Origin of the sequence: Lentzea sp. NBC_00516, assembly GCF_036346835.1 — a bacterium.
GTDB lineage: Bacteria > Actinomycetota > Actinomycetes > Mycobacteriales > Pseudonocardiaceae > Lentzea > Lentzea sokolovensis.
In genome coordinates this window covers 9,581,202-9,637,310 of the sequence record NZ_CP107840.1, presented here as the reverse complement: position 1 = coordinate 9,637,310, position 56,109 = coordinate 9,581,202, and the positions used below count along the sequence as shown (strand labels likewise).

Annotated in this window: 59 protein-coding genes and 1 pseudogene (2 of these 60 running past the window's edge); 28 read left to right on the top strand and 32 right to left on the bottom strand. The window is 68.5% G+C overall.

The genetic code is table 11. The features are described from left to right. Positions 1–463: the end of a precorrin-2 C(20)-methyltransferase gene (locus OG205_RS44995; RefSeq protein WP_330273841.1), read on the top strand. It extends 1,004 nt beyond the left edge of the window; only the last 463 of its 1,467 coding nucleotides appear in the window; its start codon lies beyond the left edge, outside the window; its stop codon occupies positions 461–463. On the opposite strand, the gene OG205_RS44990 is transcribed toward OG205_RS44995, so the two are convergent. The 9 genes from OG205_RS44990 to OG205_RS44950 all read right to left on the bottom strand — a co-directional run bounded on the left by OG205_RS44990 (position 435) and on the right by OG205_RS44950 (position 10,279). Beyond that, a complete protein-coding gene (locus OG205_RS44990; RefSeq protein ID WP_330273840.1) occupies positions 435–1,136 on the bottom strand; it encodes a cobalt-precorrin-6A reductase in 702 nt (233 codons plus the stop codon). The two genes, OG205_RS44995 and OG205_RS44990, sit on opposite strands and share 29 nt — an antisense overlap. Beyond that, on the bottom strand, positions 1,133–1,873 hold the full coding sequence (gene cobM, locus OG205_RS44985; RefSeq protein ID WP_330273839.1) for a precorrin-4 C(11)-methyltransferase: 741 nt from the start codon (positions 1,871–1,873) through the stop codon (positions 1,133–1,135). The genes OG205_RS44990 and cobM overlap by 4 nt, the downstream gene beginning before the upstream one ends. Next, complete coding sequence (gene cbiE / locus OG205_RS44980; protein WP_330273838.1) at positions 1,870–3,024, bottom strand: precorrin-6y C5,15-methyltransferase (decarboxylating) subunit CbiE; 1,155 nt, start codon at positions 3,022–3,024, stop codon at positions 1,870–1,872. The genes cobM and cbiE overlap by 4 nt, the downstream gene beginning before the upstream one ends. Next, complete coding sequence (locus tag OG205_RS44975; protein ID WP_330273837.1) at positions 3,005–3,385, bottom strand: TIGR03618 family F420-dependent PPOX class oxidoreductase; 381 nt, start codon at positions 3,383–3,385, stop codon at positions 3,005–3,007. The genes cbiE and OG205_RS44975 overlap by 20 nt, the downstream gene beginning before the upstream one ends. 74 nt (positions 3,386–3,459) lie before the next feature. Beyond that, positions 3,460–6,009 carry a chitobiase/beta-hexosaminidase C-terminal domain-containing protein gene (locus OG205_RS44970; protein ID WP_330273836.1) on the bottom strand — a complete coding sequence of 850 codons (2,550 nt, stop codon included), beginning with the start codon at positions 6,007–6,009 and terminating at the stop codon, positions 3,460–3,462. 133 nt (positions 6,010–6,142) lie between these two features. Further along, entirely contained in the window at positions 6,143–7,807 is a 1,665-nt protein-coding gene (locus tag OG205_RS44965; RefSeq protein WP_330273835.1) for an aminotransferase class V-fold PLP-dependent enzyme, read from the bottom strand. A 1-nt stretch (position 7,808) separates the two neighbouring features. After that, positions 7,809–8,567 (bottom strand): amino acid ABC transporter ATP-binding protein, encoded by a 759-nt coding sequence (locus OG205_RS44960; RefSeq protein WP_442916696.1) that lies wholly within the window; start codon positions 8,565–8,567, stop codon positions 7,809–7,811. Continuing rightward, on the bottom strand, positions 8,554–9,387 hold the full coding sequence (locus OG205_RS44955; protein WP_330273833.1) for an amino acid ABC transporter permease: 834 nt from the start codon (positions 9,385–9,387) through the stop codon (positions 8,554–8,556). Before OG205_RS44955 ends, OG205_RS44960 begins: the two co-directional genes overlap by 14 nt. Then, entirely contained in the window at positions 9,377–10,279 is a 903-nt protein-coding gene (locus OG205_RS44950) for an ABC transporter substrate-binding protein (protein ID WP_330273832.1), read from the bottom strand. The genes OG205_RS44955 and OG205_RS44950 overlap by 11 nt, the downstream gene beginning before the upstream one ends. A gap of 134 nt (positions 10,280–10,413) precedes the next feature. On the opposite strand from OG205_RS44950, the gene trxA reads away from it, so the two are divergent. The 8 genes from trxA (at position 10,414) to OG205_RS44910 (ending at position 15,025) form a co-directional block, all read left to right on the top strand. Next, complete coding sequence (gene trxA, locus OG205_RS44945; RefSeq protein ID WP_319978940.1) at positions 10,414–10,794, top strand: thioredoxin; 381 nt, start codon at positions 10,414–10,416, stop codon at positions 10,792–10,794. Positions 10,795–10,827: 33 nt separating this feature from the next. Continuing rightward, positions 10,828–11,217: a phage holin family protein gene (locus OG205_RS44940; protein ID WP_086665100.1), complete on the top strand. Its 390-nt coding sequence runs from the start codon at positions 10,828–10,830 to the stop codon at positions 11,215–11,217. Then, the gene (locus OG205_RS44935) at positions 11,214–11,567 is read left to right on the top strand and encodes a DUF3618 domain-containing protein (RefSeq protein ID WP_319978938.1); all 354 of its coding nucleotides are present in this window, start codon (positions 11,214–11,216) and stop codon (positions 11,565–11,567) included. Before OG205_RS44940 ends, OG205_RS44935 begins: the two co-directional genes overlap by 4 nt. Further along, positions 11,564–11,833, top strand: a complete 270-nt coding sequence (locus OG205_RS44930) for a DUF4235 domain-containing protein (protein ID WP_330273831.1) — start codon at positions 11,564–11,566, stop codon at positions 11,831–11,833. The genes OG205_RS44935 and OG205_RS44930 overlap by 4 nt, the downstream gene beginning before the upstream one ends. 85 nt (positions 11,834–11,918) lie before the next feature. After that, positions 11,919–12,767, top strand: a complete 849-nt coding sequence (locus OG205_RS44925; RefSeq protein ID WP_330278373.1) for a chorismate transformation enzyme, FkbO/Hyg5 family — start codon at positions 11,919–11,921, stop codon at positions 12,765–12,767. Positions 12,768–12,805: 38 nt separating this feature from the next. After that, positions 12,806–13,324: a VOC family protein gene (locus tag OG205_RS44920; RefSeq protein WP_330273830.1), complete on the top strand. Its 519-nt coding sequence runs from the start codon at positions 12,806–12,808 to the stop codon at positions 13,322–13,324. A 13-nt stretch (positions 13,325–13,337) separates the two neighbouring features. Next, on the top strand, positions 13,338–14,426 hold the full coding sequence (locus OG205_RS44915) for an S-(hydroxymethyl)mycothiol dehydrogenase (RefSeq protein ID WP_330273829.1): 1,089 nt from the start codon (positions 13,338–13,340) through the stop codon (positions 14,424–14,426). Next, positions 14,426–15,025 (top strand): MBL fold metallo-hydrolase, encoded by a 600-nt coding sequence (locus tag OG205_RS44910; protein ID WP_330273828.1) that lies wholly within the window; start codon positions 14,426–14,428, stop codon positions 15,023–15,025. The genes OG205_RS44915 and OG205_RS44910 overlap by 1 nt, the downstream gene beginning before the upstream one ends. A gap of 3 nt (positions 15,026–15,028) precedes the next feature. Here the strand turns inward: OG205_RS44910 and OG205_RS44905 are convergent, their stop codons facing one another. Then, positions 15,029–15,787 carry an enoyl-CoA hydratase/isomerase family protein gene (locus OG205_RS44905; RefSeq protein WP_330273827.1) on the bottom strand — a complete coding sequence of 253 codons (759 nt, stop codon included), beginning with the start codon at positions 15,785–15,787 and terminating at the stop codon, positions 15,029–15,031. Positions 15,788–15,891: 104 nt separating this feature from the next. Here OG205_RS44905 and OG205_RS44900 point away from each other — a divergent pair, with 104 nt between their 5' ends. From OG205_RS44900 to OG205_RS44890, 3 genes are all read left to right on the top strand, one after another. Beyond that, a complete protein-coding gene (locus tag OG205_RS44900; RefSeq protein WP_319978930.1) occupies positions 15,892–16,860 on the top strand; it encodes a DUF2332 family protein in 969 nt (322 codons plus the stop codon). An 11-nt stretch (positions 16,861–16,871) separates the two neighbouring features. Next, positions 16,872–17,789 (top strand): hypothetical protein, encoded by a 918-nt coding sequence (locus OG205_RS44895; protein WP_330273826.1) that lies wholly within the window; start codon positions 16,872–16,874, stop codon positions 17,787–17,789. Between the two features lie 70 nt (positions 17,790–17,859). Further along, entirely contained in the window at positions 17,860–19,227 is a 1,368-nt protein-coding gene (locus OG205_RS44890) for a glycoside hydrolase family 28 protein (protein WP_330273825.1), read from the top strand. Here the strand turns inward: OG205_RS44890 and OG205_RS44885 are convergent, their stop codons facing one another. Beyond that, complete coding sequence (locus OG205_RS44885) at positions 19,228–19,962, bottom strand: SDR family oxidoreductase (protein WP_330273824.1); 735 nt, start codon at positions 19,960–19,962, stop codon at positions 19,228–19,230. It lies immediately after the preceding gene. A 68-nt stretch (positions 19,963–20,030) separates the two neighbouring features. On the opposite strand from OG205_RS44885, the gene OG205_RS44880 reads away from it, so the two are divergent. Further along, on the top strand, positions 20,031–20,813 hold the full coding sequence (locus tag OG205_RS44880; protein WP_330273823.1) for a helix-turn-helix transcriptional regulator: 783 nt from the start codon (positions 20,031–20,033) through the stop codon (positions 20,811–20,813). On the opposite strand, the gene OG205_RS44875 is transcribed toward OG205_RS44880, so the two are convergent. Beyond that, positions 20,810–21,628 carry an esterase/lipase family protein gene (locus OG205_RS44875; RefSeq protein ID WP_330273822.1) on the bottom strand — a complete coding sequence of 273 codons (819 nt, stop codon included), beginning with the start codon at positions 21,626–21,628 and terminating at the stop codon, positions 20,810–20,812. The genes OG205_RS44880 and OG205_RS44875 overlap by 4 nt on opposite strands. A gap of 221 nt (positions 21,629–21,849) precedes the next feature. On the opposite strand from OG205_RS44875, the gene OG205_RS44870 reads away from it, so the two are divergent. Then, positions 21,850–23,445 (top strand): WS/DGAT/MGAT family O-acyltransferase, encoded by a 1,596-nt coding sequence (locus OG205_RS44870; RefSeq protein ID WP_330273821.1) that lies wholly within the window; start codon positions 21,850–21,852, stop codon positions 23,443–23,445. Between the two features lie 128 nt (positions 23,446–23,573). Next, positions 23,574–23,999, top strand: coding sequence for a hypothetical protein (locus tag OG205_RS44865; RefSeq protein ID WP_330273820.1), 426 nt, complete (start codon positions 23,574–23,576; stop codon positions 23,997–23,999). Here the strand turns inward: OG205_RS44865 and OG205_RS44860 are convergent. From OG205_RS44860 to OG205_RS44850, 3 genes are read right to left on the bottom strand one after another with little or no spacing between them, the layout of a single operon-like run. After that, complete coding sequence (locus OG205_RS44860) at positions 23,909–24,823, bottom strand: alpha/beta fold hydrolase (RefSeq protein WP_330273819.1); 915 nt, start codon at positions 24,821–24,823, stop codon at positions 23,909–23,911. The genes OG205_RS44865 and OG205_RS44860 overlap by 91 nt on opposite strands. A gap of 43 nt (positions 24,824–24,866) precedes the next feature. Further along, positions 24,867–25,706, bottom strand: coding sequence for a hypothetical protein (locus OG205_RS44855; RefSeq protein WP_330273818.1), 840 nt, complete (start codon positions 25,704–25,706; stop codon positions 24,867–24,869). Continuing rightward, entirely contained in the window at positions 25,703–26,272 is a 570-nt protein-coding gene (locus OG205_RS44850) for an RNA polymerase sigma factor (RefSeq protein WP_330273817.1), read from the bottom strand. Before OG205_RS44850 ends, OG205_RS44855 begins: the two co-directional genes overlap by 4 nt. Before the next feature lie 71 nt (positions 26,273–26,343). Here OG205_RS44850 and OG205_RS44845 point away from each other — a divergent pair, with 71 nt between their 5' ends. Next, positions 26,344–27,249, top strand: a complete 906-nt coding sequence (locus tag OG205_RS44845; protein ID WP_330273816.1) for a phosphotransferase — start codon at positions 26,344–26,346, stop codon at positions 27,247–27,249. 157 nt (positions 27,250–27,406) lie between these two features. On the opposite strand, the gene OG205_RS44840 is transcribed toward OG205_RS44845, so the two are convergent. Next, the gene (locus OG205_RS44840) at positions 27,407–29,086 is read right to left on the bottom strand and encodes a discoidin domain-containing protein (protein ID WP_442916694.1); all 1,680 of its coding nucleotides are present in this window, start codon (positions 29,084–29,086) and stop codon (positions 27,407–27,409) included. A gap of 286 nt (positions 29,087–29,372) precedes the next feature. On the opposite strand from OG205_RS44840, the gene OG205_RS44835 reads away from it, so the two are divergent. The 7 genes from OG205_RS44835 to OG205_RS44805 are packed head-to-tail and all read left to right on the top strand — an operon-like array spanning position 29,373 to position 35,426. Then, the gene (locus tag OG205_RS44835) at positions 29,373–29,462 is read left to right on the top strand and encodes a putative leader peptide (protein WP_319978918.1); all 90 of its coding nucleotides are present in this window, start codon (positions 29,373–29,375) and stop codon (positions 29,460–29,462) included. Positions 29,463–29,503: 41 nt separating this feature from the next. Then, positions 29,504–30,619, top strand: coding sequence for an ROK family transcriptional regulator (locus OG205_RS44830; protein ID WP_330273815.1), 1,116 nt, complete (start codon positions 29,504–29,506; stop codon positions 30,617–30,619). A gap of 44 nt (positions 30,620–30,663) precedes the next feature. Further along, positions 30,664–31,623, top strand: coding sequence for a TauD/TfdA dioxygenase family protein (locus OG205_RS44825; protein ID WP_330273814.1), 960 nt, complete (start codon positions 30,664–30,666; stop codon positions 31,621–31,623). After that, positions 31,623–32,645 (top strand): ABC transporter substrate-binding protein, encoded by a 1,023-nt coding sequence (locus OG205_RS44820; RefSeq protein ID WP_330273813.1) that lies wholly within the window; start codon positions 31,623–31,625, stop codon positions 32,643–32,645. Before OG205_RS44825 ends, OG205_RS44820 begins: the two co-directional genes overlap by 1 nt. Further along, positions 32,642–33,475 carry an ABC transporter permease gene (locus tag OG205_RS44815; RefSeq protein WP_330273812.1) on the top strand — a complete coding sequence of 278 codons (834 nt, stop codon included), beginning with the start codon at positions 32,642–32,644 and terminating at the stop codon, positions 33,473–33,475. Before OG205_RS44820 ends, OG205_RS44815 begins: the two co-directional genes overlap by 4 nt. Then, entirely contained in the window at positions 33,451–34,113 is a 663-nt protein-coding gene (locus OG205_RS44810) for an ABC transporter ATP-binding protein (protein WP_330273811.1), read from the top strand. The genes OG205_RS44815 and OG205_RS44810 overlap by 25 nt, the downstream gene beginning before the upstream one ends. After that, on the top strand, positions 34,110–35,426 hold the full coding sequence (locus tag OG205_RS44805; RefSeq protein ID WP_330273810.1) for an LLM class flavin-dependent oxidoreductase: 1,317 nt from the start codon (positions 34,110–34,112) through the stop codon (positions 35,424–35,426). Before OG205_RS44810 ends, OG205_RS44805 begins: the two co-directional genes overlap by 4 nt. Here OG205_RS44805 and OG205_RS44800 read toward each other — a convergent pair. Both OG205_RS44800 and OG205_RS44795 read right to left on the bottom strand, forming a co-directional pair. Further along, complete coding sequence (locus tag OG205_RS44800; RefSeq protein ID WP_330273809.1) at positions 35,415–36,275, bottom strand: patatin-like phospholipase family protein; 861 nt, start codon at positions 36,273–36,275, stop codon at positions 35,415–35,417. The two genes, OG205_RS44805 and OG205_RS44800, sit on opposite strands and share 12 nt — an antisense overlap. Before the next feature lie 45 nt (positions 36,276–36,320). Beyond that, complete coding sequence (locus OG205_RS44795; protein WP_330273808.1) at positions 36,321–37,418, bottom strand: alkaline phosphatase family protein; 1,098 nt, start codon at positions 37,416–37,418, stop codon at positions 36,321–36,323. Positions 37,419–37,467: 49 nt separating this feature from the next. Between OG205_RS44795 and OG205_RS44790 the strand changes: the two genes are divergently transcribed. Then, the gene (locus OG205_RS44790; RefSeq protein WP_330273807.1) at positions 37,468–39,795 is read left to right on the top strand and encodes a Tex family protein; all 2,328 of its coding nucleotides are present in this window, start codon (positions 37,468–37,470) and stop codon (positions 39,793–39,795) included. A gap of 54 nt (positions 39,796–39,849) precedes the next feature. Here OG205_RS44790 and OG205_RS44785 read toward each other — a convergent pair whose 3' ends face one another. Then, the gene (locus tag OG205_RS44785; protein ID WP_330273806.1) at positions 39,850–41,088 is read right to left on the bottom strand and encodes an ABC transporter substrate-binding protein; all 1,239 of its coding nucleotides are present in this window, start codon (positions 41,086–41,088) and stop codon (positions 39,850–39,852) included. 266 nt (positions 41,089–41,354) lie between these two features. On the opposite strand from OG205_RS44785, the gene OG205_RS44780 reads away from it, so the two are divergent. Then, positions 41,355–42,893, top strand: coding sequence for a phytoene desaturase family protein (locus OG205_RS44780; RefSeq protein ID WP_330273805.1), 1,539 nt, complete (start codon positions 41,355–41,357; stop codon positions 42,891–42,893). Here OG205_RS44780 and OG205_RS44775 read toward each other — a convergent pair. From OG205_RS44775 to OG205_RS44745, 7 genes and pseudogenes are all read right to left on the bottom strand, one after another. Continuing rightward, positions 42,887–43,753 (bottom strand): ABC transporter ATP-binding protein, encoded by an 867-nt coding sequence (locus tag OG205_RS44775; protein ID WP_330273804.1) that lies wholly within the window; start codon positions 43,751–43,753, stop codon positions 42,887–42,889. The two genes, OG205_RS44780 and OG205_RS44775, sit on opposite strands and share 7 nt — an antisense overlap. Positions 43,754–43,778: 25 nt before the next feature. Further along, positions 43,779–44,156, bottom strand: coding sequence for a GntR family transcriptional regulator (locus tag OG205_RS44770; protein ID WP_330273803.1), 378 nt, complete (start codon positions 44,154–44,156; stop codon positions 43,779–43,781). Between the two features lie 44 nt (positions 44,157–44,200). Then, on the bottom strand, positions 44,201–45,169 hold the full coding sequence (locus tag OG205_RS44765; protein ID WP_330273802.1) for a hypothetical protein: 969 nt from the start codon (positions 45,167–45,169) through the stop codon (positions 44,201–44,203). Between the two features lie 224 nt (positions 45,170–45,393). Further along, positions 45,394–45,900: pseudogene (locus tag OG205_RS44760) on the bottom strand (ATP-binding cassette domain-containing protein); the annotation flags it as partial. Positions 45,901–45,967: 67 nt separating this feature from the next. Then, entirely contained in the window at positions 45,968–46,597 is a 630-nt protein-coding gene (locus OG205_RS44755) for a DUF4041 domain-containing protein (RefSeq protein WP_330273800.1), read from the bottom strand. A gap of 75 nt (positions 46,598–46,672) precedes the next feature. After that, positions 46,673–47,431 (bottom strand): LLM class flavin-dependent oxidoreductase, encoded by a 759-nt coding sequence (locus OG205_RS44750; RefSeq protein WP_330273799.1) that lies wholly within the window; start codon positions 47,429–47,431, stop codon positions 46,673–46,675. A gap of 41 nt (positions 47,432–47,472) precedes the next feature. After that, on the bottom strand, positions 47,473–47,943 hold the full coding sequence (locus OG205_RS44745) for a hypothetical protein (RefSeq protein ID WP_330273798.1): 471 nt from the start codon (positions 47,941–47,943) through the stop codon (positions 47,473–47,475). Positions 47,944–48,084: 141 nt separating this feature from the next. On the opposite strand from OG205_RS44745, the gene OG205_RS44740 reads away from it, so the two are divergent. Continuing rightward, complete coding sequence (locus OG205_RS44740) at positions 48,085–48,636, top strand: NlpC/P60 family protein (RefSeq protein ID WP_330273797.1); 552 nt, start codon at positions 48,085–48,087, stop codon at positions 48,634–48,636. Here the strand turns inward: OG205_RS44740 and OG205_RS44735 are convergent. Both OG205_RS44735 and mug read right to left on the bottom strand, forming a co-directional pair. After that, the gene (locus OG205_RS44735; RefSeq protein WP_330273796.1) at positions 48,626–51,460 is read right to left on the bottom strand and encodes an AfsR/SARP family transcriptional regulator; all 2,835 of its coding nucleotides are present in this window, start codon (positions 51,458–51,460) and stop codon (positions 48,626–48,628) included. The two genes, OG205_RS44740 and OG205_RS44735, sit on opposite strands and share 11 nt — an antisense overlap. A 191-nt stretch (positions 51,461–51,651) precedes the next feature. Continuing rightward, a complete protein-coding gene (gene mug, locus OG205_RS44730) occupies positions 51,652–52,146 on the bottom strand; it encodes a G/U mismatch-specific DNA glycosylase (RefSeq protein ID WP_330273795.1) in 495 nt (164 codons plus the stop codon). 38 nt (positions 52,147–52,184) lie between these two features. On the opposite strand from mug, the gene OG205_RS44725 reads away from it, so the two are divergent. After that, positions 52,185–52,646, top strand: a complete 462-nt coding sequence (locus OG205_RS44725; RefSeq protein ID WP_330273794.1) for an HAD domain-containing protein — start codon at positions 52,185–52,187, stop codon at positions 52,644–52,646. Here OG205_RS44725 and OG205_RS44720 read toward each other — a convergent pair. The 4 genes from OG205_RS44720 to OG205_RS44705 all read right to left on the bottom strand — a co-directional run bounded on the left by OG205_RS44720 (position 52,643) and on the right by OG205_RS44705 (position 55,764). Continuing rightward, positions 52,643–52,960, bottom strand: coding sequence for a sunset domain-containing protein (locus tag OG205_RS44720; RefSeq protein ID WP_330273793.1), 318 nt, complete (start codon positions 52,958–52,960; stop codon positions 52,643–52,645). The two genes, OG205_RS44725 and OG205_RS44720, sit on opposite strands and share 4 nt — an antisense overlap. 10 nt (positions 52,961–52,970) lie before the next feature. Continuing rightward, on the bottom strand, positions 52,971–53,426 hold the full coding sequence (locus OG205_RS44715; RefSeq protein WP_330273792.1) for a hypothetical protein: 456 nt from the start codon (positions 53,424–53,426) through the stop codon (positions 52,971–52,973). 74 nt (positions 53,427–53,500) lie between these two features. Continuing rightward, positions 53,501–55,153, bottom strand: coding sequence for a bifunctional metallophosphatase/5'-nucleotidase (locus tag OG205_RS44710; protein WP_330273791.1), 1,653 nt, complete (start codon positions 55,151–55,153; stop codon positions 53,501–53,503). A gap of 89 nt (positions 55,154–55,242) precedes the next feature. Continuing rightward, positions 55,243–55,764, bottom strand: coding sequence for a hypothetical protein (locus tag OG205_RS44705; protein WP_330273790.1), 522 nt, complete (start codon positions 55,762–55,764; stop codon positions 55,243–55,245). A gap of 109 nt (positions 55,765–55,873) precedes the next feature. Here OG205_RS44705 and OG205_RS44700 point away from each other — a divergent pair, with 109 nt between their 5' ends. Next, a protein-coding gene (locus tag OG205_RS44700; protein WP_319978891.1) for a response regulator transcription factor crosses the window boundary here: on the top strand, positions 55,874–56,109 show its start. 490 nt of this gene lie beyond the right edge of the window; the window shows 236 of its 726 coding nt (coding positions 1–236); its start codon is at positions 55,874–55,876; its stop codon lies beyond the right edge, outside the window.

The following is a 56,109-nucleotide window of genomic DNA, read 5'->3' as shown; positions in this document are numbered from 1 at the left end:
GGTGCTGGAAGTGGCCGCGGAGACCCAGGACGTGCCGGTGCGCGTCATCCCCGGTGTGACGGCCGCGAACGCCGTGGCCGCCAAGGCGGGCGCGCCTCTCGGGCACGACTACGCCGTGATCTCGTTGAGCGACCGGCTCAAGCCGTGGGACGTCATCGCCGAACGGCTGGAAGCCACCGCCAAGGCCGACCTGGTCATCGCGATCTACAACCCGGCGTCCAAGGCCCGCACCCACCAGGTGGCGGACATGCGCGACCTGCTGCTCCAGCACCGCGCCCAGGAGACGCCGATCGTCGTCGGACGCGATGTCGGCGGCCCGGAGGAGGAGATCCGCGTCCTCACGCTCGGCGCGCTCGACCCGGCCACGATCGACATGCGCTGCCTGCTGATCATCGGCTCGTCGCAGACGATCTTGACGCCTCAGGGAGTCGTCTTCACGCCCCGACGGTACCCAACCAGCTGACGGCACCGTCGACGTCGGCCACCGTTTCCGCAGGTGGGAGCGGTGGCCGACGCACGATCACGACCGGCACACCGAGACGGCGCGCGGCTTCGAGCTTGGCCGACGTCATCGAGCCGCCGCTGTCCTTGGTCACCAGGACGTCGATCTCCCGGGACCGCATCAGCTCCAGCTCACCGTCCACAGTGAACGGTCCGCGCGACAGCAGCACCTCGATCCGTTGTGGCATCGGCGGTTCCGGCGGCTCGACCATCCGCGCCAGGAACCACTGCGGGCACGCGGCGAACTCGGCGAGGTCCTGTCGTCCGGTCGTCAGGAACACCCGCGCCCCAGGCAGATCGCGCGCGGCATCGGCAACGCTGTCGACCCAGTGCCACCCGGGCTGCGGCGTGAATCCAGGCCGCCGCAGGATCAGGAACGGGACGCCGAGTTGAGAGCAAGCCTCGAAAGCGTTCGAGGTGATCTGCCGAGCGAACGGGTGCGTGGCATCGACCACGGCGCTGACATCGTTGTCCCGCAACCACTGCGCGAGCCCGTCGACACCGCCGAACCCGCCGATCCGAACCTCACCGACAGGCAACCGAGGCGAACTGACACGCCCCGCCAGCGAGGAAACAGCCGGTACACGGGATGCGAGCTCGCGCGCCTCCCCCGTTCCGCCGAGGATCAGGATCATCGAACGCGCGTGGCCGAGTACAGGTGACTGTCCGGGAACTGCGTCGCCCCCAGCACCTGCCCCACGATGATCACCGCGGTCCGCTTGATCCCGGCGGCCTCGACCTGCGCCGCGATGTCGTCCAACGTCCCGCGCAACACGACCTCGTCCTCACGGGACGCATAGGCGACGACCGCGACCGGGCAGTCCAGGCCGTAGTTCGGCACCAGTTCCGCGACCACGTCCGAGATCCGCTGCACGGCCAGGTGCAACACGAGGGTCGCGTGACTGCGACCCAACGTGTCGAGGTCCTCACCGTCCGGCATCGGCGTGGCACGCTGCGAAGTCCTCGTCAGGATGACCGTCTGCCCGACACCCGGCACGGTCAGTTCACGCTGCAACGACGCCGCCGCGGCCGCGTAAGCCGGCACCCCGGGCGTCACGTCGTAAGCGATCTCCAGCGCGTCCAACCGGCGCATCTGCTCGGCCATCGCGCTGAACACCGAGGGGTCCCCGGAGTGCAGCCGGGCCACGTCCAGCCCCTGTTCCGAGGCCGCGACCAGCTCGGCGACGATCTCGTCCAGCGTCAGCGAAGCGGTATCGATCTTGCGCGCCCCGTCAGGGCAGAAGTCCAGCAACTCCACGGGCACCAACGCGCCCGCGTACAGACAGACCGGCGACGACTCGATCAACGAGCGCCCCCGCACCGTGATCAGGTCGGCCGCACCGGGCCCGGCCCCGATGAAGTGCACGGTCACTTGGTAACGCTCCACGTCGTCACGGGCATGTGCGGCCGCCAGCCGGTGAACTTGCCGACGGCGGAGCCGCGGTTCACCGCGATCCGCACCAGGTCGCCACCGAGCCGCGCGTACCACTGCGCCACCACGGCCTCGGACTCCAGCGTCACGGCGTTCACCACCAGACGACCGCCGGAAGCCAAAGCGTCCCAGCAGGCCTGCATCACGCCGGGCACGGTCACGCCGCCGCCGACGAAGATCGCGTCGGGCTTCTCCAGCCCCTCCAACGCGTCCGGCGCCCGTCCGATGTGGACCTCCACACCCGGCACACCCAGAGACGCAGCGTTACCGGCGATTCGCTCTGCGCGTTCGGCCGACTGCTCGATGGCGATGACGCGGCAGGTCGGATGCGTGCGCGCCCACTCGATCGCGATGGAACCCGACCCGGACCCGACGTCCCACAGCAGCTGCCCCGGCAGCGGCGCCAATCTCGACAACGAAATAGCCCGCACCTCTCGCTTCGTCAGCTGACCATCGGATTCGTAAACGTCATCAGGCAGTCCGGGAACCCGCGAGAGAGCGCTCCCGCTGTACTCGACCGCGATCACGCACAACGGATCCGAGTCCTGCCCGGACCAAGGGTAAACCCGCTCGGCGGGCCCACCTAGCTGTTCGAGCACAACGATCTGCCCGTCCGCGCCGACAACCTCGGCGACAGCGGCCGGGTCACCACCGAGCACGAGCACGCGCCGTCCCGGAGTCAACACGGGCCGTAGCAAATCGATCGAACGCGCCACCAGGGACACGACCTCGACCTCGTTCAACGCCCACCCGAGCCGCGCACAGGCCAGCGACACCGACGACGGATGCGGGATCACCGTCACGCGGTCGCCGAGCAACCGGACCAGGGTCGTGCCGATGCCGTGGAACATGGGGTCACCGGACGCCAGCACGCACACGTCCCGATACTTCTCGAACAACTCGGGCAACGCCGGTACCAGCGGCGACGGCCACGCGACCCGCTCGAACTCCCCCGGCACCAGGTCGAGCTGGCGCCGCGACCCCATCACCACCCGCGACCTGGAAACTGCCTGCTGAGCGGCGGGCGACAGCCCATTCCACCCGTCGGCCCCGATGCCGACGACAACGACGTCAGACGGTGCCGGTGACACGCTTCACCTGGATCTCGATCACGACGCGCTGCGGATTCACCCGCGGCTGCTTGTAGCGCAGCGCATACCGCCGCACGGCCTCGTCGACGGATTCCACGTCGTCGCGCACGACCGCCGGACCCTCCAAGGTGGACCAACGCCGACCATCCACCTGGCACACAGCGGCGTACCCGGCCTTGCGAACGTGCTTGACCTTCCACGACGCGCCGCTGGTGATCACCCGCGCGACACCGGCCTCGGCGTCGAGCGTGACCCCGACCGGGACGACGTGCACAGTCCCGTCGGGACGGACGGTGGACAACGTGCACAGGTGCCGTTCAGCCCAGAACTCGGCGAACTCGGCGCCCCGCTCGATCGACATGGCCGCATCATAGGTGGCGGCAGCGATACGGCCCGTCACCAGGAGGAGGTGACGGGCCGTACTTCAGGGCAGCACTACGGGTAGTTGACGACGTTCACCGGCACGGTGCCCGGCGGCGTCACCGCCCCCACGTCGTTGATCACGTGGGTGATCGTTCCCTGGTAGTTGAGCGACACGGTCAGCAGGTTGTGCATCCGGACGCCGGATCGGTTGGGCACCTCGAACGCGTGCTCCGCTCTCACCGACGGGTTGACGTTGAAGAAGCAGTAGCTGCCGAGCCCCCACGCCTCGTGCGTGGTGACGCTGTCCGCGACCTTGTAGGCCGCGTAGCCCGTCACCCCGTTGGGAGCATTCCAAGCCGCCTGGTTCGGCACGTCGTACGGCATCTCGTTCTGGTAGAAGATGGTCCGTCCGCCGTTGCCGTTCCAGATGACCTGGTACTTCTGGTAGTGCTCGACGAACAGGCCGGTGGCCAGCACGTCGTTGCCGTTCACGACCAGGCCGGTGTCACCGATGGCCTCGTTCCAGCCCCAGGTGCCGGCGTTGCCGTGGTCGGCGCGCCAGATCCAGCTGTGGTCGATGATCGTGTTGTTGCTGTTGACGACGAGGCTGTTGGTCGCCTTGCCCGCGACCGCCCCGCCGACGCGGAAGAACACGTCCTGCAGCGTGGTCGGGTTGGACGCGTGCGAGGCCGAGGAGCCCGCGGGGCCGACGGTCAGCAGCGAGCTCGACAGGGTGGTGCCGGCGTCGAACAGGATGCCCTTGATCCGCACGCCGTCGACGTCCGCGACCTGCATCGCGGTGACGCCGTTCTGCGGCACGATCGTCGCGTAGCCGATGCCCAGCACGACGGTGTTGGGCCGCGTGATGTTGATCGTCTGGTTGACGTTGTAGATGCCGGGCGTGAAGAACAGGTTGCAGCCCTGACCCAGCGCCGCGTTGATCGTCGCGGCGGTGTCGCCGGACTTCACGACGTAGAACTGGCTCATCGGCAACGACGTGCCGGGCGTGCCGCCGTTGATCCACGACGCACCGGAAGCGTTGGTGCGCAACGAAGGCAAGAAGACCCGGTACTGGTTGCCGTCGAGGTAGAGGTACGGCACGTCGCGCGAGATCGGCGTCGTCGCGAGGTTCGTCGACGGCGGGCTCGGGAACGTGGTCGCGGGTGCGCCCGGCGTACCGGAGAACACCATGTTCCACACGCCGCCGTTCCAGCTGCCGTAGTTCGTGTCCCGCGTGTACCACTGCTGCTGCGAGACCGACGCCGTCTGACCGGACACGCGGCTGTCAGCCGTGTAGCCGCCGGACGCGAACCCGTAGCTCGCCGGGTACAGCGCCAGGTTGCCGCGGATGTCCATGCGACGGAACGGCGCGGCCTGCGCGACCGCCCACCGGTTGGTGCCGCTGGCCGGGTTGACGGCCATGTTCTCGGCGGAGCGCCAGAAGTTCTGCAGCGCCACGCCCTTGTCGGACTCGTTGAACGCGTCCACGGTGATGTCACCGTTGATCAGCACGTCACCGGGGTTGCGGCCGAGACCCGAGACGGACGTGTAGTAGCCGACGTCGTCGTGGATGCCGCTGTAGGTGCCGGGCTTGAACAGGTGCGCGACCCGCCGCGGTGCCATCTGCGCCGTGATCGTGTCCTTCTGGTTGTTGAAGTCGATGTCGAGCTGCGTCTGGATGCTCGTCGCCGACATGCTCGGGTCGAAGATGCGCGTGTTCGGCCCGAAGTTCGGGTTGTCGGACTGCGTACAACCCTGCTGCGTGCCGATCGTGTACGTCGCGCTGGCCACGGCCGAGTTCGCGAGCCCCGACTTGATACCGATCGCGTTGACGGTCCTGTTGCTGGGCACCGAGATCGGCCCGCTGTACAAGGTCGACGACGAGGTCGGCGTCGAGCCGTCCACTGTGTACCGGATCGCGGAGCCGGAGGTCGCGGTGGAGATCGTCACCGTCTGCGCGGACGCGTAGGCGCCGCCCGGCGGACTGAACGTCGGCGTGGCGACCGGCGTGCCGATCACGTACGACGCGCTGCCGACCGACGAGTTCGCCTGACCCGACTTGATACCAATCGCGTTGATGGTCCTGTTGCTGGGCACCGAGATCGGGCCGCTGTACAGGGTCGAACCGCTGGTCGGCGTCGAGCCGTCGATCGTGTAGCGGATCGTCGCGCCGGACGTGGCGGTCGAGATCGTCACCGTCTGCGCGGTCGAGTACGTACCGCCGGGCGGGCTGAACGTCGGCGTCGCGACCGGTTGCGACGCGCCGTTGTGCGTGTAGCTGAAGTGCGGAGTGTCGTACTGAGGCCCGGACTTCTCGTAGGTGAACCAGTAGTCGATCACCGTGCCGGACGACAGCGACCCGACGGTCTTCTGCCAGGTCCCGGCGTTGTTGGTCATCCGGAAGTTCTGCTGCCCCTGGCCGGAGATCAGGTAGTGCACGTCGACGTAGACAGCAGGGGTCGTCGGCGTGAAGTTGATCCGGGCCTGAGTCGAGTCGATCGCGGTCACGTTCTGCGTGTAGTCGTCGGCCGCGTACGCGGCCTCGACCGTCGCCAATGACGACAGGGCAATCGCTACGGCGGCCAGTCCGCGCCGCCATCTCACCTTTGAGAGCGCTCTCACACCTGGAACGGTAAAGCCGAGATGACGGTGAGGGAAGACGTAAGTTACGGGAAAGCTCCCAGACTCCACCGGAACGCGAACCGGGGACCGGGACTGTTCTCACCCGAACGAGCGGTGCGCCACCGGAACCTGCTCAGGTCCCTCGGTTCTCGTTGAGGTAGTTGTAGATCGTGTAGCGGGTGACCTCCAGGACGCCCGCCAGGTGGTCGACCGAGTCGCGGATGAGGAAGAAGCCCGCCTCGTCCAGCACTCGGACGACCTGCGACTTGTGCACCTTCTTCATCAGCTCGACGGGCACGCCCATGTCGGCGATCGCCTTCTCGACGAGCACGCGCTGAAGCGTGTCCACGTCCTGTGGAAACGACTCCACGGGCCCGGAAGCCTCGTGTGCCGCGAGTTTGTTGACGCACAAGCAGCCCACGGCCACGCCGGCCGCGTCGCGCACGAAGGTCGTCGACGACCAGATCGCGCGGCCGTCCGGGGCGTAGGTCTCGTAGCCGGGCATGTCGGTGGTCGTGCCGCGCCGGACGAGGCCCAGCAACAGGTCTGTCATCGGGCCGCCCACCTGGCGGCCGGTCAGCGAGCCGGCGATCGCGATGATCGAGTTCGGCAGCCTGGACAGGTCGTGCACGACGACCTCGGTGTCCGGGCCCAGGGCCGAGGCGAGGCTGTCGATGGTCGGCACCAGCGCGGACAGCGCAGCCGGGATCGGGGAGGAAGCCGAGGCGGACAACGACTTCAGGGCGGCCCGCAGGCGTTCGAGGGTGGCGCGTGAGGTGGTGGCGTGCGGGGACAGGCGGACATGCTCGGGGCGGATCGTGGCGGTGATTCCGAAGGCGTTCAACGCTTCCCCGACCACTGAGGCGGCTTCGGGCATGGTGAAAGCGAGGATGCCGGCGCGGCGTTCGCGGGCGGACACGATCTTGCCGCCGCTCGACAGCACGATCTCCTCGACCTCCGCGACGATCTCGCTCACCGCCGAGTCCAGCGAGGAAACGCCGGCCAGTTCGACGAGTTCCAGTGCTTCCGCGAAGGCGCCGGACACGACCGGGGAGAGGTTCGTGATGTTCCACGAGGCGGCGTCCGGGGCGGCGGCGTGCACCGAGTCGTCGAACAGGCCCGCGTCCACGGCGCCGGTCCAGCCCGACAACACCGGCGTCAGCCTCTCCAGGGCGCGGTCCGACAGCACGACGAAACCGGTGCTCCAGCCTGCCCGCAGCCACTTCTGGCCACCGACGACCAGCACGTCGGCCAGTTCCCACGGTTCGTCGACGACGCCGAAGCCCTGGATGCCGTCCACGATCAGCAGGCGATCGCCGACGACCTCGCGCAACGTCGCCAGGTCCGCGCGGTAGCCGGTGCGGAAGTCCACAGAGGACACCGACAGAGCGGAAACGTCACCGGTCAGATGGGTTGCGACGGCCGCGGGATGCACGGGACCGTCCAGCACGACCGACGGAAGTCCCGCCCGCACCCACGGATAGGTGTTGGACGGGAACTCCGCGGCCGAGTACATGACCGTGCCCGACAGGCCGAAGGCCGCCTGGAACAGGCCGATCGACGTGTTCGGCACCAGGGCCACGTGGTCGGTGTCGGTGCGGCACAACCGCGCGACAGCGGCCTTCACCCGTTGTTCCTCGCGCATCAGCGTGTCCACAGTGGACGGACCGGCGAGGGACGCCTGTTCCATCAGGCGCGAGGTCGCCGTCACCACCGCCAGGGACGGTGGGCCGAAGCGGGCGAAGTCGAGATACCCCTCCGGTTCGCGGAACTGGGCGAGGTACGGGGCGTCGATCAACTCAGAGCACCTTTGCGAGGAACTGTTGCGTGCGCGGCTGCTGCGGATTGTCCAGCACGTCGGCCGGCGTGCCGCTCTCCACCACGGCGCCGTCGACGAGGAACACCACGCGGTCGGCGACCGAGCGGGCGAAGCCGATCTCGTGAGTGACCACGATCATCGTCATGCCGTCGCGGGCGAGCGAGGTCATGACGTCGAGCACCTCGCCGACCAGCTCCGGGTCCAACGCGGACGTGGGCTCGTCGAACAGCATCAGCTTGGGCTTCATCGCCAGGGCACGCGCGATCGCAACACGTTGCTGCTGACCACCGGAGAGCTGGCCGGGATAGGCGGAAGCCTTCTCGGACAGTCCCACCCTTTCCAGCAGCGCCAACGCTTCCGCGCGCACCTCGGACCGGTTCCGGCCGAGGACCTGGACCGGGCCCTCCATGATGTTCTCCAGCGCCGTGCGGTGCGGGAACAGGTTGAACCGCTGGAACACCATGCCGACGTCGCGCCGCTGGTGGGCCGCGTCGCGTTCGCGCAGTTCGTAGAGCTTCCCGCCCGCGGCACGGAACCCGACGGGCACGCCGTCGACCCAGATCCGGCCGGCGTCGATCGTCTCCAGGTGGTTCACGCAGCGCAGGAACGTCGACTTGCCCGCACCCGACGGCCCGAGCAGGCAGACGACCTCGCCGCGCTCGACCTCCAGGTCGATGCCCTTGAGCACCTCGGTGTGGCCGAACGACTTGCGGACCCCAATCGACTCAACGAGGGCCATAAGCACGCTCCAGGTAGTGCTGCCCGATCGACGCGACGGACACCATCACGAGGTACCAGGCCGCGGCGGCGAACAGGGTCTCCATGATCTCCAGGTTGCGCGAGGAGATGTTGTTCGCGGCGTGGATGAGCTCCAGGAAGGCGATCACCGACGCCATCGAGGTGCCCTTGATCATGTTGATGAAGTTGTTGCCGGTCGGCGGGATGATCACGCGCATCGCCTGCGGCAGAACGACTCGGCGCAACGTCGTCAGCGGCGTCATGCCGATCGACTTGGCTGCCTCGGTCTGGCCCTCGTCGACGCTGCTCAGGCCCGCGCGGACGATCTCGGCCATGTAGGCGCTCTCGTTGAGACCCAGGCCGAGCAGCGCCGCGACGAACGCGGTCATGACCACGTTGGTGGGCACGGAGAACAGCCCCGGGATGCTGATGTTCTGGAACACCAGCGCGAGGTTGAACCAGATCAGGATCTGCAGCAGCACCGGCAGGCCGCGGAACAGCCAGATGTAGCCGACCGCGAACCACCGCGCGACGGGGTTCGCCGACAGTCGCATCAACGCGACGATCACGCCGAGGAGGATCGCGCCACCCTGCGCGGCCAGAGCCAGCACGATGGTGTTGAGCAGGCCTTCGAGCATCACGGGGTGCGTGAAGAACCCCGGCACGTCCTCCCACTGGATCTGCGCCTCGGCCATCGCCCAGCCGAGCCCCGCGATGACCAGGAGGATCATCGCGCCGCTGAACCACCGCCAGGGGTGGCGCAGCGGCACGACGGTGAGCTCCCCCTGCTGGAGCTCACTGGTCTGGAGATCACTTGCCATTGATCGCGGCCTTCGTGATCGCACCCTGCTTGATGTCCCAGGTGGTGACGATCTTCTCGTAGGTGCCGTCGTCGATCAGGGACTGCAACGCGCCCTTGATCGCCTCGGACAGCTTGGCGTTCTTCTTCGCGACACCGATGCCGTACGGGCCGCCGTTGATCGGAGCGAGCGGCACGACCTCGAAGTACTTGCCGTCACCCGCGGTCTTCGCGACGTAGACGGCGGTCGGCAGGTCGTTGAGGATGGCGGCGACGCGGCCGGTGCGCAGCTGGTTCTGGTTGCCGGTGTCGCTGTCGGTGACGCTCAGCGTGACCTCGGGCTTGCCGGCGGCCAGGCACTTCTGGCTCTGCTCCTTGCCGAACTGCTCCTGCGAGCTGCCCAGGTTCACCGCGATGCCCTTGCCGCACAGGTCGTCGACCGACTTGACGCCCTGCGGGTTGCCCTTCTGCACCATGATCGTGATGCCGGAGGTGAAGTAGTCGACGAAGTCGATCTTCTGCTGGCGCTCGGCGGTGTCGTTCATCGCGGCCATCGTCACGTCGACGCGGCCGGTCTCCAGGCTGGTGATCAGCGAGCTGAACGCCATGTCGCTGTGCTCGGCCTTGAGCCCGAGCTTCGCGGAGATCGCCTTGATCAGGTCGACCTCCGACCCCAGCGGCGTCTTGCCGTCCTGGTCGTAGAAGTTGTTCGGCGGGTTCTGGATGTTCGACCCCACCTTCAACGTGCCGGCCGAGGCGATCTCGGGCGGCAGCAGCGCGGCGAGCGCGTCGTCCTTCTTGACCGAGCCCAGGTCGGACGACGGAGGCGTGGACGTCTGAGCGGGGTCAGACGTGGACCCGCAGGCGGCGAGCCCCAGTACGAGCAGCGAGGTCACGAGCAGGCGCGGCTTCATGGCGGGGACCGTACAACGTCCAGTTGAAGACGTCCACAAAAAGTTGAAACCAGGCGTGACCGGGAGCACGCGGGGAATTCCATCGGCCTCTGCTCCGTTGGATCGGGTGCCCCCAGCAAACGAGGAGGACCAACATGGCGACGGTCGAGCTGACCAAGGAGAACTTCGACGAGGTGGTCGGTGACTCCGACGGCTCCGGCATCGTCCTGGTCGACTTCTGGGCCGAGTGGTGCGGTCCGTGCCGCGCGTTCGGGCCCACTTACGAGGCCGCGTCGGACAAGAACGAGGACATCGTGTTCGGCAAGGTCGACACGGAGGCGCAGCAGGAGCTCGCGGCCACGTTCGGCATCCGGTCGATCCCGACGTTGATGATCGTGCGCGAAGGCGTCGTGCTGTTCTCGCAGCCGGGCGCGCTGCCCGCACCCGCGCTGAACGACCTGATCCAGCAGGCGCGCGAAGTGAACATGGAAGAGGTCCACGCGAAGGTCGCGGAGGCGCAGGCCCAGCAGGGCTGATTGGTCTACCGCACCTGTGGGTACCTGACGTGCATGAACACCGACACGTCGACCGCACAGCTGGTACACCAGCTGTCCGAGCAGGTGAGCAGGCTCGCGCGCGATGAGATCCGTCTCGCTGTCGCGGAGCTGAAGGACAAGGGCAAGCACGCCGGTGTCGGCGCCGGGATGTTCGGCGCGGCCGGCGTGTTCGCGTGGTGGGGTGGGCTCAGCGTCGTCGCGGGCCTGATCCTGCTGCTGGCACTCGTAGTACCGCCGTGGGCGGCCGCATTGATCGTCGCGGCCGCCCTTCTGCTGTTCGCGGGCATCTTCGCGCTCGTGGGCAAGGGCCAGGTCAAGCAGGCCGCGCCCCCGGTGCCGAGGCAGGCGATGGACAACGTCCAGCAGGACATCGCGACGATCAAGGAGAGTGCGCACCGATGAGCGACCCCAAGGAAGAGCTGCAGCGCGACGTCGAACGCACCCGGCGCGAGCTGGGTGAGACCGTGGAAGCGTTGGCGCACAAGGTGGACGTGCCCGGCCGGGTCAAGGAGCAGGCGCACGAGACGGCCGAGCGGGTGAAGGGACAGGCCCAGGAGACGGCCGTCCGGGTGAAGGAGCAGGCACACGAGACGGTCGCGAAGATGACCGCCGCCACCAACCAGGCGGTCGACTCGCTGCCCGAGCCCGTCGCCGTCCAGGTCGAGAAGGCTCGTCGCCACCCCGGCGCCATGGCAGCGGCTCTGATCGCGCTCATCGTGGCGATCTGGGCGATCTCGAGGAGGAACCGATGAAGCTCCTGTACCGCCCGCTGGGAATGCTGGTCGGCGCGCTGGGAGGCTTCCTCGCAAGCGCGATCTTCGGTCAGATCTGGAAACTCGTGGCGGGCGACAAAGAAGCGCCCAGCGCCACCATGCGCAACCGCGCCTGGACCGAGGTGCTGATGGCGGCGGCGTTGCAGGGCGCCATCTTCGGCCTGGTCAAGGCCGCCATCGACCGCGGCGGTGCCAAGGGTTTCCAGAAGCTGACGGGCGAATGGCCCGGTGACGAAGAAGATTGAGCACCTGTCCGTCCAAACAAGACGCGTAGGTGCGGACGATCTGATGGCGTCCTAATCTGGCCCGGTCCCCTGGGAAAGGCCAGTGATGACTCGTCAGGTGCGGGCTCGTGCGCTGTCTTCGACGTTCGAGCCGCTCACCGCCGTTCCGGACGACCCGGCCCGTTCACGACTGGGGGTCGTCAAGTTCGCCGGCACGTCCTTCAACCCCGTGGTGAAGGCCGGGTATCCGGAACTGACGGTGCATCTGGCCGACGAGGGCAGTGGCTTCGCGGAGGTCTGGACGAGCGCGCACGGCGTGGAATCCGGTGAGCACAAGGCGATCGCCTATGCGCACGACGGCGAGTACCTGTTCTGCGCCGGGCGGATCCCGCCGTGCGACGAGCACACCTACGCGGGCCGGCTGGCGTTCCGGGCAGCGCTGGAACTGGCCGGCAAGCTCGGCTACCACCACGTCTTCCGGATGTGGAACTACCTGCAGGACCTCAGCCCCCGGACCTACCGCGAGTTCCTGCTGGGCCAGGCGGAGGCGTTCGCGCGGCGGCCGGTGACGTGGAGCGGCCTGACCGCCGCCACGGTCGTCGGCTCGCTCGGCGGCGGCATCGCGTTCCACTTCCTGGCCTGCCGGACGGGCGAGCCGGTCACGATCATCTCCCCCAGCGGCGCGCGCGGCGTCTACGCGCACGGGCGGCTGTACTTCTCGGCTCCTTCGCTCGACGACGCCGAGGAGCTGATGAGCACGGCGAATCTCGCCCAGTGGGGTGTCGACGACGGGTTCGGGCTGCACGACGTGTCGTCGTTGAAGATCTACGCCCGGCAACCGGGTGATCTTTCGCAGGTCGAGGCCCGCCTGGATCCCGCGGCCTCGGTGGCGTTCCTGCAGGCCACACTGCTCTCCCGGGCCGACGCGGTGGAGTTCGAGGGCATCGCCGGGTAGGCCTGCGGACGTTTGAATCCTCAACTACTCTGACGCGCATGCCACAGCCAGAGGGTGATGACCTCGCCGCGATCCGGGCCAAGCGCGACGAGCTGCGCAAGAGGTACGTGAAGCCGCTCGCCGAACGGGGCGGGTCGCCCACGCAGGGCGTTCACCACATCGCGTTGATCTGCAAGGACGTCGAGGAGACCATCCGGTTCTACCAGGAGTTCCTCGGCTTCCCGCTGGTCGAGCTCGTGGAGAACCGCGACTACAACGGCTCCAGCCACTTCTTCTTCGACCTCGGGGCCAAGAACCTGCTGGGGTTCTTCGACTTCCCCGGCCACGACCACCCGCCGTTCTCCGAGACGATCGGCGCCGTTCAGCACCTGGCCCTGTCGACCTCCCCCGAGCGGTTCGACGAGATCAAGTCCAAGCTGGACGAGGCGGGGATCGAGTACCTGGGCCCCGACCGCGGCGTCGAGGACAGCCTGTACATCCGCGACCCCAACGGTGTAGGGATTGAGTTCTACCGGGAAGAACTCGGCAAGTTCGAAGGCACGACACTGATCAACTGAGGACGGAGTCGCAGTGGCGCAAGAGGTCAAGGGCATCGTCGCCCGGGGCAAGGGACAACCGGTGGAACTGACCTCGGTGCTGGTGCCCGATCCCGGTCCCGGCGAGGCAGTGGTGAAGATCCAGGCGTGCGGTGTCTGCCACACCGACCTGCACTACCGCGAGGGCGGCATCAACGACGACTTCCCGTTCCTGCTCGGCCACGAGGCCGCGGGCGTCGTGGAGTCGGTCGGTGAAGGCGTTTCGGACCTGGCGCCCGGCGACTTCGTCGTGCTGAACTGGCGCGCGGTCTGCGGCACGTGCCGCGCCTGTCGTCGTGGCAAGCCCTGGTACTGCTTCTCGACGTTCAACGCGTCGCAGCCGATGACGTTGGTGGACGGCACGAAGTTGTCCCCCGCGCTGGGCATCGGCGCGTTCGTGGAGAAGACCCTGGTCCACTCCGGACAGTGCACGAAGGTCGACCCGTCCGCCCGCGCCGCCGCTGTCGGCCTGCTGGGCTGCGGTGTGATGGCCGGCGTCGGCGCCGCCATGAACACGGGTGGTGTGGGCCACGGCGACTCGGTGGCCGTGATCGGCTGCGGCGGTGTCGGTGACGGCGCCATCGCGGGCGCCCGCCTCGCCGGTGCCGCGAAGATCATCGCGGTGGACACCGACCCGCAGAAGCTGGAGTGGGCCAAGGGTTTCGGCGCCACGCACACCATCAACGCACGCGAGGTCGACGACGTCGTCGTCGCCATCCAGGACCTGACGGACTCGTTCGGCGCGGACGTCGTGATCGACGCGGTCGGCCGTCCCGAGACGTGGAAGCAGGCGTTCTACGCCCGCGACCTCGCCGGAACCGTTGTCCTGGTGGGCGTTCCGACGCCGGACATGCAGCTCGAGATGCCGCTGATCGACTTCTTCTCGCGTGGCGGCGCCCTGAAGTCCTCGTGGTACGGCGACTGCCTGCCCACGCGCGACTTCCCGATGCTGGTGGACCTGTACCAGCAGGGCCGCTTCGACCTGGACGCGTTCGTCAGCGAGGAGATCCCGCTGGACGGCGTCGAGGGCGCGTTCGAGAAGATGCACCGCGGCGAGGTCCTGCGATCGGTCGTGGTGTTCTGATGACCCTTCGCGTTGATCACACCGTCACGTCCGGCACCTTCTCGCTGGACGGCGAGACCTTCGACGTCGACAACAACGTCTGGGTCATCGGGGACAGCAATGAGTGCGTTGTCATTGACGCCCCGCACGACGTGGACGCGATCCTCAAGGTCGTGGGCGGGCGTCGCGTGGTGGCGATTCTGCTGACCCACGCGCACGACGACCACGTCCGGGTCGCGCCGGACCTGGCGCACGCCACCGGTGCGCCGCTGGCGTTGCATCAGGCCGACCACGTGGTGTGGAACCTGACGCATACGGGCGTGATCCCGCACCAGGCGCTGGAAGACGGCCAGGTGCTCACGGTGGCAGGCGAGGAGATCCACGTGCTGCACACGCCAGGGCATTCGCCTGGCGCCGTGTGCTTCTACGTGCCGTCGCTGGGCGCGGTGTTCACGGGCGACACGCTGTTCCAGGGTGGACCTGGGGCGACCGGGCGGTCGTTCTCGGACCGGCCGACGATCGAGGCGTCGATCCGGGAGAAGCTGCTGACGCTGCCCGGCGAGACCGTGGTGCACACCGGGCACGGCGCGGACACCACGATCGCCGCCGAGGTGTTCTAGACGCTAGAACCGCGGAGGTCGCTTCTCCAGGAACGCCGTCACGCCCTCGGCGTAGTCGGCGCTGGAGGCGGCCTCCGCGTACAGCGCGCGCACGAAGTCGTCCTCGTGCCCGCCGTCGGTGATCGAGTTGATGATCTTCTTGGCGCCCCGCACCGACACCTGCGCGCGGCCCGCGATCTGTTCGGAGAGTTCCTTCACGCGGGCGTCCAAGGACTCGACGACCTCGTTGACGAGCCCGATCCGCAGGGCCGTCGAAGCATCGATCAGATCGGCCGAGAACAGGATCTGCTTCGCCCAGGCCGGGCCCACCGCGTCGACCAACGCCTTCGTGGACGTGAAGTTGTAAACGATGCCGAGTTTCGCGGGCGTGATGCCGAATCGGGCATCGGAAGATGCCACCCGAATGTCGCAGGCGAGGGCGATCTCGCAGCCTCCGCCGACGCAGAAACCGGAAATCGCGGCAATCGTGGGTTTGTCCAGCTGGGCAATGGCGCGTTCACCGTTGTGCACCGCCTCGCCGTAGTGCGCGGCGCCCTCAGCACCCCGGCGCAACGTGGAGAACTCGGCGATGTCGGCGCCGGCGGAGAAGTGGTCGCCGCCCCGGATCACCAGCGCGCGGATGCTCTCATCTGCGGAAACGTCAGCCAGGAGCCCTGGGATGGCCGACCACATCTCGTACGACATCGCGTTGCGCTTGGCCGGACGGTTGATCGTCAACGTGGCGACCGGACCGGCCGCGGACAGCTCCAGGAACTCGCTCACCCGCCGCACGATACCTACCGCCTTCTGACGGCTCGCGCGGTCTCAGCTGGGTGGTATTGCGTTCACCTCCTTGTAAGGTCCCTCTGCCGGGGAGGGGAGGAAACGTGACCGCGGCCGCCATCGGCGCTTCCACGCTGCGCACGCTCGCGGTGCGGTTGCGCACCAGTGCGCCGGTGTCCGCGCGCATCCTCTCCGAACTCGCCAGTGAACTCGACCGGGGCGGGCCCGTGGCGGACCTGCTGTGTTCGCACAGTGCCGTGCACAGCCCGCTGTTCGGCATCCAGGCGCTCGCGGGCGTGCGGTTGCTGATGTTGTCGGGCAAGGCGCCGGAACTCAGTCAGCGGTTCGCGAGCGCGCACGCGGCGGCGATGGCCGGGGAGTCCGATTCCACGGCGCTGCTCGCGTGGCTGGCGGCACGGCGCGCGATCGTCGAGAACGCGGGCGAGATCCTGGCCGCGCTCGACCGGACCGTCCAGCAGCACCAGCCGAAGACGGCCGGGTTCCTGCTCCGCGGGCTCACGATGATCGGGGCGCCGAAGGTCCGGCTACTCGAACTCGGTGCGTGCGCCGGGCTGAACCTCATCCTCGACCACTACCGCTGGTTCGGGCTCGGCTGGGAGTGGGGCGACAAGGACTCGCCGGTGCGGCTGGCCGCGGTCGGGCCGCAGCCGCCGAACCTGGAGATCGTCGACAGGGCCGGCTGCGACCTGCAGCCACGCGATCCCGCCGACCCCAAGCACGCGATGATCCTGCACTCGTTCATCCCGCCCGAGCACGACGCGCTGCGGTGGGACCTCGACGACGCCATCGAACTGGCCGCCAAGGTCGGCGTGAAGGTCGCGCGCTCCCCCGCCGGGCGGTGGTTGCGCGAGAACCTCGTGCCGCCAGAAGAGCGCGGCACGTACACGGTGATCTGGCACAGCTCGTTCTGGGCGTACCTGACCGAGGACGAACGCCACGAGATCGAGACGACGCTGACCGCGGCGGCCGGGTCGATGCCACTCGCGCGCGTCGCCTACGAGTCGACAGACTTTCGCTCAAACCCCCGCCTGACGGTCACCATCTACAGCTAACCTCCGGCGTCGTGAAAACGATCCGTGCCTCCCTGCTGGCCGTCGCTCTCTTCACCACGGCCCTCACCGCGCCCGCCCAGGCCGCGGTCTCGGACTACGACCTGGCGCTGCACTGGGCGCCGGTCCACCACCAGGACACCGACGACTCGGACGCAGACGCCGACTACCTGTCCTCTGTGGACTTCGACGGCGACTGGAACACGCTGAACAACTGGGAGAACCAGACCCAGCTCGCGAAACTCACCGGCGCCGCGTACTACTCGGTGGTCGAGACGTCCACGCACTGGTTCCTCGTCTACAGCTTCTTCCACCCGCGCGACTGGGACGACCAGCCCGACCCGTTCGGCACCAGGACCCACGAGAACGACCTGGAGGGCACCCTGTTCGTCGTCCGCAAGGACGCCGGGTTCGGCCAGCTCGAAGCCGCGGTCACGGTGGCGCACAGCGACTTCTACTCCTACGTGCCCGCCGGGTCGCCGTACCAGAACGGCTCGGAGACCATCGACGGCACGCTGCTGCTGGTCAACGGCCGCCCCGCCACGTTCCAGGAGGCCAAGGGCCACGGCCTGTACCGCTGGAGCGGCACCGACTTCCCCGGCGGCGACGGCGTGATCTACCAGCCCGCCACCACCGGCGAGGTGCCGTCGGGCGGCAACGACCGCAGCGTCGGCTACCGCCTGGTGAACTCCCTCGACGCCAACGGGATGTGGGCGCGCCGCAACAACGCGGAGACTTACTCGTCGTTCGGCACCTTCCGCGGTGACAACGGCAAGGACAACGCCGCCAACGCGCCGTGGGGCTGGGACGACCAGAACGACGGCGCGATCTACCGCGGCTACCTGGCCACCGATCCGGCCCTGGTGATCGACAAGTACTTCGGCAACAAGGGCGCCTTCAGCCTCACCTACACGCGCAACGCCTTCCGCTGACCCAGCGCAAACGTTTACAGTCTTTCTGTAACACACCGCCGCCGTCACGCCTCCCACCGGAAGAGGACGCATGGACGGCAGGATCAACCGCAGGCTGCTGATGAAGTCCACCATCGTGGCCGCGGTCGCAACACCGGCCCTGACAGCGACCGCGCTCGCGGTCGCTGTCCCCACATTGCCCTGGCCGGCCGCCAACGAGATCGTGCGGAACACGAAACTCCCGTCGTTCCCGGACCGAAATTTCGACGCGACGGCCTACGGCGCCAAGGGCGACAACAAGACCGACAACACCGACGCGTTCAAGAAGGCCATCGCCGCCTGCAACGCCGCGGGCGGCGGGCACGTGATCGTCCCGAACGGCACCTACGTCACGGGCGCGATCCATCTGCTGAGCAACGTCGACTTCCACCTCGAGGACGGCGTGCTGCTCAAGTTCTCCGGCGACGCCTCGAAGTTCCCGACGGTGCTCACGCGCTACGAGGGCATCGAGTGCATGAACCGCTCCCCCATGGTCTACGCGCACAAGCAGACCAACATCGCCATCACCGGCAGGGGCACGCTCGACGCGGGCGCCACCGGTGGCTGGAACAAGGGCAGCGACCGGTCGTACCTGGAGTCGTTGGTGGCCAAGGGAACCCCGCCCGAGAAGCGCGTGGTTCCCGGCTCCGGCAAGAACATGCGCTCGACGTTCATCGAGCCCTACGACTGCGACGCGGTGCTGATCCAGGGCCTCACGCTGAAGAACCCCAAGTTCTGGCAGATCCATCCCACGCTCTGCAAGAACGTCACGGTCGACGACGTGCACACCGACCCGACCACGTCCGCCAACAACACCGACGCGTGCGACCCGGAATCGTGCGACCACGTCGTGATCTCCAACAGCGACCTCGGCGCGCACGACGACAACGTGGCGATCAAGTCGGGCCGCGACGAGGACGGCCGCAGGATCAACGTGCCGTGCCAGAACATCGTCGTCGTCAACTGCCGCATGAACGGCAACTGGGGCGCCATCACGTGCGGCTCCGAGCAGACCGGCGGTATCCGCAACGTCTACGGCTACCGGCTGAACTGCGTCAACGCCACCAAGTTCGCCCTGTACGTCAAGTCGAACACCCAGCGCGGCGGCTTCTCGCAGAACATCAACCTGGACAGCGTGTCCGGCGTCTTCGGGCGCGCGTTCATCTACGTCACCACGACCTACAACTCGCAGACGGGCGGCAACGTGCCGAGGTTCGGGCCGTTCTCCGTCTCGAACTCCAGCTGCACCAAGGCTTCCAAGGTCCTCGACGTGTCCGGCCTCGCGCAGGAGCACGTCAAGGGCCTCGACCTGCGCGACTCCAAGTTCAACGGCCTCGACAGCACCACCAACACCGTCAAGAACGTCGACGGACTGAAGTTCACCAACGTCACCGGCAACGGAAAGCCGATGACCAAGTAGCTAAGCCTGGGCAGTCGGCCGCACGGCGATCTCGTTCACGTCGACGTCGGCCGGCTGCTCGATCGCGAACGCGATGGCGCGGGCGATCGCGTCGGGCGGGATCGCGATCTCGTCCCGCATGCCCGCGATCCGTTCCCGCACAGCGGTGTTGCTCGACGCCTCCGCGAAATCGGTGTGCACGAAACCCGGATACACCGTGGTCACCCGCACCGAAGGACCCGCTTCCTGACGCAGGCCCTCGCAGATCGACCGGACCGCGACCTTGGTGCCCGCGTAAACCGCCATGGCCGGCACGACGGTGAACGCGGCCGTGGAGGCGGTGGTGACGAAGTGCCCTGCCTGTTGCTCGCGGAACACCGGCAGCGCCGCCGCGATGCCGTGCAGCACGCCCTTGATGTTCACGTCGACCATCTCGTCCCACTCGTCGACGCGCAGGTCGTCCAGCGGCGAGATCGGGCCGACCCCAGCGTTGCCGACGAGCACGTCGAGCCGCCCGAACCGTTCGCGGGCGAGTGCCACCAGCGAATGCAGGTCTTCGCGGCGAGTCACGTCGGTGCGCGTGTGCACGGCCGTGCCGCCGGCCTTCTCGATCCTGGCCACGAGGTCCGCGAGACGCTCCGACCGGCGTGCCCCGAGCACCAGGCGCGCGCCCCGTTCCGCGAGCAGCAGAGCGGTCGCCTCCCCGATCCCGCTGCTGGCGCCGGTGATCGCCACGACCTTGTCCTTGATTGCCATGAACCCAGACTGCGCTAGCCTCAGCCTGGTATCCAGAGCCCCTTTATTCTGGTACTGGAGGTGCCAGAATGCGGAGAACGGCCGATCAACGGCACGAACTGGGCGCGTTCCTGCGCAGCCGGCGGGAGCGGCTCACCCCGGCCGAGGCGGGTCTGCCGCGCACGGGCCGGCGCCGGACCCCCGGCCTGCGTCGGGAGGAACTCGCGGTGCTCGCGGGGATCAGCGCCACCTGGTACACGTACCTGGAGCAGGGCCGCGACGTGCAGGCGTCCGACCAGGTGCTCGGCGCGCTCGCCTCCGCACTCGGGCTCGATCCGTCCGAAAAGGACCATCTGCTCCGGCTCGCGGGCCACACCAGGCCGCAGACCCTGGAAGCAGACCCGCTGGCCGCCGAAGTGGCTGCGGTACCGGAGTTTCTGGACCCGCATCCGGCGTTCATCATCGGCGCCACCTACGACGTGCTCAGTCACAACGAGGCGGCGGCCGAGCTCTTTCCCGGTCTCCGCAAGGAGAAACCGAGCTTCGCGCGCTGGGTGTTCACCGATCCGGAGGCGCGGCACGTCCTGATCGACTGGGAACTGGAGGCCCGCGGCCTGCTCGCCCGGCTGCGCGCGCTCGCCGGCCAGCACCCCGCCGACGAGCGGTTCACCCGCCTGATCGACGACCTGCACGAGGCCAGCCAGGAGGTGCGCACCTGGTGGCCCCTCTACGACGTGCAGCCCCGGCACGGCGGCCGGAAACGCTTGCGGCACCCCGGACTCGGACCGCTCGACTACGCCTACACGGCCTTCCACCTCGCCGAGCGGCCCGACCAGACGCTGGTCGTCTACTCGGACGAACGACCGTGCTAGGCGGCGCGCGGGTACAGGCGGGCCATCCCGGGCGGCGCGGCGAAGGGCGCCCACGTGCCCTCCGCCTGTGCCAGCCGGTCAGCGACGACCCACAGAACGCTGGAGTTGAAGCCATATCCCAGGTGTGAGGACGACACCTGGACGTTCTCCTTGCGCTGTCCCGGTTCCTCGACGCACGACTCCCACGAGACGATGCCGTCGGTCTTGGAGTAGATCGACGTGGCGGGCACCGGGATCGGCGGCCGCGTCGACTCCAGCGGCGGGAACTCGTCCTTCGGGATGTGCAGCCGGGAGAACAACGCGAAAGCGGGCATTGCCCGTGACTGCACGGGATCGCTCATGTTGTACGGCGAACCCATGGTGATCACCTGGCGGACGCGGTGCGGGTGGTCGCGTGCCATCTCGCGCGCGAAGATCCCGCCCAGCGACCAGCCGACGATGGAGACCGGCCCGCCATGAGCGTCCGAGACCTTCTTCACCAAGGCGTGCATGCCGTCCACGGCCTTGCGCGTCGGCCCGATGTTGCGGCCCAGGCCCCACGGATTCACCTGATAGCCCAAACCGGACAGGAAACGGCGCAGCATCACCGTGGACGAGTCGGCGGCACCGAGGCCGGGAAAGACCAGGACCGGGTGGCCGTCACCGGACGGCGCGCCGCGCAACATCGAGCGCGTGGCCACGAACTCGCTGACGTCGAGCGCGCAGCGGGTGGGCTCGGTGAGGTACCAGAACAGGCCGGGCGCACTGCCTCTGACGAGGTGGAGGGGCGAAACAGCAGACACTTCGAAGACTTCGTCCGAAGGTACGGCAGACATAGGAGCCTCCCCACACGTCGACAACCCCGAGCCGGCGCCCTGGACGTCGTTGCCCAGTGAGTCCATGATGTTTCGTGAACGATCTTTTTGCCAGTACTTTCGAGTCTCGATTCGCCACGTACAGGTAACACGTTGGCAACCTCACAGGTGTGCACTGCCTCTCACCTGCATGGACGTCGATTGAGACGCTTTCGTCCTCTACTCTTTTTCAAGTGGATCGGATGAGCTCTCTGGACGCCAGCTTCTACTTCATCGAGGACGAGAACGTGCCCATGCACGTCGGTTCCGTCCTGGTTTTCGACGGGCCGGCCCCGTCCTACGGCGACGTGATCCGTCTCTTCCTGGCGCGCATGGACCAGGTGCCTCGCTACCGGCAGAAGGTGAAGGCACTGCCGTTCCACGTCGGTCGTCCGGTCTGGGTCGACGACGACCACTTCAACATCCTCTACCACGTGCGCCACACCGCGGTGCCGTCGCCGGGCGGGGAGGACCAGCTGCGCAACCTCGCGGGCCGGCTCTTCGCGCAGAAGCTCGACGACTCGAAGCCGCTGTGGGAGGCCTGGCTGGTCGAGGGGCTCGAAGGCGGTCGCTGGGCGATCATCTCCAAGGTCCACCACTGCATGATCGACGGAGTGTCCGGTTCGGACATGCTGCAGCTCATCCTGGACTTCCGGCAGGAGAGCGTGCTGCCGGAGCCGAAGGAGTGGAAGCCGGAGCCGCAGCCCTCCACGTTCGACCTGGTGGTCGACGGCGTGCGTGACGCCATCGTGACGCCGGTGCAGCACCTGTCCGCGTTGCCCGCCGTGGCGCGGAACGTGCGCTCGCTCAGCGAGATCATGGACTTCGGCAAGACCGTTCTCGGTTCCCTTCCCGGTACGGCGAAGCGTTTGGTGACGCGCGCGGCGACCTCTTTGAACGGTCCGATCGGACCGCACCGCCGTTGGGTGTGGGCACGGGCGAATCTGGCCGAGATCAAACAGATTCGTGTTGCCGCGGGCGGCACCGTCAACGACGTCATCCTCACGGCGATCACGCGTGGTTTCCGGGATCTGCTGGAGAAGCGCGGCGAACTGACCGAGGGCATGGTCGTGCGGACCATGGTTCCCGTGTCGATGCGGAAGTCCGACCAGCACAACGAGCTGAACAACCGCGTCAGCGCCGTGCTGGTGAACCTGCCCGTGGGCGAGGCGGACCCGGTGAAGCGCCTCGCGTCGATTCGCGCGCAGATGGACGACCTGAAGAGCTCGCGTCAGGCCGCCGGTGCCGACGTCATCACGAACCTGTCGAACTTCGCCGCGCCGACGCTGATGGCGCTGGGATCGCGGACCGCGATGCGGTTCCCGCAGCAGATCCTGCAGACCGTCACCACGAACGTCCCCGGCCCGCGCATCCCGCTCTACATGCTCGGCCGGCCGCTCGTGGAGATGTTCCCGTACGTGCCGATCGCGTCCACGATCCGGATCACCGTCGGCATCTTCTCCTACCTCGACAGGTTCACGTTCGGCATCAACGCCGACTTCGACGGTGTGCCGGACGTCCAGCTGCTCGCGGACGGCATCCGCGCCGGTTTCGACGAGATGGTCGCGCTGGCCGCCGAGGCGGCGGAGAGGGCGGAGACCGCCCAGAAGATCGTCGACGCCGCGCCTGCTGCCACGCCCGCCAGCAAGCCCGCCGTTGCCAAGCCCGTTGCCGCGAAGCCCGTTGCCGCGAAACCGGCGGCGAAGAAGCCCGCTCCCAAGCCTCGTGCCCCGCGGGCGACGACCAAGGCGGCGACCAACTCCTCTGCCAACGGTGTGAAGCCGGAGACGACGGCCTGAGACACGATCTGACGGTCCAGGCGGGCGCGCACGACCTGAACCTGACCGTAGTAGGACTCGACGCACGGCTGGGCGCCCTCGGACTGGCACTCGGTCAGGTCGACGACGTCCGCATCGAGCTGGAGGACGTGCGGTGGTCGCGCTGGCGTGCTCGCCGCGCGACCGTCGTGTGCCGGGACGTGCACGTGAACCCGCCCGCGGTCCTGGTGTCGTCGCCCGTGGAGTTCCGGGTCGAAGTGGACTTCGCGGACATTCCGGAGTTACAACCGGTCAGTTGGTTCCCGCTGACCGTCCAGTTGGTCGGCTCGGAGCTGCACGTGCGGCTGCACAAGTGGCTGCCCGCACGCGTGTTCGCCGTGCCGGAACTGCCCCGCGGCATCGAGTTGACGGGCGTCGAGCAGCTCGACGACCACTTCGTGCTGACCGGAGCCGCCCCCGTGCTGCGGGAGCGGCTCACCCTGGGTCAGCTCGCGGACGTGCTCAGGCGGTTGGCGTCCATCCAGTCCAGGACCCGCTCGGACACGACCTCGGGAATCTCCATCTGGGGCACGTGACCGACGTTCGCGTACTCGTCGTAGCGCCAATGCGGGTACTTGCGGGCCACGAACCGGGCGGAGGCGACGTTCACGAGCCGGTCCCGGTCGCCGCTCATCAGGAACACCGGTACGCGGACCTCGGACATCGCCGCGTGGTAGGCGCCGCGCTTGGAGATCGTGAACACGACACTGCGCGCGGCTTCGATGAACGCCTTGTCCAGTCCCTCGACCTTGGCGCGCTCGCCGATCAGGTGCTCGCTGGCCTGCTTGAGCTCCTCGGGGATGCCCGACGGGTCCGCGCAGACCATCTCCAGCAGGCGTTCGACCTGACGGCGGGCAGGGACGGTCTTCGACCTGGCCAGGAACCGCTCGCCGAGGCCCGGCACGGAGTACATGAAGAACGTGCCGAGCATCGCCGGGTCGGGCCGCGTCCCGAGCACCATCGGCAGGGCGGGGTCGACCAGCACCAGGCCCCTGACCAGCTCGGGGTCGTAGGCGGTCTGGAAGAGCGAGATCAGCCCGCCCATCGAGTTGCCGACCAGGATCACCGGCTCCCCCACGACCTCGCGCAGGAACCGGCCCAGCAGCCTCGTGTTGGCCTGGACCGTGGTCCGCCGGCCCTCCGGGTTGGTCAGGCCGTGCCCGGCGAGGTCGACGGCCGTGACGCGGGCCTTCTTCGCGAGCAACGGCGCCAGCAGCACCCAGTTGAGGTGCGAGCCGCCGAGGCCGTGCACGAGGACGATGCGCGGCCCGTCCGCCGGTCCGCCGAAGTCGACCCAGTGCACGGGCCCGCCGAGGTCCGCGTGGTGGCTGGTGCCGCCGAAGTTCGCCACAGTCGTCATACCAACCAGTATGTCGCTTGGTCGTACTGATCGGTAGTGAGCTTCACCGCGGCTTCCAGGGGAGCGCCGGCTCGCACTTCAGCGGGTCCATCCGCCGGTCGCCGTGGACGATCTTGCCCTCGGGGTTGACGAAGCACTTGTTCCACATGTCGCTGTCGGTGGCGATCAGGGTGCCGGCCGCGTCGTAAGCTCGCATGATCCCCTGCTCCTGCCTGTCCGGGATGACCCAGTTCGACGGGTAGTAGATCCGGACGGCGAACGTGCCGTTCGCGATCGTGGCCTCGACGGTCTTGCCCTCGATCGTGTACGTCATCCGTGCCACCCGGTCGTCGATCCTGCCGATGACCGTGCGATTGCCGGGCACACCGGCGTAGACGGGCTTCAGATTGAGGTCGCCGCCGGAGCTCGCCCCGCTGTGGTCGATCGAGAAGTGCCCGGGCAGCCAGTTCACCTCGGTGCCGGAGAAGCCCGAGTTGTACTCCATGCCGCCGACGCCCATGGTGCAGTCCAGCGCGGAGTTGTCGCTGTAGAGCAACGCCCACCGGACCTCGCCGTCGAGCAACTGGTAGAGCTTCGCCTCGCCGGTCCCGGCGATCCCGGCACAGCCCTTCTCGATCGCCTTGACGGTCTCCGGCGGCACCCCGAAGTCCGGGGTTTTCGGCGGTGGTGACGTGGTGACGTGGACAGCCGGTTGCGGCAGCGACGGGACCGGCCTGAGCACCACGACGCCGGCGGTGACGACGGCGATCACGGCCGCGGCGGCGAGGATCGGAACGGCCAGCCGGCGAGACTTGCGTCCGGTCACGGCGCGTTCGACCTCGGCGCGAATCCGTGCCTGGCGACCGGGTGGCAGGTCGCGGGTGGGCGGAAGCATGCTGGTCATCGGTCCTCCCCGGTGTGCACGAGCTCCCGGTGCTGCTGGAGCTTCGACTTCGCCTTGCTGACCCGCGCCCGCACGCTGCCTTCGGTGATGCCGAGCACCGCCGCCGCGTCCGCGTACGACACCCCCGACCACACGCACAGCGCGAGCGCCTCACGTTCGTTGCGCGGCAGCCCCGCTACGGCGTCGAGCAGGTCCTTCATCTGCCGTTGGTCGTCGAGGCGCTCCGCGACCCGGTCCGCGTGGTCGGGCACCGGCCGTTCCTCACCGACGCGCCGCAGGTTCTTCAGCCGGCGGCTGAGGGAGCGCTGCTCGTTGCGCACCACGTTCGTCGCGACCGTGAGCAGCCACGGCAGCGCCGACTCGCGCTCCAGCCGCACGTCGTCGCGCTTGCGCCAGGCCAGCAGGAACGTGGCCTGCAGGTGGTCCTCGGCTTCCGCCCAGGACGCGGTCAGCCGGAAGCAGTGGTTGTAGACCGCCTTCGCGTGCCGGTCGAACAGCACTCCGAAGGCGTGCGCATTGCCCCCAGCGGCCTGCGACCACAACGCTCGGTCGTCTTCGGTCGTCATGTCTGTTCGTGTCCGCTCGCGCCAGAAGTGTTGGCACCAGTTTCACGTGCCCGCCACTAATGTTCCGCGGTGTGGCACATCTGGGGGTGGCCGACCTCGCGGACATCGCGCAGGCGGCGTACGGCCGTGACCTGAGCGACGTGGTCCGTCTGCACGGCGGCACCAAGAAGGGCGTCTACCGCCTGACACTCGACGACGGCACGACAGGCATCGCCTACGTGTGGCGCGCGACCGAGGACTACTGGCCCACGCACGAGCACGATCCGTTGTTCGGCAACGCGAGCGGACGCGACCTGTTCCTCACCGCGCACACCGCGTTGTCCGAGGCCGGGGCGTGCGTGCCGAGGCTGGTGCTGGTCGACCGCGACGTGATCGTGGTCGAGGACCTCGGCGCCGAGTTCCTCGAAAAACTGCTCGACCACGAAACCGAAGCACTCGAACGCCTCTGGGACGACCTCGCGGCCATGCACCAGCGCATGAGCCCGCGCTACGGCCGTCCGAGCGCGCTGCAACCCTTGGACGCGCCTCCAGCGCCGGACGTGGTGCTGGAGCGGGCACTCGGGCATCTGGAAGCCTGCTGCGAGCGGGTGCCGCGGATCGCGGCCGAGCGCGATCGCCTGGAAACCCAGCTGCGGCAACGGCATTCGGTGATCGAGCCGCGCACGGCGTACGGGCTGATCCACGGCGAGCTGGGCCCCGACCACGTGCTCGTGGCGGACGGGCGGCCGGTGCTGATCGACATCGAGGGCGTGATGTTCTTCGACGTCGAGTGGGAGCACGTGTTCCTGGAACTGCGCTTCGGCCCGCACTACCGGCCGGTCGCCGGACTCGATCCGGCACGGATGTCGTTCTACCGGCTGGCGCAGCACCTGTCCCTCGTGGAGGGCCCGCTTCGCCTGCTGGACGGCGACTTCCCGCACCGGGACGCGATGCGGGAGATCGCCGAGCACAACGTGGAACGCGCCTTGAACTGCTAGTGGCGTGACTCAGAACGTCGGCGGCGAATCCGCGCTCAGCAGGGCACCTCGTGGTGCCGCCCCCACGCCCCCGTACAACCAGTACGAGAACGTGGGGGCGGCACCACGATGCACCCGTCTGACCACGAATACACCGGCAACGTTCTGAGCCACGCCACTAAATCCCGGCGTAGTCCGAGCCGAGCCACGCCTCGTCGATCCGCAGCTGTGCCTTGCCCTGCGTGGACGTCTTCTCCACCCGGACGTGCCGCGCGGTCGTGCTGGCGGGCAGGTCGATGAACTGCACCCCGCGATGGTTGGCCAGCGATCCGGACTTGACCTTCGTCCACTTGGCACCGTCGCTGGACGTGTACACGTTGTAGTTCTTGACGCGCGCGGAGTTCGACGACGGGTAGGTCGTCGAGTCCTCGCGCTGGTTCAGCGCGACGTACGCGACCTTCTTCGCCGAGCCCAGATCGAAGCGCAGTGACACCGTGCCGGCACCCGTTGCGTCCCAATAGGTCTGGTAGTTGCCGTCGGCCGCGTGCGAGGCCGGGTGACCGGACCCCGAGGCGGACGCGCTCATCGTGTACGACGAGGCCGGGATGATCCCCTCACGCTCGCCGGTCTCGACCTTGAACACCGTGTCGTACTGGTCCCAGTTCGAGATGCCGCTGAGCGTGATCGTGCCACCGGCCTGCGACCAGTTCACCGCAGCGCCCGTGCGCAGGTTCGTGACGCGACTGACCTCGTACCCGTTGTCGCGCATCTTCAACGTGCTGCCGGAGGGTTTGGTGAGCACGTGGACGTAGTGGTTGTGCGGGTTGGTCTTGGAGACGGTCGTGATGCCGTGCGCGCCGTCGTTCCAGAAGCCCGGTTTGAGCCCGCCGTTGAGATACCCGCCGCCGTACGTGCCGCCGACCGACTCCCAGATGTCGCCGAGGTAGGTGTTCGTGAAGTTGTTGAAGGCGGCCTGGTTCGAGGGGAACCTGCCGTTGACCATCGCGGTCTCCGCCATCAACGCCTTGACGTCACTGCCCGCGTTGGTGATCAGGCGTCCCAGGGTCAGCTTGTAGTCGACCGTCGAGTTCGTGCCGGAGTACCACCACGCTCCGCCGCTCGGCAGCTTGAAGCACGCCTCGATCAGCCGTGGCGCCGCCGTGTAGACCGCCTGCGGGTAGTCGTAGTTCGGCGTCATGCCGGTCTTCTGCTCGTTGCTGATCGTGTCCATGATCGCGGTGTCCTCGTTGTTGTTGCTGAGGACCATGTCCGGCCGATCGCGCCGAATCCGTTCGTACAGGCCGTTCTGCTCCCAGTAGGCGTTGTCGTTGTCGATCCAGAACCCGGCGAGCTTCGGGTAGCGCGCCATGACCTCGACGAAGTTGTCATAGCTGAACTGCCCGAACCCCGGCCGTTCCTGGAGGTTCACCGTCTTGCCCTTGTACTTCGAGTACGCGGCCGAGTCGAGCCACTCGTGCCCACCCTCGTCGTGCCACTGCGGGTCGTCGGTCATGTAGTTGATGACCTTCACACCCTCTTCGGCCGCCGCGTCGATCAGCTCGCCGAGGAAGTCCCGCTTGGTCGAGCAACTGCCGGGAATCGCCGACGGCCACGCCCGCGCATAGCCCAGCCGCGAGTGAAACGACGCCAGCACCAGGTACTGCGCGTGCAGCTTCTTCGCCTCGTCGACCCAGTACTGCGCATCCCACCCACCGCCCGTGACGGCGGCTTCCCAAGCACTGCAACTGGTGTAGCCAGGACTCGTCCGCATCCCCCAGTGCAGGAACAGCCCGGACGTGGCCGCCCGCAACCAGTCCTGCCGGGGATGCAGCACCTCGGCACGCGCCGGCGTGCTCACCCCTGCGACGAGTAGAACGGCGGTAATCAACACGCCGAGACGACGCGACATTTTGCCCACGAGCCAGCCTCCTGGTGGACGCTCCCCGCGGCGGTAGGAAGACGTGCTCGGTGTTCCGCGCAAAGGTCTACGCCACTCCGCGTCCTGACTTCAAGAGGTCATCGGAGGTCTGAGCGTGTTACATCACGAAAGGATCGATAAAGGCTCCAAATGAGCCGACCTTTCCGCGCATCTCACCACGTGGGCGTGCTTGGCCAGGACGGGACCGGGTGTCAGCATCGGTGGCATGTCCCAGGCATCCGTGCTCAGCACGCGCCGCCACGTCGACCTCCGTCGGCAGGCGAGCGCGATCTGTGCGGCACCCGCCTTCGCCTGACCGGAGATCAGACGAGCCCCTGCGAGAAGGGGAGGGACCGCATGAGCCGCACCGCCGCCACCGTGCTCAGGTCCGTGCTGGACCACGGACCCGTCGCGCGCAGCACCATCGCGCGCCTCACCGGGCTGAGTGCCGCGACCGTCACGAAGCAGTACACCGAGCTGGCCGAACGCGGGCTGGTGCGCGAGGTCGACACCCGTGTTCCGCGGGTGACGATCGGGCGGCCGCACGTGCCGGTGGACATCGACGTGGACCGGCATGTGGTGTGCGGGGTGCACATCGCTTACGGGCACACGACTTTGGCGCTCGTCGACCTGCGTGGGCGGGTGCTCGCCGAGGAACGGGAGCCGCACGACCGGCCGGCGCCGGACTGGGCGTTGCGGCGGATCGCCGAGCGGGTGCCCTCGTTCCTGCGCCGGCACGACCGCGTGCCGATCGGGGTCGGGGTGGCCACCGGCGGGCGCGTGGACGGCGGCACGATCGTCGAGCACAGCCAGCTCGGCTGGAAGGGCGTGCGCGCCAAGGAGTTTCTGACCACAGCGCTCGACATGGCGGTTCAGGTCGAGTCGCACTCGAGGGCACTCGCGCGGGCCGAGCAGCTCTTCGGGGCTGACCCCAGAGCCCGCACCAGCTTGGTACATCTGTTCGTGGGCAACGTGGTCGACGCGGCCATCGTCACCGGCGGCGCCGTGCACAGCGGGCCGGGTGGTGCGGCGGGCGAGATCGCGCACCTCCGGCTGCGGCACGACGACACGCCCTGTCCCTGTGGGCGGCGCGGGTGTCTTCAGGCCGCGACGTCGAATCGGACGCTCGCGGAACGGGCCGCGCGGGCCGGGATCATCGCGGAACCGTCGCTGGACGTGCTGATCGAGGCCGGCCAGCAGGGTGATCCACGCGCGATCGAGTTGTTCCGGCGGCGGTCGAGGCTGGTCGGGCAGGCCGCTCAGCTGCTGCTCGACGTGATCAACCCGGACGTGCTCGTGGTCGTGGAGGCCGGTGCGATCCTCATTCCCGGATGCTGGGAGCAATTGACATCGGAAATCAGCGAACGTAATAGCGACGTCATTCAGACCAGTTTCGGCAGCGACGTTCTCAGTGTCGCGGCTGGAAGCGTAGTGCTCAGTGAGATCTACGGCGGTCCGACTTATTTTTCCTGAGCGGAAAATAGACATCGACAGCCCCTGAACTGCAGGCTTGTTCCATGACCTCAGTTCAGGAAAAGACCCTCACGGTCAAACCGATCGCCGGGCACATCGGGGCGGAAATCTCGGGCATCGACATTTCTCGGCCACTCCGCGCGGCCGAGCTGGAAACGGTGCACAAGGCGCTGCACGCCCACAAGGTGATTTTCTTCCGCGACCAGAATCTGGACCACGCGAGCCAGATCGCGTTCGGCCGCCAGTTCGGCGAGCTCACCTACGCCCACCCGCACGACGACGCCCCGCCGACCGGCTTCCCGGAGATCTTCACGATCGACCCGCGCCGGTACGAGGAGCGCTACGGCAAGGACTTCAAGCAGCAGACCCAGAAACGCCAGTACAGCTACTTCTCCGGCTGGCACACCGACGTCACCGCCGCGGTGAACCCGCCGGCCGCGTCGATCCTGCGCGCCGAGGTGGTGCCGGAGATCGGTGGCGACACGACGTGGACGAACCTCGTCGCCGCGTACAACGGACTCTCCACCCCGATCCAGTCCTTTGTGGACGGGCTACGGGCCGAGCACCGCTACGGCGGCTCGGTGAAGGCCGCGGACGGCGCGTACGCCAAGCGCGTCAACGACAACCTGCTGGTCGCCGAACACCCGGTCGTCCGCGTGCATCCCGTCACCGGCGAGAAGGGCCTGTTCGTCAACCCCGGCTTCACGAGCCACGTCGTCGGCGTCTCCCCCAGCGAGAGCAAGGCGGTCCTGGACCTGCTGTACGCCGAGTTGACCAGGCCCGAGTACACCGTGCGGTTCCGCTGGGAGCCGGGCAGCGTCGCGTTCTGGGACAACCGCGCCACCGCCCACCTCGCGCCGCGCGACCTGGAGCACCTCGACGTCCAGCGCACCCTGCACCGCGTCACGCTCATCGGCGACACCCCGGTGGGACCGGACGGGCGCGAGTCCACGCTGCTCGCCGGCCGCCCGTTCACCGCCGACCACGCCGTGGTGGTGGACTGATGCTGACCAGGCGTTCCCTGTTGCTCGGCCTCGCGGCTCTCGGTGCCGCGGGGTGCTCCGCGGGCAGCCCGACCACCACGCAGGTCCTCGGCGACCTGCCCACGACGGCCCCACCGCCGGACACCAGGCTCACGATCTCCATCCGCACCACGCTCAAGCAGCTCGAAGCGTCGGGTGAGCTGGGCAAACTCCCGTTCCAGGTCAGCGACTGGCCCAACATCCAGGCCGGTCCGGACGTGATCCAGGCGTTCCGCGCGAAGTCCGTCGACCTCGGCGCCAACGCCGGCATCCCGCCCATCCAGGCGCAGGCGACCCGGCTCGCGACGAAGATCGTGGCGGTCGGCGAGCGTGACAAACCCCTCTACACCTACGCCACCAAGCCAGGTTCGCCGATCAGGTCCCTCGAGGACTTCAAGGGCAAGAAGATCGCGTTCAGCCAGGGTCAGGCGCAGGGCGTGGTCGTACTGCGCACGCTCAAGGAACTCGGGCTCAAGCTCACCGACGTCGAGCTGATCCCGTTGACCAGCAACCAGTTCCTCACGGCGGTGCAGGCAGGGCAGGTCGACGTCGCCGTGCTCGCCGAACCGCAGCTCACCAAGTACCTCGGCCAGTACCCGGACGCCAAGGCCGTCCAGATGAAGTCCGTCGATCTGCTCACGGTCCTGTGGGCGCCGGTCGAGGTGCTCAACGACCCGGCGAAACTCGCCGCGATCAAGGCGTTCATCCCGTTCTGGGCCCGCGGAACCGTGTGGAGCTACGAGAACCCGGACAAGTGGGTCGACACCTACTACGTGAAGGACCAGAACGTCTCCAAGGCCGACGGCGACCGGATCGTGCAGTCCCAGCCGCCGCTGACCTTCCCGACGAACTGGGACCGCGCGATCACGTGGGAGCAGGAGACCGCGGATCTGCTGGCAGAGGGCGGTTTCGTGCCCAGGTTCGACGTGACCGAGCTGTTCGACCGGCGGTTCGAGAAGGTCGCCGCCGAGGCCGTCGACGCCAAGTACCGGAGCCGGACATGACCCACGTGCTCGACCGCCCCGCCGCCATCGCCACGCCCACCACCCTCACGCGCCGCAAGCGCCTGGGACTCGGCAAACCCATCCCGTACGGACGAGTCCTCGGCCCCGCACTGGTCATCGCCGTCTGGAGCATCGCGTCCGCCACCGGCGCGCTCGACCCGCGCATCCTGAGCGCGCCGTGGACGATCGTCCACACAGGAATCGAGCTGACCGGGAGCGGCAAACTCCCGGAAAGCATCCTCACGTCACTCCAGCGGGCAGCCCTCGGGTTCTTCTTCGGCGCCACGGCCGGCACGGTGCTCGCGGTCCTCTCCGGCCTCAGCCGCGTCGGCGAGGCGCTGATCGACGGCACGGTCCAGGTCAAGCGCGCGATCCCGTCGCTGGGCCTGATCCCGCTGCTGATCCTGTGGCTCGGCATCGGCGAGGAGTTCAAGATCGTGGTGATCGCCGTGACCATCGCGACGATCATGTACCTGCAGACGTACGCGGCACTGACCGGCATCGACAGCCGGTACGTCGAACTCGCGGAAGCCGTCGGCCTCAGCCGCACCCAGTACGTGCGCAGGGTCGTCTTCCCCGGCGCGCTGCCCGGCTTCTTCCTCGGCCTGCGCCTCGCGGTCACGGCGTCGTGGCTGTCGCTCGTGGTGCTGGAGCAGATCAACGCGACCAGCGGCATCGGCTACCTGATGTTCCAGGCGCAGAACTACGGCCAGACCGACGTCATCGTGGTCGGGCTCGTCGTCTACGGCCTGTTCGGGTTCGTGTCGGACGCGCTGCTGCGGATCATCGAACGGAGGGCTCTGGCATGGCGACGCACGCTGTCCGGGTGAAGAACCTGACAAGGCAGTTCCAGCAACGGAAAGTGCTCGACGACCTCGACCTCACGATCGCGCCCGGCGAGTTCGTGGCGTTGCTGGGTCGCAGCGGCTCCGGCAAGTCGACGCTGCTCAAGGCCATCGCCGGACTCGACCACGACGTGACCGGCGAAGGGACCCTCGAAGTCCCCCACGAGGTCGCGGTCGCGTTCCAGGACTCACGACTGCTGCCGTGGCTGCGGGTGCTGGACAACGTCGAACTCGGCGTCAAACCGGGCAGGGGCAAGGCAGCGCTGGACGAAGTAGGCCTCAAAGGCCGCGAACGCGCCTGGCCCGCGGAACTCTCCGGCGGCGAGCAACAGCGAGTCGCACTCGCCCGCTGCCTCGTCCGCGAACCCCGCTTGCTGCTGGCGGACGAACCGTTCGGCGCACTGGATGCCTTGACCCGCATCAAGATGCACGCCCTGCTGCGCGAGCTGTGCGCGAAGCACCGGCCCGCCGTCCTGCTGGTCACCCACGACGTCGACGAGGCCATCGAACTCGCCGACCGCGTGCTCGTCCTGCAGGAGGGCCGCATCGGCCTCGACCTCCCGGCGCACGACGCCGACCGCACGCACCTGTTGTCCGCACTCGGCATCGGAGTCGCCGCATGACGCTGCACCTCAACCTCTTCATCCACGACACCGGCCACCACGAGGCGTCCTGGCGGCTGCCGGAGTCGGAGCCCCTGGCGCACATCGACATCGCCTACCACCAACGGATCGCGCGCATCGCCGAGGAGGCCAGGTTCGACTCGGTGTTCCTCGCCGACTCCCCCGTGCTGTGGGGAAACCCGAGCCGCCTCCCCTCCGGCAAGATCGAACCGACCATCCTGCTCACCGCGATCGCCGCCGTGACAACGAGAATCGGCCTGATCGCCACGGCGTCCACCACCTACAACGAACCGTTCAACCTCGCCCGGCGGTTCAGCTCGCTCGACCACGTCAGCGGCGGCCGTGCCGGCTGGAACATCGTCACGACCGCCGGCGACGACGCGGCCCGGAACTTCGGCCTCGACGCCCAGCCCGCCCACCTCACCCGCTACGACCGGGCCGCGGAGTTCGTGGAGGTGTCGAAGAAGCTCTGGGACTCCTGGGACGACGACGCGATCATCGCGGACAAGGCTCAAGGTGTGCACGCCAGGGACGACCTCGTCCACACCATCGACCACGTCGGCCCGCACTTCAGGGTCCGCGGCCCGCTGAACGTGCCGCGCTCACCCCAGGGCCACCCGCTGCTGGTCCAGGCAGGCAGCTCGGAGGACGGCAGGGACTTCGCCGCGAGGCATGCCGAGGCCGTGTTCACCGCGCAGCAGACGCTCGACGACGCGATCGCGTTCTACCGGGACGTGAAGCGCAGGGCGATCGAGTTCGGCCGTGACCCGAACGAGGTCAAGATCCTGCCGGGCCTGGTCCCGGTGATCGGCTCGACAGAGGAAGAGGCGCACGCGCTCGACGCCGAACTGGAACGGCTGATCGTGCCGGAGCACGCGGCCAGGCAGCTCGCGGGCCTGCTCAGGGTCGACCACCTGGAACTGGACGAGGAACTCCCCGCCGACCTGCCGGAGGAGGCCGCGATCGAGGGCGCGAAGTCGCGGTACACGCTGATCGTGGAACTGGGCCGGCGCGAACGTCTGACCGTCCGCCAGCTCATCGGCAGGCTCGGCGGCGGGCGCGGGCACAAGACGTTCGCCGGCACCGCGCTCCAGGTCGCCGACACGATCGAGGAATGGCACCGGGCGGGCGCCGCGGACGGGTTCAACATCATGCCCGCCGTGCTGCCGTCCGGGCTGGAGCGGTTCGCGGACGAAGTGCTGCCGATCCTGCGGCAGCGCGGCCTGTTCCGCACCGAGTACACCGGCCGGACGTTGCGCGAGCACTACGGCCTTCCGCGCCCCGCCAACCAGTTCTCGGCTCTACCCGTGTGACGGGTGCCCGTACAGGCCCACGCCGGCGATCTCCAGCGTCGTGAGGAACGTGGTCGAGGCCAGGTAGGAGGCCTCGACCAGTTCCGCGGTGTGCGAGAAGTCCAACGGCGTCACGGCCTGCACGGGCGGACCCGGCAGGTACAGCACCGGCGCGGTCTGGGACGCGAGCTCGACCTCCAGCACGGCCTGGTTGCGCATGCCCAGCGTCGCCCAGAACAGCAGCGTCTCGGCGAGCGTCTCCGGCACGGTCGGCAGGTGGCCGGGGAACGCGCAGTCCAGCACCACCAACGACTTCGCGCCCATCGCGAGCGCCTGCCGGATCGGCACGTTCGCCAGCACGCCACCGTCGTAGAGCACCTGCTCGCCGATGCGCACCGGCGGGTACACGCCAGGAATCGCCGCGCTGGCGAGGATCGCGGGGATCAGCTCCCCCTCCACGATGTTCACGGCCTCGCCGGTCACACCGTTCACGGACACCGCGCCGAACGGCAGCGCCAGCTCGGTGAACGACGTGCACCCACCAAGCCCCTCGGTCAGCACGTGCGCGAGACCGGTGTTCGGGAAGAGATAGGTCTTGTTGGTGCGCAACGACCTCAGCTGCGCGATCGGGCCGCCCGGGAACACCCGCTGGCGCGTCATGCCCTCCCACAGCACGGCCAGCCGTTCTGCGGCCTTGTCCGGGTCGAGGGCGAGCAACGAGCCGTTGACCGAGCCCACCGAGGTGCCGACGACGAGGTCCGGCCGGACGCCGTGCTCCCGCAACGCGCGCAGCATGCCGACCTGCGCGGCACCGAGGCTTCCGCCTCCTCCGAGCACGAACCCGACTGGTCCTGGCAGTTCGATCGTCACGTCCGGTGATCCTAAGGCGAGCCAACGGGAAGGGCTGATTTCGATCTACACTGAAGTCACTGAGTGGACGAGTAGCGGAATCGCCATCTCCGCGGAGGTGCGCGAGCCGTGGAACCCCGTCATGCCGTTCCACGTGGGCTCGGCCTGGCCGCGCAGGACCACCGCGGAGTCCTTCATCGCCACCACCACGTCCCCGATCCGGTCGGCCGCCAGCGGGCTGACCGGTCCGAACCACCCGGCTTCCACGGCCTCCTCGCGCGTCAGCACGTCCGCGCGGTCGCCGAGGAACTCCCGCCACACGGCCTGCACCTCGTCGGTCTCGGTGTACAGGTACCGCACCCGAGGCTCACCGGCGATCACCCGGACTCCCTGCCACAGCAGCGGTTCGGTGTCGAAGTCGATCCGGTCGCCCGCGGTGACCATGCCGTGGTCCGCCGTCACAACGAGCAACGAGTCCGGGGGCATCCGCGCGGCGATGCGCGAGGCCAGCGCGTCCACGAACTCCAGTTGCATCAGCCACTCGTCGGAGCCCGGCCCGTAGATGTGCCCGATCGTGTCGAGATCCGCGTGGTAGGCGTAGCAGAACGAACGGTCCTGCCGCACCGCCGCCACCGCGCCCAGCGCGAGGTCGCCGAACCCCGCCGTGCCGCGGAACCACGAGCCGCGCAGCACCGCCCGCGTGAGGCCGGAGGAGCGATGGACGAGCGGCGCGACCGTGCTGGCGGCGACCCCGGCCGCCGCCGCCCGTTCGAACAACGTCGGGTGCGGCTGCACGACCTCGGGCACGAGCGTCTTGCGCAGGTCGTGGTGGCGTTCACTGGCCCGCGTCCAGCTCAGCGAGTTGAGGACCTCGTCGCCGACCTCGAACGTGTAGCCGACGACGCCGTGCTCCCCGGACCGCAGCCCGGTGCCGATCGACGCGAGGCTGGTGGCCGTCGAGGACGGGAAACCGGCGTCGATCGAGCGGTCGGGCAACGAGGACAGGAACGGTGCGTGCGAGGCATGAGCGCGCAGCAGCTCGTGGCCCAGACCGTCGACGAGCAGCAGGACGACACGCCGGGCCGCGGGAAGGCCGAGCGTGTTGTCGGCACCCGGTACGTCCAGGCCCGACAGCAGTGAGGGGACGACCTCGGCGATGGTCATGAAGGACACCGTGCCACGTCGAATCGGACAGCGGGCAGAATGGCGCGCTGTGACAACGCTCATCCACCAGAAGATCGCTGACGAGCTCGGAGTGGCCGCAGGCCAGGTCGGCTCTGCTGTCGAACTGCTCGACGGTGGCGCGACCGTCCCGTTCGTCGCCCGCTACCGCAAGGAGGCGACCGGCGGTCTCGACGACACCCAGTTGCGCACGCTCGAGGAACGGCTCGGCTACCTGCGCGAACTGGAGGAGCGCCGCGCGGCCGTCCTCAACTCCATCCGCGAACAGGGCAAGCTGAACGAGGCCCTGGAAGCGCAGATCCTCGCCGCCGAGTCCAAGGCGCGGCTGGAGGACCTCTACCTGCCGTACAAGCAGAAGCGCCGCACGAAGGCCCAGATCGCGAAGGAGGCCGGTCTCGAACCGCTGGCCGACGCACTTCTGGGTGATCCTGGCCTGAACCCGCAGGAAGAAGCCGCGAAGTTCGTCGACCCGGCGAAGGAGGTCGCGGACACCGCGGCCGCCCTGCAGGGCGCGCGGGCCATCCTGGTCGAGCGCTTCGGCGAGGACGGCGACCTGATCGGCGAGCTGCGCGAGCAGATGTGGACGCGCGGCAGGGTCGTCTCCAAGGTCCGCGAGGGCAAGGAGACCGACGGCGCCAAGTTCTCCGACTACTTCGAGTTCGACGAGCCGTTCTCCAAGCTGCCGTCGCACCGCATCCTGGCGCTGTTCCGCGGCGAGAAGGAAGAGGTCCTCGACCTCGTCCTGGAGCCGGAGGAGCCGCGTGAGGAGGGTCCGTCGACGTTCGAGGTGCGCATCGCCTCGCGCTTCGGCATCGACGACCGCGGCCGTCCCGGCGACAAGTGGCTCACCGACACGGTGCGCTGGGCCTGGCGGACGCGGATCCTCGTGCACCTCGGCATCGACCTGCGCGGCCGCCTGCGCGCGTTCGCCGAGGACGAGGCCGTGAAGATCTTCGCCTCGAACCTGCGCGACCTGCTGCTGGCCGCCCCGGCCGGCACGCGCGCCACGATGGGCCTCGACCCCGGCTACCGCACGGGCGTGAAGGTCGCGATCGTCGACGCCACCGGCAAGGTCGTCGCGCACGGCGTCATCCAGCCGCACGTGCCCGCGAACCGCTGGGACGAGTCGATCGCGAAGCTCGCGGCGTGGGCCAAGCAGTACAACGTCGACCTGATCGCGATCGGCAACGGCACGGCGTCGCGCGAGACCGACAAGCTGGCCGCCGACCTGATCAGCCGCCACCCCGACCTCGACCTCACGAAGGTCGTGGTGTCCGAGGCGGGCGCGTCGGTCTACTCGGCGTCGTCCTACGCGTCGTCCGAGCTGCCGGATCTCGACGTGACGATCCGCGGCGCGGTGTCGATCGCGCGGCGCCTGCAGGACCCGCTGGCCGAGCTGGTGAAGATCGACCCGAAGTCGATCGGCGTCGGCCAGTACCAGCACGACCTGGCGGAGTCGAAGCTGTCGCGCTCGCTGGACGCGGTGGTCGAGGACTGCGTGAACGCGGTCGGCGTGGACCTCAACACCGCCTCGGTGCCGCTGCTGAGCCGCGTCTCCGGCATCACCGCCGGGCTCGCGGAGAACATCGTGCTGCACCGCGACGCCAACGGTCCGTTCCAGTCCCGCAAGGCGTTGAAGGACGTGGCGCGGCTCGGCCCGAAGGCGTTCGAGCAGTGCGCGGGCTTCCTCAAGATCCGCGGTGGCGACGAGCCGCTGGACGCCTCCTCGGTGCACCCCGAGGCGTACCCGGTCGTGCGGCGGATCCAGGAGGCCGCGGGCGCCGAGCTGATCGGCAACACGGCGGTGCTGACGAAGGTGCGGCCCGAGCAGTTCGTGGACGAGCAGTTCGGTCTGCCGACCGTCACGGACATCCTGCGCGAGCTCGAGAAGCCGGGCCGCGACCCGCGTCCGGCGTTCAAGACGGCGACCTTCGCGGACGGCGTCGAGAAGATCGCCGACCTCAAGCCCGGCATGGTGCTGGAGGGCGTCGTGACGAACGTGGCCGCGTTCGGCGCGTTCGTGGACATCGGCGTGCACCAGGACGGTCTGGTGCACATCTCGGCCCTGTCCAACACCTACGTGAAGGACCCGCGCGACGTCGTGAAGTCCGGTGACGTGGTGCGGGTGAAGGTGCTGGAGGTCGACGAGGCCCGCAAGCGCATCGGCCTGACGCTGCGCCTGACCGACGAACCGGGCAAGCCCGCGCCGAAACAGCAGGGCGGTGGCGGCGGTGGCCGTGACCGTCGTCCGCAGCAGCGCGGCGGACAGCCCCAGCGCGGTGGCCAGCAGCGCAGCGCGCCGCCGGCCGCGAGCGGTTCGATGGCGGACGCGCTCCGCAAGGCCGGATTCGGCAAGTAGGACGACGAGAAAGGGCCCCTCCCGACTGGGGAAGGGCCCTTTCTCATTTGGCGGCTACTTGGCTCGGGTGCCCTTCATCTTCACGAGATCGGACTCGAACAGCTCCTCGACGGTGGTGAGACCGCCGGGCACCTTCGAGTCGACCTTGGTGATGTAGGACTGCGTGGCCGACGGCCGCCCGACGAGCGAGTAGTGCAGCGCGCTGGTCAGGCCCTGGGTGTCCAGGCCGTTGGTGCTGTGGAACGCGTCCAGCACGCCGTCGCGCGAGAGGTCGCCGTTCTGGCACGCCTTCTCGATGACCGAGAGGAACACCTTCGCGACGGTGTAGCCGTGGTCGACGTAGATCGCCGGCTTGTCGTTCGGGTAGTACTTGTTGAACGCCGCCGCCACCTCGCGCGGGCCCGCCTGGGTGCCGGTGAACGGCGCCACCGACGTCACCACGGACACCTGCTTCTCCACGGCGGGACCGACCGGCGAGTCGAGGATGGCGGTGTCGAAGCCGACCACGTTGACCATGAACGGCACCTCCCACTTCAGCGCCGCGGCCACCCCGACGGCGGCGGCGGTCTGGGCGGGGGTGGTGCTCAGCACGACGGCCTTCGCGCCCGCGGCCTTCAGCGCGCCGATCTGCTGCGCGAGGTCGGCCGTGGTCTCGCCGATCGGCTGCTCGGCGATCTTCATGTTCCACTGCGTCCCGACGAACCGGCTGCCCTCGACGGCGTTGTCGCCGTAGCTGCCCTGGACGTAGACGTGGCCGACGGTGTCGCCTTCCTTGATGACACCGCGACGCTTGTAGTGATCAAGTCCGTTGATGACGTCGAGGTCGTACGTGGTGCCGACGATCATCATGTGGGGGTTGCCGAGCAATGACGCCGCCCAGGACGCGGGGGCGGTCAGCGTGCGCGTCTGCATGATGTCGGGCTCGATCGCGGCGGTCATCGGGGTGCCCGCGAGCTCCAGCAGACCGAGCACCTGCGGCTCCAGGTCGAAGTACGCGTCGAGCGCCTTCTGCACGTCGTACGCGTGGTCCTTCTGCTTGAGCTCGATCTTGCGGCCGCAGATGCCGCCGCGGTCGTTGACCTGCTTCACGTACAGGTCGTAGCCCTTCATGCGGGTCAGCGCGGAAGCTTTGAACGGGCCTGTCATGTCCGTGAGGATGCCGAGCGAGATCTTGTCGTCGGTAACGCCCGGCCCGGTTTTCACCTGGACCTTCTCGTCTGTCTTGGCGCCACAACCGGCCACGAGGACGGCAAGCGCCAAGGCGGCGGTGGGCAGTACACGGCGGAGGGGCATGCAGCAGTCCTTGTCCAAATGATCTCGGCATACTAAGCGGTAGCTCAGTATTGGTTTCGTTGTCACATAATGCCTCTCTATGTGGTACGGAACACAGATACGTAAGGTTCATGTGACTACCGCTCGACTACGGAGTGTGCTAGCTCTTCGGTGCCGAACGAAATGAGATACGGCGTTCCCGGCCGAATTTCACACCTCCGTACGGACGCATCCGAACGCGCGAAGATCTGGAATCGTGGCGCGGACACGGTCAACAGGAGGCGTGCGTGAACGAGGTCGACGCGGTCGTCATCGGGTCCGGGCCGAACGGCCTGGTGGCCGCGACGTTGCTCGCGGACGCGGGCTGGGACGTCCTCGTGCTGGAGCAGCGCGACAGGCCCGGCGGGGCCGTGACGTCGGCAGAGCTCACCGCACCGGGCTTCACCAACGACGTCTTCAGCGCCTTCTACCCGCTCGGAATGGGCTCGCCGGTGCTCGGCGCGCTGGGTCTCGACGTCCAGTGGCAGCACGCTCCGGCCGTACTAGCGCACGTGCTGCCGGATGACCGAGTGGCCTTGCTCTCGCGAGATGTCGCCGAAACGGCCAAATCCGTCGGTACTTTTGCCCACTCGGACGCGGAGCGCTGGCAAACGGAGTACTCGAAGTGGCTCCAGGTGCGCGACGCGGTACTTCACTCTCTGTTGCAACCGTTTCCACCCGTGCGCGGTGGTCTTTCACTGCTGCTTTCCGCGGGAGTCGGCGACGCCCTGCGGCTGGCCCGGCTGCTGACGTTGCCGGTGCGCCGGCTCGGCGAGGAACTCTTCGACGGCGAGGGCGCCCGTGTGTTGCTGGCGGGCAACACGATGCACACGGACCTCGGCCCGGACCAGGCCGGCGGCGCGGGCTTCGGCTGGCTGCTGGCGATGCTCGCGCAGGAGGTCGGCAACCCGGTCCCCCGCGGCGGCGCGGGTGAGCTGACCGCGTCGCTGGTGCGGCGGTTCGGCGGCCGCATCGAGACGAACGCCCAGGTGACGGGTGTGCTGCACGCGCGCGGTGTCGCCGTTGGCGTGCGTCTGGCCGATGGCTCGGTCGTGCGCGCACGCCGGGCGGTCCTGGCCGACGTGCCCGCACCGTCGCTCTACCTGGACCTGATCGGCGCCGACGCGTTGCCGTCGAAGCTCGCCGAGGACCTGATGCGGTTCCAGTGGGACACCGACACGATCAAGGTCGACTGGGCGCTGTCCGGGCCGATCCCGTGGACCAACCCGGAGGCGGCGCTGGCGGGCACGATCCACCTCGGCGGCGACGTCAACGGCATGGCCACCGTGGCCCACGAACTGGCCTGCGGCAAGGTGCCGCGCAACCCGTTCATGCTCATCGGCCAGATGACGACGACCGACCCGACCCGTTCCCCCGCGGGCACCGAAGCCGCCTGGGCGTACACGCACGTGCCGCTGAGCGGGAACTGGACGCCGGACCGGCTGAAGCGCCGGGCCGACCGCCTGGAGCTGATGATCGAGGAACGCGCGCCCGGCTTCCGGTCCCGCATCCTCGGGCGTTCGGTGCTCGGACCGGCCGAGATCGGCTCGGTCAACGGCGGCACCGGTGCCATCCACCAACAGCTGGTCTTCCGGCCGGTGCCGGGGCTCGGCCGCGCGGACACCCCGTTCGACCGGCTCTACCTGGCGGGTTCGTCGGCGTGGCCGGGCGGAGGCGTGCACGGTGCGGCGGGGGCGAACGCGGCACGTGCGGCGCTGGCCCGCTGGGGCGCGGCCGGCGGTCTCTACAGGACGCTGATCCAGGGCGTGAACAAGGCCCTCTACTGAGTGCGGGCGAACTTGCGGGTGCGTGAGGCCCGCAGGTAGCCCATGACCAGCGCTTCCAGGTCGGGGTGCGTGGTCTCGAAGCCCTCGGGTGCACCGCCGCCGCGCACCAGCGCCGTCATCTGGCGGGGCGTGTGCGAGGTGTCGACCACGACGCCGTCCGTCTCCAGGTCCAGCCCGGCGGGCCCGACGACGACCTGGTGCTCCTCCAGGATCCCGTCGATGTCGCCCGCCACCTGCACGCGGCCCTCGTCCAGCAACAGCAGGTGGTCGCAGACGTCGCCGAGGTCGGTGAGCAGGTGCGACGACAGCAGCACCGTCGTGCCCCGCTCGGCGACATCGGTCATGACGATCCGCAACGTCTCGTCGCGCGCCAACGGGTCGAGGTCGGACAGCGGTTCGTCGAGCAGCAGCACCTTCGGCAGGCGGCCGAGCGCCAGCGCGATCGCGACCTGCGTGCGGGCGCCGGCGGACAACGTGCGCACCTTCGCGTCCTTGTCCACTCCCGCAAGGAGATCCAGCACCTCGGTCGCCCTGGCGGACGACCACCGGTCGTTCATCGCCGAGCCGGCCCGCATCATCTCGCGGACGGTGAACTGGTCGTAGAGCGGCCTTTTCTGGGTCAACAGCGACACGTCGGGGTGCATCCGGCCGTTCACCGCGGTGCCGTGCACGGTGATCTCGCCGCCGGTGGGCTTCGCGAGTCCGGCGATCAACGACAGCAACGTGCTCTTGCCCGCACCGTTCGGTCCCACGAGCCCGGTCACGCTGCCCTCCGGCAACGAGAACGAGCAGTCGTCGAGCGCTCTGGTGCGCCCGAAGTGCTTCGCGACGTTCTGCGCCTGCACAGGACTGGCGTTCATCGTGCTCCCAAGTCCACAGTGGACATCAGTAGTGCGTGCCCCGCACGTCGGTGTAGATGGCGTCGACCTCGTCGGCCGACAGCCCGTCGTCCACGGCGCGGTCCATCCACTGTTCCAGGTCCTGCCGCAGCGGCGCGTCCGCCTTCGCGGCGTCGGTGGCGAGCGAGGCCGTGACGAACGTGCCCATGCCCCGGCGACCCTCCACGAGACCCTCGTGTTCGAGCTCGCGGTACGCCTTCAGCACGGTGTTGGGGTTGACCCTGGTGGCCTCCACCACCTCGCGTGCCGTCGGCAGCTTGTCGCCGGGTCCGAGCAGCCCCATCCTCATGGCCTGCTTGACCTGCGCGGCGATCTGGAGATAGGTGGACACCCCGGAGTGCCGATCGATGCGAAACTCGATCACGCCGCTCAGCATAGGTGTCCACCCGTCCCCGCGATCGCCGTCCGTCACACCTGCCTGCGCACGGCCCACACCGAGCCCAGCACGAACAGCACCGCGAGCCCCACGAAGATCGACGCCTCCAGCAGGTGCAGCGTCGTCGCCTGGTCGACCGGGATGACGTCGGCGTACCTCTGCGCAAGGCCGTTCTCCCGGTAGCAGGCCGCGAAATCCACCGCTCCCTGCGTGTCCCCCTTGCCCGCGCAGTTCATCATCGGCGTCGGATCCGCCACCACCGCGCCCTTGGCGTCCAGGAAACCCGACTCCACCACCAGCGGACCGCGCTCGACCGTGCGGCTGTCCAGGTCGTCGGAGAGCACCCTGGTCGGCGTGATCAGGGACTCCCGCACGCCGCCGATCACGAACCGCACCGCGATGAACAGGCCGAGCGTCAGCGTCATCGCCACGAGGGTCCGTTTGAACACCGCGCCCGCGAACATGCCGAGCGTGTAGGCGAAGAGCGTGTACGCGACCGGCGAGACCCCGTGAGCGTCGAACGTCGTGAAGTAGAACGGCCCCGTGCTCAGCGGCCCGAGCTGACCGGCCGCGTCCAGCCAGCTGTGCACGACCAGCTGGTAGACGAGCACCACGACCAGAGCGGGCAGCGCGGCGACGGCGAACTTGGTCGCCATCCAGCGCGTCCTGCTGACCGACTGCGTGAACGCCAGCGCGTGCGTGCCCTGCTCGAACTCCCGCGCGAAAAGCGGCGCACCAACGAAAACGCCGATCAGCACGGGCGCCGCGAGCACCGTCGCCGCGGCGAGGTGCATCTTGTCGAACCAGGCGGTCTGGAAGTCGTTCGCGGCAGGACTGTTGCACGCGTCGATCCCCTTGGCCACGCAGTCGAGGAGGTTGCCCGCGCTGAGGTCGGCGACCATTACGGCCCGCAGCAACAGGATCGCCACCACCGCCACGACCAGCCCGGCGACGAGCGTGATGAACACGGGCCGTTGCTGACGCCACACGATCCAGGTCATGCCGCGACCTCCATCCGCATGTAGGCGAGCGCGAGCTGGCTGAGCGTCCGGTGCTCCGCGTGCGCTTGCAGCAGTGCGCTGACATCACCCGCGAGCCGCACCCGACCGTCGGCCAGCAGCACGAGGTGATCGCACACGTCTTCCAGTTCCGCCAGCACATGTGACGACAACAGCACCGTGATCCCTTGCGTCCGGCACTCCTGCACGAGCGTCTGCAGGACGCTCTCGCGCGCCAGCGGATCAAGATCGGCGAGCGGCTCGTCCAGCATCAGGAGTTTCGGTCGCTTCCCGAGCGCCAGTGCGAGCGCGACCCGCGTCCGCTGCCCACCGGACAACGTGCCGATCTTGGCCGCGAACGGCACCTGCGCCTTCTCGACCAGTTCCTCGGCGTACGCCTGATCCCACCCGGGATTGGCATTGCGCCCGTACCGCAGCGTCTCGGTGACCGTGAACTGCGGGTACAAGGGCTTGGCCTGCGTCAGGAACGCCACCGCCCGATGCATCCCACGCCCGTTCGGCGCGTCCCCGAACACCGAGATCCGGCCCGTCGTCGGCCGCAGCAATCCGGTGATCATGCCCATCAGCGTGCTCTTGCCGGCCCCGTTCGGCCCGACGAGCGCGACGATCCGGCCCGCCGGGATCTCGAGCGCGCAGTCACGCAACGCCCAGCCCCGCGAGTACTTCTTCCCCAGGTCCTCCGCCAGGACCGGCGGATGCTCCCTCTGTCCCATGCGAACCACCGTAGCACCCTTTCACTAGTTACCTAGTGAAAGGGTGCTGAAATCCGGTCTCAGCTGGTCAGGAGGCGATTCGGCGGGTGCGGCGGCTTTCCGCCTTGCGCTGCAGGTGGTCGGCGGTGAGTTCGAGTTCGTACGTGCGCAGGGCCTGGTAACGCGGCGAGACGCGGAGCGCGAACGTCCCGCTGAGACGTTCGATCGCCGACGCCGAGCGATCGAGCCGCCTTCTCGCCGCGTCCAGGCCACCGGCTCGCAGCATGCGCAGGCAGTTCTCCGCCTCGCAGTTGTACGAGCGGAGCATCAGCGCGGACCAGTCCTCGACGAGCCTGCGGCCGGTCGCGTCCGATCCGTTGTAGGTGACCTGCCCGCCACCTTCGATCGCCGCGCCGGTCTTGATCAGGGTCTTCATCTCGTCGTGGATGAGGTCGAGCTGCGCCTGGTGCTCCGCGGCGGCGTCGGCGCGGAACACACCTGCCCGCTGGAAGGTCAGTTCTTCCTTCAGCGGCTGGAGTTCGGCGCGCGCGTTCTTGATCCGGTGCCGCAGCGCTACTAGTTCGGCACCGGCTCTGTCGACCTCGTCCAGCACGGTGGTCTGCGCTGACTGGGCGTCACCGATTCGGGCGAGGAGTTCCTGCAGGCTCTCCACGGCCCGCTGCAGCTCTGCGATCCGGCGGTTCTTGCGCCCGAGCATGCTTACCTCCCCGAACAGCGACGAAAGGCCCATGACCGTTCCATCGCACGGAGGTATCCGCCGTTATCTACGACGCTATGCGCTCACACCATCGAGTGATCCCACGAAACGAACGAACCCTTCGGGATCCTCGCTCGTGGCGGACTGCTGCAAGATCACGCTGGTAGCGCCCGCCTCGGCCACCTGGGAGACCAGATCCGTGACGAACGCGCGGTCACGGGAGTCCGTCTCGACGTAGACGATCACCGGGTGCTCGCGGCCCGCCCTGACGGCACGGACCCGGTCGAGATCGGCCGACGCGTCGAGGATCGTGCCGTCGCCGACCTCGCCCGCCAGGGCCAGCGTCTTCAGGCCCAGGCCACCCACGTAGATCGGCATCGGCGCGGCAGGCGGCCAGTCCAGCGCGACGTCCTTCAGCTTGACGTACCGGCCCTCCACGGTGACCCGCTCGCCGGCCAGCAGCGCCTTCAACGCCTCCGTGTACTCGCTCAGCAACGCCAGCGGCGACGCCACCCGTGCGCCGACCTGGCCCATCCAGTCCTGCACGCCGTGCCCGACGCCGATCGTGACGCGGCCGGGGAACAACCGGTCGAGCGTCGCGGCCTCCATCGCGGTGATCGCGACGTTGCGCAACGGCACCGGCAGCAGTCCGACGCCGACCTTCAACCGGGAGGTCCAGGCCAGGGCGGCGGAAGCGCAGGCGATGCCGCTCTCCAGGAAGCAGTCCTCCCACAGCCACAACGAGTCCACACCGGACTCCTCCGCGGTCAGGACGACGGAACGCAGGTTCTCGGGCGGAAGCTGGGGCCGGTAGACGGCGCCGAGTGTGGTCACCCGTCAACATCTACCGGCCCCTGGTCAGTTGAGCAACAAACTCAGCAACCGCAGTTGTGGTACGTGACGTCCCAGTGATTCGACTCGAGGTAGTAGATGTTGCCCGCGTTCGACTTCCACTTGTTGCCGCCGATGGACGAGAAGCTGCCCTTGATGTAGTTCGTGACGCAGCTGGTCAGGCGGTAGTCCACCTTGTACCCGTTCCAGTGCGAGTACGTGCCCGACGCGTGGCCGGTCTCCGTGCCGCCGGTGATGGTCAGCGCACAGCCCGACGCGCTCTTGAACGTCTTGGCACCCGCGATGGTCGTCTGGTTGACCTGTTCGAACGAGGTGCAGTTCGACTGGTTGCGGTTGCTGCAACCACCGCTGGACGTCCAGCTGATGCCGGCCGCGCTCAGCTGCGCGGTCGCCTGCGAGTGGGTGTACTTGGCCGGGGCCGCCGACGCGACGGACGCGCCCATGATCAGAGCGGCGAACATCGCGATCACGGCTGCGATCGTGCGAACGAACATGTGCTCTCTCCTTATGCCCAAGGTGCCGCGAAGTTAAGAAAGAGCGGTAAAGGAACGCCTAAATCGGCTTTAGGCCGTTCTTTGGCGCCACGGTGGACAGTTCCGGTCATCACCAACAGCAAGTCGATCGGAGCTACACACATGCGCATTCGCCACGCCGTCGCGGCGACCGCGATCTCGCTGGGGCTGCTGGGTGGCCTGAGCGGCATCGCCCAGGCCGCACCGGAGGGTCCTGCCGAGCAGGAGACCACCATCTCGCAGGTCGAGGCGGCGGCCGGATACGGCGGCTCGATCTCCCGCACCGAGGTCATCAAGCGCGCCAAGGACTGGTGGGACCGCAAGGTTCCGTACAGCCAGTCGGCTTACGCCTGGGACATCGGCAAGGGCAAGAAGTACCGCACGGACTGCTCCGGCTTCGTGTCCATGACGTGGAAGCTGACGACGAGCCGCAACACGTCCACTTTGGACGAGGTCGCCACCAAGATCTCCTGGGCGAACCTCAAGCCGGGCGACATGATCCTGCGCAACGGCCACGTGAAGCTGTTCGAGAAGTGGGCGAACACGGCGAAGACGTCCGCGTGGATCTACGAAGAGGGCAGCACCGCCACCGACATGGACCACGAGACCGTGACGATCTCTTCACTCAAGAGCGGTGGCTACGCCCCGTGGAAGTACAAGAAGATCACCGGCTGAGTGCACGCGAGGCCCACTGAGCAGGCCACTGGCGCACCTCCCCCATCTCTCTGGTGCCCAGTCGTGTGAAGAGCTCTGCGGCCTCGCGCCAGGAGCGGTCCGCGCCTTCGACGTCCCCCAGACAGGCGTGGACCGCTCCCAGGTCCCGAAGTGTCCGAGCCCGCCACAGCGGCAGGCTCAGGTCGTTCCACACCGGCAGCAGGTCCGTCAGCGCCACCCGCGCGCCGGCGTGGTCGCCCGCGGCGAGCCGCCACTCCCCCACCGTGCGGCGGACGAGCGCCTCGCCGAACCGGTCGCCGACGTCGCGGCAGCCGTCCAGCGCCTGCCGCAGCAGCACTTCCGCCGGGTCGAACAAACCCCTGCGCAGCAACACCTTCGCCCACGCCTGGGCGGTGTAGCAGCCGAGCAGCTCGTCGCCGGTGCCCGCGACCATCTCGTGGGCGCGCCGGATGTGGTCCTCCGCGAGGTCCAGCTCACCGCGAGCGCGGTGCACGAGCCCGATCCCGCGGGCCGCCAGCGCCTCACCCCGCCGGCTGCGTGCCTGGCGGTAGATCGACTCGGCGAGGCGGAGTGTCTCGAACGAACCCTCGTCGTCGCCGAGTTCCCGTTTGATGGAGCCGATTCCGTACAGCGCGTGCGCTTCGCCTTCGAGGTCCTGCGACTTCATCAGCTCGCGCGCCCGGTCGAGCGCCTCCAGCGCGCACGGGTACTGGCCGAGATCGCGGCACACCATGCCGATGCCGTTCATCGCCACGGCCTCGCCGCGCTGGTCGCCCATGTTCACGAACAACGTCTGCGCGGTGTCGAACCACGACCGCGCCTCGACCAGGTTGTCGCGCTTGTAGTGCATCTGCCCGAGACTGCACCGCAGCACCGCCTCCAGGCGCAGGTCTCCGGTCCTCCACACGGCTTCCAGCGCCGCTGTGTGTGTTCGTTCCCAGGCCTCGTAACGGTTTCTGAGCCCGAACCAGGCGAACACCAGCACCTCGGCCAGCTGCGAGGCGATCTCCGCGAGGCCGAGCTCCGCCGCGCGTTCCACGAGCCTGGTCAGCAACGACTCCTCGCGCGCGAACCAGGCGTCCTTGTCGGTCGGGCGTGCCGCCGTCGCGACGATGCCCAGCGAGTCCTGCATGCGCGGCACGGCGAGGAAGAGCTGCTCGGTCAGTCCATCCACAGTGGACAGAGCGGCGACCACGGCCCTTCTGACGACGTCTTCCCGTTCCTGCTGCCGGTCTTCCGCCTCGGCGAGCTCACGGGCGTGCAGCCGCACCAGCTCGTGCATCCGGTACCGCGCGCTGCCGATGACGTCGAGCAGCCGCGCGTCCACGAGCTGGTCGAGCACGTCCTCGTCCAGCAGGTGCACCCACAGGAAGCTCGGCACCTCGGGTAGCCCGAGGAACCCGAAGATCCGGTACGCGCGGCGGACGTTGTCGTCGAGCGCCCGGTAGGTCAGCTCCAGGCCGGCCCGCACCGCGAGGTCGTCCGCGACGAGCTCGTCGAGCCGGCTGCGTTCGTCGGAGAGCCTTCTGACCAGCTTCGACACCGGCCAGTGCGCGCGACCGGCCAGCCGTGCGCCGGTGATCCGCACCGCGAGCGGCAGGTACCCGCACAGCCGCGCGACCTCCTGCGCCTGGTCAGGTTCGGCGGAGACCCGGTCGTCGCCGAGGATGCGCTGGAGCAGGGTGACGGCCTCGTCGCTGCTCAACACGTCCAACGGGATGCGGCGCACGCCTTCCAGTCCGCACAACCTGCTGCGGCTCGTGATCAGCGTCAGGCAGCCGGGACTGCCCGGCAGCAACGGCCGGACCTGCGAGACGCTCGTGACGCCGTCCAGCACGATCACCACCCGCCGCCCGCCGACCGTGGCCCGCCACAGCGCCGCGCGTTCCTCGGCGGACTCCGGAATCCGTTCGCTCGGCACGTCCATCGCGCGCAGCAACGCGTCGAGCGCCCCGGACGGCGAGTGCAGGTCGACGAACAGCTGCCCGTCCGGATACCGGTCCGCGAGCCGATGTGCCGCGTGCACCGCGAGCGCCGACTTGCCGACACCGGCGGGTCCCTCGATCCACCAGACGCCGCCGTCGCTGTCGAGGAGCCTGCTCAGTTCCCGGTCGCGCCCGGTGAAGTCGCCCGCGTCGCGCGGCAGGTAGTTGCGGCGGCTGTCCCGCGAGCCCTCCAGCACGTCGCGGTAGAGCTGCTGGAGCTGCTCGCCGGGCTCGACCCCGAGCTCGTCGACGAGCACCTTCCGCGTCTCGCGGAACACCCGCATGGCGTCCGCGCGGCGCCCGGCCCGCGTGAGGGCCGTCATGAGCTGCCCGCGCAGCCGTTCGGCCAGCGGGTACTCGGCGACGAACGCCCCGAGCCGGTCGATCAGCTCGGCGTGCCGTCCCAGCGCCAGTTCGGCGTCGACCCACGCCTCGGCGGCCGCGAGCCGTTGCACGTCGAGCGTCTGCGCGAACACCACCGGCGTGCCGCGCCAGAGCTGCAGCGCCTCGTTGAGGACCTCGGCCTTGATCTTGAGGTCGGCCTCGTCGCCCGCGCTGGCCACGAGCCTGCGGAACGCGTGCAGGTCGACGCTCTCGGGGTCGGCGTTGAGCACGTAGCCCGCCGCCCGGTGCTCGACCGGCAGCCCGGAGCGACGCAGGCTGGAGATGTGGACCTGCAGCGACTTGCGCGCCTGCGGCGGCGGCTCCTCGCCCCAGATGAGATCGATGAGCCGTTCGACGGGCACGATCCTGCCGCACTCGACCGCCAGGACGGCTAAGATCTGCGCGGGCTTCGGCGGCACCGACGGCTCGACCGGCCCGAGAATCCTGATCTCCACTGCGCCCCCACCAGTGTTGAACATTCACCAAGTTCTGCACGGCATTGCCAAATTTTGACGCATTCCGATGCACGGGGGTTCCACTTCGGAGTGAATGCACTCGAACGGACGCAGATCTGGATGCAACCAGACCAGAGCCCACTCCGTCCAGCCCACTTTCAGTGGGCATGAATGTGAACTTTTGTTCTGTTCTAGAGGCTGGCTTTGAGTCGCCCGAACTCCTGCGCCAACGCCGGCAACTGCCAGTGCGCGTTCAGCCCGCTCGGATTCGGCAGGACCCACACCCGCGCACCGCCCACGGTGTCCTGCTGCGCCCCGACCTGCGCCTTCTTGTGGCCGAAGGCAGCACGATAGACCGTCACGCCGAGTACCGCGAGAACCTTCGGTGAATACCGCTCGACCTTTCCGGCGAGCTCGATCCCACCTTGAAGCATTTCGTCAATTGTTAATTCGTCGGCTTTGGCGCTGGGCCGCGCGACGACGTTCGTGATGCCCAGACCGAGGTCGAGCAGCTTCTCCTGCTCTGCGGGCGCGAACTGAGACGGCGTGAACCCGGACAAATGAAGGGCGGGCCAGAACCGGTTTCCCGGCCGCGCGAAGTGGTGCCCGGTCGCCTCCGACACGAGGCCGGGGTTGATGCCGCAGAAGAGCACGTCGAGCCCGGGCTTGATCACGTCGGCAATCACGTGGCCAAGCCTACGAGGTGCGCCGTAGCGTGCCCGCCGTGGCCGCGCTCCCGATCCTCTTCCTCGACGTCGACGGCCCGTTGCTCCCCTTCGGCGACGGCGTTCCAGGCACTCCGGGCCTCGCACGACTCGACCCCGCGCACGGCCCGTGGCTCACCGCCCTGCCGTGCGAGCTGATGTGGGCCACGACCTGGATGGACGACGCCAACGCGCACATCGCGCCCCTGCTCGGCCTGCCGAGGCTGCCGGTCGCGACCTGGCCGGACGACCCGGATGCCGAAGCCGCCGACGCGCGCCAGGGCCTGCACTGGAAGACCCGCGGCCTGGTCGCGCTGGCGGGCACGAGGCCGTTCGTCTGGGTGGACGACGAGATCGGCCAGAAGGACCGCGCCTGGGTCGCCCAGCACCACGGCAAGGCGCTGCTGCACAAGGTCAACCCGCGCCACGGCCTGACCGACGCCGACTACCTCGAACTCGACGCCTGGCTGCGCGAGCGCTAAGCGCCTGCCGGTACGCGGGGGCGGGGCGTCCACATCGTGTAGCCGGCGCGGCGGGCGTCCTCCGGCGAGTGGAAGAACGCGTCACCCTTCATGCGCTTGTAGTAGGGCGAGTCGGGGGTGTGGAACATCATCGTGCGCGAGTTCGCCTTGATCGCGGGGACGACGGCGGCGGGCTCCTCCATGATCGACAGAGGCGGGGAGTCCGGAGCGTCGGTGGTGAATGCGCGGGAGCGCATGGTGAGCCAGGTCAGCACGACGCCGGCGAGGAAGGCGCCCGCGCACAGCAGGAACATCTGGAAGAAGAACCCGAACACCGAACAGCTCCTAGCCCGTAGTCGTGAAGTCCTCGTCGACGCGCAGTCCGGGAGCGGCCGAGCGCAGGGCGTCGCTCAGCGAGCCCGCGTGCTCCGGGTCCGCGACGCGTGCCGACGCGGTCAGGTGTCCGGCGCGCACGACACCGGTGAAGTCGGTGACGTCCCGGTCCAGCACGGCCCCGAGCAGCGCGGCGGCCACGGCCGGGGAGACGGGCAGGCGTTCACCGGCGTCGGAGGTGATCACGTCGGTGATCCGGTAGGTGGTCAGCGCGCGCACGGCGTCCACGACCTCCTGGCGTTCTTGCGGGGACGCGGCGGTGCCCGCCAGCACGATCTCCGACGACCGGACCGCGAGCAGCAGGTGGCCGGCGGGCACGCCAGGGGCGGGGTGCGCGACGAGGCCCACCGCGGCGAGCAACGCCGGCACGACGAGGGCGCAGACGAAGACGCGGAGCGGCAACTGCACGGGGCTGGCCTATCTCATTCGGCCGACCGGGTGCCACCACCTGGACCGGAACACCCAGGACACCCCGCCCGATTTCACTCGTTCGTGGAGACCACGACAGGTTCGCCGGACGCCACCAGGCGCCAGTCCGAGCCCGCGAAGTCGGCGGGATCGAGCACGCCCGCGGCCTTCACCCAGTCGATCAGCAGCTGCCGGATCTCCTGCTGCTGGTTGTGCAGCACGGGCGCCGAGGCGATGTGCGGGAAGTCGCCGCCGCCCGCCTGCCGGTAGTTGTTCACGGCCACCGCGAACTCGAACGAGTCCGCCACCCGCTCACCGCCGAACCGAAGATCCACGATCCGCGAGCCGACCGGCTGCGAGATGTCGACGTCGTAGGTCAGCGGCGCGGTCAGCCCGTAGGCGATGTCGAAGTTGTAGTCCGGCACGTCGGCGGACAGTTCGGCGGCCGAGAACGGGCCGGGACCGGACACCTGCAGGAAGTACCGCGCCGACTCCTCCAGGAAGTCGCGCAGCTGCCCGCCTGTCATCCGCACGCCCACCAGCGTGTTGTCGAAGATGTAGAGCCCGGCGACGTCCCGCAGGGACACCTCCCCGGCCGGAATCGCGGCGGTCCGGTTGAAGGGCGCGCACAACGACAGCACCGGCAGCGAGGTGGACTTCGCGACCTCCAGCGCCTGCACGTGGTTGATGAACCGCAGCGCGGGCGTGTCCTCGAACCGCGACCGCGAGGCCGACATCGCCGACGCACACGTGCCGACCTGCCCGTTCACGTACGACACGACCCGCTCGTGGTCGTGCCGCAGCAGTCGCACGATCCGCGGGTCCTCCGCCACCGTGGCCGACGACAGCACGGACGACCGCGACTCGGCCAGCTCCCAGCGCCCGTCGTAGCGCAGGTCGAACTCCATCACCGACAACCGCTTGCCCGAGTACAACGGCTCGGTCAGCAGCACCGGCCGCCCGGTCACCTTGTTCGTCACGAACCGCGACGGGATCTCCACGTGCGCGTGCCCGACCAGCACCGCGTCGATCCCCGGCACCGTCTCCGCCAGCAGCTCGGAGCAGTTCTCCGGGAACGGCACCTGGTCGCCCAGCGACGACGACAGATCGGCCCCGGAGTGCGCCACCACGATCACCAGGTCGGACTTGTGCCGGACCTCCGGCACCCAGTGCAGCGCCTGCTCCACCAGCCCGGGGAACGTCAGCACGCCGTCGACGTGGGCGCGGTCCCACACCGCGATCCCGGGGTTCGTCAGCCCGAGGATCCCGACCCGCAACGGCGCCCCGCCCGTCAGCCACACGGTCTTCACCACGTACGGCTGGAACGCGGGCAGGCCCGTGGCCACGTCCAGCGCGTTGGCCGCCAGCAGCGGGAACTCCAGCTGCCGCTCGAAGGTCCGCAGCATCGGCAGCCCGTAGTTGAACTCGTGGTTGCCCAGCGCGGCGGCCGTGTAGCCGATGGCGTTCATCGCGGCGGCCATCGGATGCACGTGCGCACCGCGCGTGATCGGCTCGACCTTCGCGTAGTAGTACGCGAGCGGCGTGCCCTGGATGGTGTCACCGGCGTCGAGCAGCAACGTCCGTTGGCGTCCCACGGCGGCACGCACGTCGTTCACGAGCGTCGAGATCTTCGCGAGCCCGACGTCGTTGTGCGCGAAGTCGTCGAACTCGCGGTTGAGGTAGTAGTCCCAGTTGAAGAGATTGCCGTGCAGGTCTGTCGACCCCATCACAGTCAGTGTGAACGTGCGCACGCCGCTCACCTCCGGTTGTGGTCGGGCTGATCACCCGACCATAACCGCTCACACTTGACCCCAAATCACCTAGTGGGAGGGGCCTGCCCGTCCCGCTGACCGCGCTGACCAGGTTCGACCACGCTGGACGCGACGGACTTGCCGTCCTCTGTGGTGGCGATCACGGTCACCGCGTCCCCCTTCTCGACACCTTCGGCCACGGTCTCGGCGTCGATCACGTACGTCTTCGTGTACCCGTCGGTGGACTTCACCTCGATGGACGAGTCGCTGAGCGCGGTGACCTCACCGGACTGGAACTCGCCGTGCGTCGCCGTGCCGAACCCGAGTCCGCCGCGCATGCCGCCGCCACCGTCCGGTGGCGCTCCGCCCATGCCGCCGGGTCCCATGCCTCCGGCTCCGGTCTGCTGGTTCGTGCCGCTGGCGGCGTAGATCGCGACGCCACCGGCACCGGCGATCGCGACGGCGACGGCCACGGCCACGGCCGCCACCGTCTTCTTGGCGGTCCACGCCGGGCGCCCAGAAGACTGCTCGGCGGGCTCGGAAGCGGGCTGGGGTGCGCCCCACTCCGGGGGCTGTTGTTCGGTCATGACAGCCACCGTGGCGGCGCCGGCTGTGCCGAACCTGTGCCTGACGTAGGCACGACCTGTGCGCGTCGCTCACAGCTGGTACACAGGATCCGCGTTCACGATGGGAGCCATGCGCGCGATGAAGACCGAACTCCGCAGGCCGGACGGGCAGCCGGTCCGGGTGCTCGTCGTCGACGACGAGTCCACTCTGGCCGAGCTGATGTCGATGGCGCTGCGCATGGAGAAGTGGGACGTGCGCACGGCTCTCGACGGGACGACGGCGGTGCGGACCGCACGCGAGTTCCGCCCGGACGTGGTGGTGCTGGACGTGATGCTGCCGGACTTCGACGGTTTCGAGGTGCTGCG

Excerpts from the sequence above, each read along its gene's own strand:
- OG205_RS44740 (WP_330273797.1), top strand. The coding sequence starts at position 48,085 with ATGCGCATTCGCCACGCCGTCGCGGCGACCGCGATCTCGCTGGGGCTG.
- OG205_RS44960 (WP_442916696.1), bottom strand. The coding sequence starts at position 8,567 with ATGGCCCTCGTTGAGTCGATTGGGGTCCGCAAGTCGTTCGGCCACACC.
- OG205_RS44925 (WP_330278373.1), top strand. The coding sequence starts at position 11,919 with ATGACTCGTCAGGTGCGGGCTCGTGCGCTGTCTTCGACGTTCGAGCCG.
- OG205_RS44930 (WP_330273831.1), top strand. The coding sequence starts at position 11,564 with ATGAAGCTCCTGTACCGCCCGCTGGGAATGCTGGTCGGCGCGCTGGGA.
- OG205_RS44855 (WP_330273818.1), bottom strand. The coding sequence starts at position 25,706 with ATGACCAGCATGCTTCCGCCCACCCGCGACCTGCCACCCGGTCGCCAG.
- OG205_RS44885 (WP_330273824.1), bottom strand. The coding sequence starts at position 19,962 with ATGGCAATCAAGGACAAGGTCGTGGCGATCACCGGCGCCAGCAGCGGG.
- OG205_RS44755 (WP_330273800.1), bottom strand. The coding sequence starts at position 46,597 with ATGCTCGGGCGCAAGAACCGCCGGATCGCAGAGCTGCAGCGGGCCGTG.
- trxA (WP_319978940.1), top strand. The coding sequence starts at position 10,414 with ATGGCGACGGTCGAGCTGACCAAGGAGAACTTCGACGAGGTGGTCGGT.
- OG205_RS44950 (WP_330273832.1), bottom strand. The coding sequence starts at position 10,279 with ATGAAGCCGCGCCTGCTCGTGACCTCGCTGCTCGTACTGGGGCTCGCC.
- OG205_RS44935 (WP_319978938.1), top strand. The coding sequence starts at position 11,214 with ATGAGCGACCCCAAGGAAGAGCTGCAGCGCGACGTCGAACGCACCCGG.
- OG205_RS44710 (WP_330273791.1), bottom strand. The coding sequence starts at position 55,153 with ATGGGGTCGACAGACCTGCACGGCAATCTCTTCAACTGGGACTACTAC.
- OG205_RS44805 (WP_330273810.1), top strand. The coding sequence starts at position 34,110 with ATGACGCTGCACCTCAACCTCTTCATCCACGACACCGGCCACCACGAG.
- OG205_RS44810 (WP_330273811.1), top strand. The coding sequence starts at position 33,451 with ATGGCGACGCACGCTGTCCGGGTGAAGAACCTGACAAGGCAGTTCCAG.
- OG205_RS44765 (WP_330273802.1), bottom strand. The coding sequence starts at position 45,169 with ATGACCTGGATCGTGTGGCGTCAGCAACGGCCCGTGTTCATCACGCTC.
- OG205_RS44870 (WP_330273821.1), top strand. The coding sequence starts at position 21,850 with ATGAGCTCTCTGGACGCCAGCTTCTACTTCATCGAGGACGAGAACGTG.
- OG205_RS44785 (WP_330273806.1), bottom strand. The coding sequence starts at position 41,088 with ATGCCCCTCCGCCGTGTACTGCCCACCGCCGCCTTGGCGCTTGCCGTC.
- OG205_RS44975 (WP_330273837.1), bottom strand. The coding sequence starts at position 3,385 with ATGTCGATCGAGCGGGGCGCCGAGTTCGCCGAGTTCTGGGCTGAACGG.
- OG205_RS44850 (WP_330273817.1), bottom strand. The coding sequence starts at position 26,272 with ATGACGACCGAAGACGACCGAGCGTTGTGGTCGCAGGCCGCTGGGGGC.
- OG205_RS44745 (WP_330273798.1), bottom strand. The coding sequence starts at position 47,943 with ATGTTCGTTCGCACGATCGCAGCCGTGATCGCGATGTTCGCCGCTCTG.
- OG205_RS44910 (WP_330273828.1), top strand. The coding sequence starts at position 14,426 with ATGACCCTTCGCGTTGATCACACCGTCACGTCCGGCACCTTCTCGCTG.
- OG205_RS44860 (WP_330273819.1), bottom strand. The coding sequence starts at position 24,823 with ATGACGACTGTGGCGAACTTCGGCGGCACCAGCCACCACGCGGACCTC.
- OG205_RS44835 (WP_319978918.1), top strand. The coding sequence starts at position 29,373 with ATGTCCCAGGCATCCGTGCTCAGCACGCGCCGCCACGTCGACCTCCGT.
- OG205_RS44820 (WP_330273813.1), top strand. The coding sequence starts at position 31,623 with ATGCTGACCAGGCGTTCCCTGTTGCTCGGCCTCGCGGCTCTCGGTGCC.
- OG205_RS44775 (WP_330273804.1), bottom strand. The coding sequence starts at position 43,753 with ATGAACGCCAGTCCTGTGCAGGCGCAGAACGTCGCGAAGCACTTCGGG.
- OG205_RS44990 (WP_330273840.1), bottom strand. The coding sequence starts at position 1,136 with ATGATCCTGATCCTCGGCGGAACGGGGGAGGCGCGCGAGCTCGCATCC.
- OG205_RS44955 (WP_330273833.1), bottom strand. The coding sequence starts at position 9,387 with ATGGCAAGTGATCTCCAGACCAGTGAGCTCCAGCAGGGGGAGCTCACC.
- OG205_RS44920 (WP_330273830.1), top strand. The coding sequence starts at position 12,806 with ATGCCACAGCCAGAGGGTGATGACCTCGCCGCGATCCGGGCCAAGCGC.
- OG205_RS44825 (WP_330273814.1), top strand. The coding sequence starts at position 30,664 with ATGACCTCAGTTCAGGAAAAGACCCTCACGGTCAAACCGATCGCCGGG.
- OG205_RS44795 (WP_330273808.1), bottom strand. The coding sequence starts at position 37,418 with ATGACCATCGCCGAGGTCGTCCCCTCACTGCTGTCGGGCCTGGACGTA.
- OG205_RS44890 (WP_330273825.1), top strand. The coding sequence starts at position 17,860 with ATGGACGGCAGGATCAACCGCAGGCTGCTGATGAAGTCCACCATCGTG.
- OG205_RS44940 (WP_086665100.1), top strand. The coding sequence starts at position 10,828 with ATGAACACCGACACGTCGACCGCACAGCTGGTACACCAGCTGTCCGAG.
- OG205_RS44815 (WP_330273812.1), top strand. The coding sequence starts at position 32,642 with ATGACCCACGTGCTCGACCGCCCCGCCGCCATCGCCACGCCCACCACC.
- OG205_RS44705 (WP_330273790.1), bottom strand. The coding sequence starts at position 55,764 with ATGACCGAACAACAGCCCCCGGAGTGGGGCGCACCCCAGCCCGCTTCC.
- OG205_RS44875 (WP_330273822.1), bottom strand. The coding sequence starts at position 21,628 with ATGTCTGCCGTACCTTCGGACGAAGTCTTCGAAGTGTCTGCTGTTTCG.
- OG205_RS44830 (WP_330273815.1), top strand. The coding sequence starts at position 29,504 with ATGAGCCGCACCGCCGCCACCGTGCTCAGGTCCGTGCTGGACCACGGA.
- OG205_RS44880 (WP_330273823.1), top strand. The coding sequence starts at position 20,031 with ATGCGGAGAACGGCCGATCAACGGCACGAACTGGGCGCGTTCCTGCGC.